Origin of the sequence: Aquitalea aquatica (assembly GCF_013911085.1) — a bacterium.
GTDB classification, from domain to species: domain Bacteria; phylum Pseudomonadota; class Gammaproteobacteria; order Burkholderiales; family Chromobacteriaceae; genus Aquitalea; species Aquitalea aquatica.
In genome coordinates this window covers 230311-287334 of the sequence record NZ_JACERN010000042.1, presented here as the reverse complement: position 1 = coordinate 287334, position 57024 = coordinate 230311, and the positions used below count along the sequence as shown (strand labels likewise).

51 protein-coding genes (2 of these 51 cut by a window edge) are annotated in these 57024 nt (G+C 61.3%); 16 read left to right on the top strand and 35 right to left on the bottom strand.

Going from position 1 to position 57024, the window contains the following annotated elements:
- A protein-coding gene (gene typA / locus H2Z84_RS18965; RefSeq protein ID WP_103523230.1) for a translational GTPase TypA crosses the window boundary here: on the bottom strand, nucleotides 1–1439 show its 5' portion. It extends 376 nt beyond the left edge of the window; 1439 of the gene's 1815 nt are visible here — the first part of the coding sequence; its start codon is at nucleotides 1437–1439; the stop codon falls past the left edge of the window.
- Between the two features lie 151 nt (nucleotides 1440–1590).
- Here typA and H2Z84_RS18960 point away from each other — a divergent pair, with 151 nt between their 5' ends.
- Nucleotides 1591–2475 carry a hypothetical protein gene (locus tag H2Z84_RS18960; protein WP_181837340.1) on the top strand — a complete coding sequence of 295 codons (885 nt, stop codon included), beginning with the start codon at nucleotides 1591–1593 and terminating at the stop codon, nucleotides 2473–2475.
- 158 nt (nucleotides 2476–2633) lie between these two features.
- Here H2Z84_RS18960 and H2Z84_RS18955 read toward each other — a convergent pair whose 3' ends face one another.
- Nucleotides 2634–3623, bottom strand: a complete 990-nt coding sequence (locus H2Z84_RS18955) for an NAD(P)H-quinone oxidoreductase (RefSeq protein ID WP_258869486.1) — start codon at nucleotides 3621–3623, stop codon at nucleotides 2634–2636.
- Between the two features lie 106 nt (nucleotides 3624–3729).
- Between H2Z84_RS18955 and H2Z84_RS18950 the strand changes: the two genes are divergently transcribed.
- Entirely contained in the window at nucleotides 3730–6165 is a 2436-nt protein-coding gene (locus H2Z84_RS18950; RefSeq protein WP_181837339.1) for a heavy metal translocating P-type ATPase, read from the top strand.
- Nucleotides 6165–6362, top strand: coding sequence for a cbb3-type cytochrome oxidase assembly protein CcoS (ccoS, locus tag H2Z84_RS18945; protein WP_181837338.1), 198 nt, complete (start codon nucleotides 6165–6167; stop codon nucleotides 6360–6362). Before H2Z84_RS18950 ends, ccoS begins: the two co-directional genes overlap by 1 nt.
- 53 nt (nucleotides 6363–6415) lie before the next feature.
- On the opposite strand, the gene H2Z84_RS18940 is transcribed toward ccoS, so the two are convergent.
- Nucleotides 6416–7909, bottom strand: coding sequence for a C69 family dipeptidase (locus H2Z84_RS18940; RefSeq protein ID WP_220272909.1), 1494 nt, complete (start codon nucleotides 7907–7909; stop codon nucleotides 6416–6418).
- A gap of 270 nt (nucleotides 7910–8179) precedes the next feature.
- On the opposite strand from H2Z84_RS18940, the gene H2Z84_RS18935 reads away from it, so the two are divergent.
- Together H2Z84_RS18935 and gloA2 are read left to right on the top strand one after the other, a co-directional pair.
- A complete protein-coding gene (locus tag H2Z84_RS18935; RefSeq protein WP_181837337.1) occupies nucleotides 8180–9496 on the top strand; it encodes an MFS transporter in 1317 nt (438 codons plus the stop codon).
- Between the two features lie 272 nt (nucleotides 9497–9768).
- Nucleotides 9769–10179, top strand: a complete 411-nt coding sequence (gloA2, locus tag H2Z84_RS18930) for an SMU1112c/YaeR family gloxylase I-like metalloprotein (protein ID WP_181837336.1) — start codon at nucleotides 9769–9771, stop codon at nucleotides 10177–10179.
- A gap of 94 nt (nucleotides 10180–10273) precedes the next feature.
- Here gloA2 and H2Z84_RS18925 read toward each other — a convergent pair whose 3' ends face one another.
- The 4 genes from H2Z84_RS18925 to H2Z84_RS18910 form a co-directional block, all read right to left on the bottom strand.
- The gene (locus H2Z84_RS18925) at nucleotides 10274–12340 is read right to left on the bottom strand and encodes a putative bifunctional diguanylate cyclase/phosphodiesterase (protein WP_181837335.1); all 2067 of its coding nucleotides are present in this window, start codon (nucleotides 12338–12340) and stop codon (nucleotides 10274–10276) included.
- Between the two features lie 111 nt (nucleotides 12341–12451).
- Nucleotides 12452–14497, bottom strand: coding sequence for a methyl-accepting chemotaxis protein (locus H2Z84_RS18920; protein ID WP_181837334.1), 2046 nt, complete (start codon nucleotides 14495–14497; stop codon nucleotides 12452–12454).
- A gap of 474 nt (nucleotides 14498–14971) precedes the next feature.
- Complete coding sequence (locus tag H2Z84_RS18915) at nucleotides 14972–15907, bottom strand: TauD/TfdA dioxygenase family protein (protein WP_181837333.1); 936 nt, start codon at nucleotides 15905–15907, stop codon at nucleotides 14972–14974.
- Between the two features lie 175 nt (nucleotides 15908–16082).
- Nucleotides 16083–16991: a LysR family transcriptional regulator gene (locus H2Z84_RS18910; protein ID WP_181837332.1), complete on the bottom strand. Its 909-nt coding sequence runs from the start codon at nucleotides 16989–16991 to the stop codon at nucleotides 16083–16085.
- A 90-nt stretch (nucleotides 16992–17081) separates the two neighbouring features.
- Between H2Z84_RS18910 and H2Z84_RS18905 the strand changes: the two genes are divergently transcribed.
- Both H2Z84_RS18905 and H2Z84_RS18900 read left to right on the top strand, forming a co-directional pair.
- Nucleotides 17082–17885, top strand: coding sequence for a substrate-binding domain-containing protein (locus H2Z84_RS18905; RefSeq protein WP_181837331.1), 804 nt, complete (start codon nucleotides 17082–17084; stop codon nucleotides 17883–17885).
- A 2-nt stretch (nucleotides 17886–17887) separates the two neighbouring features.
- Nucleotides 17888–19183 carry an MFS transporter gene (locus H2Z84_RS18900; protein WP_181837330.1) on the top strand — a complete coding sequence of 432 codons (1296 nt, stop codon included), beginning with the start codon at nucleotides 17888–17890 and terminating at the stop codon, nucleotides 19181–19183.
- A 409-nt stretch (nucleotides 19184–19592) separates the two neighbouring features.
- Here H2Z84_RS18900 and H2Z84_RS18895 read toward each other — a convergent pair whose 3' ends face one another.
- From H2Z84_RS18895 to ssuD, 4 genes are all read right to left on the bottom strand, one after another.
- Nucleotides 19593–19778 (bottom strand): hypothetical protein, encoded by a 186-nt coding sequence (locus H2Z84_RS18895; RefSeq protein WP_181837329.1) that lies wholly within the window; start codon nucleotides 19776–19778, stop codon nucleotides 19593–19595.
- Between the two features lie 398 nt (nucleotides 19779–20176).
- Nucleotides 20177–21139: a sulfonate ABC transporter substrate-binding protein gene (locus H2Z84_RS18890; protein WP_181837328.1), complete on the bottom strand. Its 963-nt coding sequence runs from the start codon at nucleotides 21137–21139 to the stop codon at nucleotides 20177–20179.
- A gap of 37 nt (nucleotides 21140–21176) precedes the next feature.
- Nucleotides 21177–22019, bottom strand: coding sequence for an amidohydrolase family protein (locus H2Z84_RS18885; protein ID WP_181837327.1), 843 nt, complete (start codon nucleotides 22017–22019; stop codon nucleotides 21177–21179).
- Nucleotides 22016–23167, bottom strand: a complete 1152-nt coding sequence (gene ssuD, locus H2Z84_RS18880) for an FMNH2-dependent alkanesulfonate monooxygenase (RefSeq protein WP_181837326.1) — start codon at nucleotides 23165–23167, stop codon at nucleotides 22016–22018. The genes H2Z84_RS18885 and ssuD overlap by 4 nt, the downstream gene beginning before the upstream one ends.
- Nucleotides 23168–23387: 220 nt before the next feature.
- Between ssuD and H2Z84_RS18875 the strand changes: the two genes are divergently transcribed.
- From H2Z84_RS18875 to H2Z84_RS18865, 3 genes are all read left to right on the top strand, one after another.
- Complete coding sequence (locus H2Z84_RS18875) at nucleotides 23388–24116, top strand: GntR family transcriptional regulator (protein WP_181837325.1); 729 nt, start codon at nucleotides 23388–23390, stop codon at nucleotides 24114–24116.
- 175 nt (nucleotides 24117–24291) lie between these two features.
- Nucleotides 24292–25548, top strand: a complete 1257-nt coding sequence (locus H2Z84_RS18870; RefSeq protein ID WP_181837324.1) for an SfnB family sulfur acquisition oxidoreductase — start codon at nucleotides 24292–24294, stop codon at nucleotides 25546–25548.
- 58 nt (nucleotides 25549–25606) lie between these two features.
- Nucleotides 25607–26839 carry an acyl-CoA dehydrogenase family protein gene (locus tag H2Z84_RS18865; RefSeq protein WP_181837323.1) on the top strand — a complete coding sequence of 411 codons (1233 nt, stop codon included), beginning with the start codon at nucleotides 25607–25609 and terminating at the stop codon, nucleotides 26837–26839.
- A 113-nt stretch (nucleotides 26840–26952) separates the two neighbouring features.
- Here the strand turns inward: H2Z84_RS18865 and H2Z84_RS18860 are convergent, their stop codons facing one another.
- The 3 genes from H2Z84_RS18860 to H2Z84_RS18850 all read right to left on the bottom strand — a co-directional run bounded on the left by H2Z84_RS18860 (nucleotide 26953) and on the right by H2Z84_RS18850 (nucleotide 30555).
- Entirely contained in the window at nucleotides 26953–28365 is a 1413-nt protein-coding gene (locus tag H2Z84_RS18860) for an LLM class flavin-dependent oxidoreductase (protein ID WP_181837322.1), read from the bottom strand.
- Between the two features lie 319 nt (nucleotides 28366–28684).
- A complete protein-coding gene (gene ribB, locus H2Z84_RS18855) occupies nucleotides 28685–29365 on the bottom strand; it encodes a 3,4-dihydroxy-2-butanone-4-phosphate synthase (RefSeq protein ID WP_181837321.1) in 681 nt (226 codons plus the stop codon).
- Between the two features lie 8 nt (nucleotides 29366–29373).
- Nucleotides 29374–30555: an acyl-CoA dehydrogenase family protein gene (locus tag H2Z84_RS18850; protein WP_181837320.1), complete on the bottom strand. Its 1182-nt coding sequence runs from the start codon at nucleotides 30553–30555 to the stop codon at nucleotides 29374–29376.
- Nucleotides 30556–30970: 415 nt separating this feature from the next.
- Between H2Z84_RS18850 and H2Z84_RS18845 the strand changes: the two genes are divergently transcribed.
- From H2Z84_RS18845 to H2Z84_RS18825, 5 genes are all read left to right on the top strand, one after another.
- Nucleotides 30971–32179: an acyl-CoA dehydrogenase family protein gene (locus tag H2Z84_RS18845; RefSeq protein WP_258869485.1), complete on the top strand. Its 1209-nt coding sequence runs from the start codon at nucleotides 30971–30973 to the stop codon at nucleotides 32177–32179.
- On the top strand, nucleotides 32134–33297 hold the full coding sequence (locus H2Z84_RS18840; RefSeq protein ID WP_309545501.1) for a sigma-54 interaction domain-containing protein: 1164 nt from the start codon (nucleotides 32134–32136) through the stop codon (nucleotides 33295–33297). The genes H2Z84_RS18845 and H2Z84_RS18840 overlap by 46 nt, the downstream gene beginning before the upstream one ends.
- A gap of 300 nt (nucleotides 33298–33597) precedes the next feature.
- On the top strand, nucleotides 33598–34356 hold the full coding sequence (locus H2Z84_RS18835) for an amino acid ABC transporter substrate-binding protein (protein WP_309545500.1): 759 nt from the start codon (nucleotides 33598–33600) through the stop codon (nucleotides 34354–34356).
- Between the two features lie 280 nt (nucleotides 34357–34636).
- Nucleotides 34637–35317, top strand: a complete 681-nt coding sequence (locus tag H2Z84_RS18830) for an amino acid ABC transporter permease (protein WP_103523205.1) — start codon at nucleotides 34637–34639, stop codon at nucleotides 35315–35317.
- Nucleotides 35314–36078 (top strand): amino acid ABC transporter ATP-binding protein, encoded by a 765-nt coding sequence (locus H2Z84_RS18825; RefSeq protein WP_181837318.1) that lies wholly within the window; start codon nucleotides 35314–35316, stop codon nucleotides 36076–36078. The genes H2Z84_RS18830 and H2Z84_RS18825 overlap by 4 nt, the downstream gene beginning before the upstream one ends.
- Before the next feature lie 87 nt (nucleotides 36079–36165).
- On the opposite strand, the gene H2Z84_RS18820 is transcribed toward H2Z84_RS18825, so the two are convergent.
- The 10 genes from H2Z84_RS18820 to msuE form a co-directional block, all read right to left on the bottom strand.
- The gene (locus H2Z84_RS18820; protein WP_181837317.1) at nucleotides 36166–36945 is read right to left on the bottom strand and encodes a MetQ/NlpA family ABC transporter substrate-binding protein; all 780 of its coding nucleotides are present in this window, start codon (nucleotides 36943–36945) and stop codon (nucleotides 36166–36168) included.
- Nucleotides 36942–38003, bottom strand: a complete 1062-nt coding sequence (locus H2Z84_RS18815; protein ID WP_181837316.1) for an isopenicillin N synthase family dioxygenase — start codon at nucleotides 38001–38003, stop codon at nucleotides 36942–36944. The genes H2Z84_RS18820 and H2Z84_RS18815 overlap by 4 nt, the downstream gene beginning before the upstream one ends.
- A 225-nt stretch (nucleotides 38004–38228) precedes the next feature.
- On the bottom strand, nucleotides 38229–38984 hold the full coding sequence (locus tag H2Z84_RS18810) for an ABC transporter ATP-binding protein (protein ID WP_181837315.1): 756 nt from the start codon (nucleotides 38982–38984) through the stop codon (nucleotides 38229–38231).
- An 83-nt stretch (nucleotides 38985–39067) separates the two neighbouring features.
- Complete coding sequence (locus H2Z84_RS18805) at nucleotides 39068–40402, bottom strand: ABC transporter substrate-binding protein (protein ID WP_103523200.1); 1335 nt, start codon at nucleotides 40400–40402, stop codon at nucleotides 39068–39070.
- A 62-nt stretch (nucleotides 40403–40464) separates the two neighbouring features.
- Nucleotides 40465–41532: a branched-chain amino acid ABC transporter permease gene (locus tag H2Z84_RS18800; RefSeq protein ID WP_110313704.1), complete on the bottom strand. Its 1068-nt coding sequence runs from the start codon at nucleotides 41530–41532 to the stop codon at nucleotides 40465–40467.
- 11 nt (nucleotides 41533–41543) lie between these two features.
- Entirely contained in the window at nucleotides 41544–42425 is an 882-nt protein-coding gene (locus H2Z84_RS18795) for a branched-chain amino acid ABC transporter permease (protein WP_181837314.1), read from the bottom strand.
- Between the two features lie 75 nt (nucleotides 42426–42500).
- On the bottom strand, nucleotides 42501–43283 hold the full coding sequence (locus tag H2Z84_RS18790; RefSeq protein WP_181837313.1) for an ABC transporter ATP-binding protein: 783 nt from the start codon (nucleotides 43281–43283) through the stop codon (nucleotides 42501–42503).
- Nucleotides 43284–43305: 22 nt separating this feature from the next.
- Nucleotides 43306–44475, bottom strand: a complete 1170-nt coding sequence (locus H2Z84_RS18785; protein ID WP_181837312.1) for an AMP-binding protein — start codon at nucleotides 44473–44475, stop codon at nucleotides 43306–43308.
- Nucleotides 44476–44489: 14 nt separating this feature from the next.
- The gene (gene sfnG, locus H2Z84_RS18780) at nucleotides 44490–45593 is read right to left on the bottom strand and encodes a dimethylsulfone monooxygenase SfnG (RefSeq protein WP_181837311.1); all 1104 of its coding nucleotides are present in this window, start codon (nucleotides 45591–45593) and stop codon (nucleotides 44490–44492) included.
- 55 nt (nucleotides 45594–45648) lie between these two features.
- Nucleotides 45649–46233, bottom strand: a complete 585-nt coding sequence (gene msuE, locus H2Z84_RS18775) for an FMN reductase (protein WP_181837310.1) — start codon at nucleotides 46231–46233, stop codon at nucleotides 45649–45651.
- 43 nt (nucleotides 46234–46276) lie between these two features.
- Between msuE and H2Z84_RS18770 the strand changes: the two genes are divergently transcribed.
- Nucleotides 46277–46504: a hypothetical protein gene (locus H2Z84_RS18770; RefSeq protein WP_181837309.1), complete on the top strand. Its 228-nt coding sequence runs from the start codon at nucleotides 46277–46279 to the stop codon at nucleotides 46502–46504.
- 61 nt (nucleotides 46505–46565) lie between these two features.
- On the opposite strand, the gene H2Z84_RS18765 is transcribed toward H2Z84_RS18770, so the two are convergent.
- From H2Z84_RS18765 to H2Z84_RS18715, 11 genes are all read right to left on the bottom strand, one after another.
- A complete protein-coding gene (locus H2Z84_RS18765; RefSeq protein WP_181837308.1) occupies nucleotides 46566–47375 on the bottom strand; it encodes a MetQ/NlpA family ABC transporter substrate-binding protein in 810 nt (269 codons plus the stop codon).
- 44 nt (nucleotides 47376–47419) lie between these two features.
- A complete protein-coding gene (locus H2Z84_RS18760; RefSeq protein ID WP_181837307.1) occupies nucleotides 47420–48775 on the bottom strand; it encodes an LLM class flavin-dependent oxidoreductase in 1356 nt (451 codons plus the stop codon).
- A 1-nt stretch (nucleotide 48776) separates the two neighbouring features.
- Nucleotides 48777–49994 carry an SfnB family sulfur acquisition oxidoreductase gene (locus tag H2Z84_RS18755; RefSeq protein WP_220272908.1) on the bottom strand — a complete coding sequence of 406 codons (1218 nt, stop codon included), beginning with the start codon at nucleotides 49992–49994 and terminating at the stop codon, nucleotides 48777–48779.
- Between the two features lie 14 nt (nucleotides 49995–50008).
- Nucleotides 50009–51214: an SfnB family sulfur acquisition oxidoreductase gene (locus H2Z84_RS18750; protein ID WP_181837305.1), complete on the bottom strand. Its 1206-nt coding sequence runs from the start codon at nucleotides 51212–51214 to the stop codon at nucleotides 50009–50011.
- Nucleotides 51215–51227: 13 nt separating this feature from the next.
- Complete coding sequence (locus tag H2Z84_RS18745) at nucleotides 51228–51881, bottom strand: methionine ABC transporter permease (RefSeq protein ID WP_103523191.1); 654 nt, start codon at nucleotides 51879–51881, stop codon at nucleotides 51228–51230.
- The gene (locus H2Z84_RS18740) at nucleotides 51874–52983 is read right to left on the bottom strand and encodes a methionine ABC transporter ATP-binding protein (RefSeq protein WP_181837304.1); all 1110 of its coding nucleotides are present in this window, start codon (nucleotides 52981–52983) and stop codon (nucleotides 51874–51876) included. The genes H2Z84_RS18745 and H2Z84_RS18740 overlap by 8 nt, the downstream gene beginning before the upstream one ends.
- Nucleotides 52984–52993: 10 nt before the next feature.
- On the bottom strand, nucleotides 52994–53806 hold the full coding sequence (locus tag H2Z84_RS18735) for a MetQ/NlpA family ABC transporter substrate-binding protein (protein ID WP_181837303.1): 813 nt from the start codon (nucleotides 53804–53806) through the stop codon (nucleotides 52994–52996).
- Between the two features lie 195 nt (nucleotides 53807–54001).
- Entirely contained in the window at nucleotides 54002–54592 is a 591-nt protein-coding gene (locus H2Z84_RS18730; RefSeq protein WP_181837302.1) for a malonic semialdehyde reductase, read from the bottom strand.
- A gap of 10 nt (nucleotides 54593–54602) precedes the next feature.
- Entirely contained in the window at nucleotides 54603–54821 is a 219-nt protein-coding gene (locus tag H2Z84_RS18725; RefSeq protein WP_103523187.1) for a TOBE domain-containing protein, read from the bottom strand.
- Between the two features lie 222 nt (nucleotides 54822–55043).
- The gene (locus tag H2Z84_RS18720) at nucleotides 55044–55679 is read right to left on the bottom strand and encodes a peroxiredoxin (protein WP_181837301.1); all 636 of its coding nucleotides are present in this window, start codon (nucleotides 55677–55679) and stop codon (nucleotides 55044–55046) included.
- Nucleotides 55680–55965: 286 nt separating this feature from the next.
- Nucleotides 55966–57024, bottom strand: partial view of a TcfC E-set like domain-containing protein gene (locus H2Z84_RS18715; protein WP_181837300.1) — the 3' end only. 1407 nt of this gene lie beyond the right edge of the window; 1059 of the gene's 2466 nt are visible here — the last part of the coding sequence; its start codon lies beyond the right edge, outside the window; it ends in the stop codon at nucleotides 55966–55968.

The window sequence follows — 57024 nt, the reverse complement described above, 5'->3', positions numbered from 1 at the left end:
GGCATGTCCGGCTTGACCGGGCCATAGTCGTCAAATACGTGGCTCATCAGGCCGGTACCGCGAGTCATGGTCATGAAGTCGGACTGGAAGCCGATCAGGCCACGTGCCGGAATATGGTATTCCAGGCGGGTACGACCCAGGCCGTCGGATTCCATATTGGTCAGTTCGCCACGGCGACGGCCGATTTCTTCCATGATACCGCCCTGGTGATCATCTTCCAGGTCGATGGACAGGTTTTCGTACGGCTCGCACTTTTCGCCGTTCACTTCCTTGTACACCACGCGCGGCTTGGCCACAGCCATTTCAAAGCCTTCGCGACGCATGCTTTCCAGCAGGATGGTCAGGTGCAGTTCGCCACGACCGGATACGCGGAACACGTCGGAGTCTTCGGTTTCTTCAACACGCAGCGCAACGTTGGTCAGCAGTTCCTTGGTCAGGCGGTCACGGATCTGACGGCTGGTGACGAACTTGCCTTCGGTACCGGCCAGCGGCGAGGAGTTCACCATGAAGTCCATGGTCAGGGTCGGCTCGTCCACGGCCACCATCGGCAGGCCTACCGGTTGTTCCTTGTCACAGATGGTGACGCCGATACCGATATCGTCCAGACCGGAAATGATGATGATGTCGCCCGCTTCGGCTTCTTCAACCGGAACGCGCTCCAGGCCCTGGTAACCCAGCACCTGGTTGATACGGCCGGAAGCGACTTGCACTTCGTGGTTCATCACGACAACTTGCTGACCCGGCTTGATGCGGCCATTCAGTACACGGCCAACGCCCAGGCGACCGGTGTAGGTGGAATAGTCCAGTGCGGAGATTTGCAGCTGCAGCGGCGCTTCCGGATCGCCCGGCGGGGTCGGAACGTGCTTGAGCACGGTTTCGAACAGCGGACGCATGTTATCGGACTCTTGATCCAGTTCCAGCTTGGCAAAGCCGTTCAGGCCGGAAGCATAGATGATGGGGAAGTCCAGTTGTTCGTCGGTGGCGCCCAGCTTGTCGAACAGGTCGAAAGTTTGGTCTACCACCCAGTCCGGACGTGCGCCCGGACGGTCGACCTTGTTGATCACCACGATCGGACGCAGGCCCAGGGCCAGGGCTTTCTTGGTCACGAAACGGGTTTGCGGCATCGGGCCTTCAACGGCATCCACCAGCAGCAGTACGCCGTCTACCATGCCCAGTACGCGTTCCACTTCGCCGCCGAAGTCGGCGTGTCCCGGAGTGTCCACGATGTTGATGTGCACGCCTTCGTATTCGATGGCGGTGTTCTTGGCCAGAATGGTAATGCCACGCTCTTTTTCAAGATCGTTGCTGTCCATTACGCGTTCATCTACCTGCTGGTTCTCGCGGAAGGTGCCGGACTGGCGCAGCAACTGGTCAACGAGGGTGGTTTTGCCATGGTCCACGTGGGCAATAATGGCAATATTACGAATCTGTCGTGTCATGTTTCGGAATTCGGTCGGTTGAAGCGGAAAAATCGTACGATTCTATCACGTAGCACAGGCTTAACCCAAAGCATTATCGCGACAAGGCATGATGATTTGGTTACACTGCGCGCCATTTCCCCCTGCAAACCCGGATATTGAGGAGTCGACCATGTATGACTGGGACGCCCTGTGGCATGAACATGAAGGCTATCGCACCGGCTTCGATGTGCAGCACAACGACGCCAACCAGCTGGCCGACGAGCTGTCGGCCAAGCTGATGAAACCGGCGCAACACCCCACCGATGTGGCGGTATACGAAACGGCAGACAAATTCATCCTGGCCGGCCACGCCGATGGGCTGCAGCTGCTGGAAGTGTTCAAGCACGGCCTGTTTGACATCACCCTGCGCCTGGTGAGCGAGGACGAAGGCCTGGAACTGACGCTGCCTTATGTGGAAATCCATGTCGACAATCTGGCCACAGAAGAACAGGCCGTGTGGCGTGGTGCCGTTCGCCGCGATGAAGAAGGCCGCATCTGGATAGACAGCCGCACGTTGGATGAGCAGGTGATGCCGGCCATGCCTTTTGACGAACTGTCCTTCACCGACAACGCCCGCTTCCGCGACGCGCTGCACCGGGTATGGGAAGAAGATTTGCCCACGCTGCGCCCGCTGATCGAAGCCTGGTTTGATCACACTTCGCTGACGGGCGAAGCAGAAGCACACCACTATGGCGATGAAAGCCGGGTACAGCAGATCTGCGACCGCTACGCGGAAATCGTCCGCCGCGAGCAGGCTGTATTGTCCCGCCAGTTCTCTGATGCCGAGTTGCAGCTGATTGCCCATGTACTGCAAAACGTGCGTTTTGAAGACGCCGCATCCTGCCGCGGCGTATGGCTGGCGGTGGAAGCCTGCATGATAGACGAGGAGCTGGACCAGCATTTCAAGCTGGATGGCGAGGCACTGCTGGGCAAGATGAAAGCACTGTCCTACGCCCAGGAAGTCGCCCTGATCGAAGCATTGTCGCCCTTGCCAACTGCCAGCACCGCCGAATAGGCCTGCCGGTACAGCCAGGAAGCAAGGCCCGCTCTCGCCAGAGGCGGGCTTTTTTTGCGGGCAAAAAAAGGGGAACGATAGCCGCATCGTCCCCTAATCCCATCCATACCAGTCAGAGGCAGAGCACCTCCCACTCGGTGCAATGTACTGACGCCGGATTACGCAGTGATGACAGGAAAGAAGGTCAAAACGACTTTCCCCAGATTGGCATTGGCCTCCATGTGGGCATGCGCCTCTGCCGCCTGCTGCCAGGGGTAGCTGCTATCCAGCGTCAGTTGCAGCTGTCCGGCCAGCAAGGCTGGCAACACCTCCTGCGCCAGCGCCTGCGCGAGACGGGCCTTGGCCGCCAGCGGCTGCGAGCGCAGGGTGGAACCAATCAGCGACAGCCGCTTGACCAGCAGCAGGCCCAGATTGAGTTCGCTCTTGCTGCCGCCCATCAGGCCGATATTCACCAGCCGGCCATCCTGCTTCAGGCTAGCCATGTTTTCTGCCAGATAAGATGCGCCGACCGGGTCGAGAATCATGTCCACCCCGCCCCACTCCTTGATCGTGGCCGAGAATGCCGGCAGCGCCTTGTAATTGAATACCTGCTCCGCTCCCAGCTGCTGGCAAAAGGCCAGCTTGTCGGCACTGCCGGCACTGGCGAAAGGATGCGCACCCAGCCAGCGCGCCAGCTGGATGGCGGTGGCCCCGACACCGCTGGCGCCGGCATGGATCAGGATATTTTGCCCGGCTTGCAATTGCCCCACCTGCACCAGGTTCAGCCAGGCCGTCATCCATACCTCGGGCAGGCTGGCTGCTTCCGCCCAGGACATGGCATCCGGTTTGGCAATGGCCAGCGCCTCGTCCAGCACGGCATATTCGGCATAGCCGCCACCGGCGATCAGGCCGAATACCGCATCGCCCTCCTGAAAGCGGCTATCCGCATCAGCCTCGATCACCACTCCGGCCACTTCCAGCCCAAGAATGCTGCTGGCGCCGGGCGGCGGCGGATAATGCCCACTGCGCTGCACGATGTCGGCACGATTCACTCCGGCGGCCATCACCTGCACCAGCAGCTGACCGGACTGACGCTGTGGCCTAGCGGTTTCTCCCAGATAAAGCGTGTCAGCACCACCGGGTGCACTTTGTAAAATCGCCTGCATCATCTTGATTTGCCTTTCCTTGCACGGCCTGTTCTTTAGCGAATTTCACCCGTCATGAAACTGAGCCAGATCAAGCAATGCGTCCGAGTATTGTTTACAATGGCGCGCCATGACTGATCACTGCTTCCATTGCGGCCTGCCCGTCCCCGAGACTGTCGATTTTCCGGTGCGATATCGCGAAAAAACCGAAGCCACCTGTTGCGCCGGCTGTCAGGCCGTGGCGCAGACCATTATCGACTCCGGGCTGTCCGACTACTACGCTCACCGCACGCAGGGCGCGCGCCAGGGTGAGGTATTGCCGGCCGATATTTTGCAGCAGATTCAGCTGTACGACTCGGAAGAATTGCAGAAAAGCTTTGTCCATGTCAGCGAGGGCCAAACACGCGAGGCCGCGCTGATGCTGGAAGGCATTACCTGCGCCGCCTGCGTCTGGCTGAACGAGCAGCACATCCGCCAGCTGCCCGGCGTGCTGGCTGTGGACATCAACTATACCAGCCACCGCGCACGGGTTAGCTGGGATAACAGCCGCATCCGGCTGTCGCAGATCCTGCAGGCCATCACGGCCATCGGCTATCGCGCCCATCCTTATGATGCTGAACGGCAAGAGGCACTGGCACAGAAGCAGCGCAAGCAGGCCATCAGCCGGCTATGGGCGGCCGGCCTGTCGATGATGCAGGTAATGATGTACGCCGTGCCGGTGTACCTGGCGCCGGATGGCGACATCGACCCGGACTTCCTGTGGCTGCTGCACTGGGCCAGCCTGATCCTGACCCTGCCGGTGATGCTCTACTCCGCCGTGCCCTTCTATCAGAACACCTGGCGCGACCTGAAGACTGGCCGTGTCGGCATGGATACCCCCGTCACCATCGGCATTTTCACCGCCTTTTTCGCCAGCCTGTGGGCGCTGATCAACAAGATTCCACATGGCGTGTATTTCGACTCGGTATCAATGTTCGTCTTTTTACTGCTGGGCGGGCGCTATCTGGAAAGCATTGCCCGGCGCAAGGCTGGCGAGGCCACCGAGAGCCTGGTACGTCTGATTCCGGCCTTTGCCCACCGCGCCAACGACTGGCCGGCCAGCCGTGATACCGCGGAAACCACGGTAGCCATGCTCAATCCCGGCGATGTGATTCTGGTAAAGCCGGGGGAAACCATTCCCGGCGATGGCCTGGTGCTGGATGGCCATAGTGCCGCCAACGAGTCGCTGATCAGCGGCGAGAGCCGCCCGGTCAGCAAACAGGCCGGTGATGCCGTGGTAGCCGGCAGCGTCAATACCAGCAGCCCGCTGTTTATCCGCATCAGCCAGACTGGCCAGGAAACGCGGCTGGCCGGCATCGTTCGCCTGCTGGACAAGGCGTTGGCCGAAAAGCCGCGATTGGCCGTCGCCGCCGACCGCTTTGCCAGCTGGTTTGTCGCCCTGCTGCTGCTGGCAGCGGCGGCCAGCTATATCGCCTGGCACTTCATCGAACCCGCACGTGCACTGTGGATCATGGTGGCTGTGCTGGTGATTTCCTGCCCCTGCGCGCTGTCGCTGGCCACGCCGGCTGCGCTGACCGCCGCTACCGGCCACCTCGCCGCACTGGGCGTACTGACCACCCGTGGCCACGCTTTGGAAACACTGGCCAAGGTCAGCGATGCCGTCTTCGACAAAACCGGCACCCTGACGCATGGCGACATGCGTCTGCGTGGGCAGCAGGTGCTAGCCGGGCTGGACGATGCCGCCACACTGGCCATCGCTGCCGCGCTGGAGCAGGCATCGGAGCACCCGGTGGCACAGGCGCTGAAACTGGCGGCAGCCGACCTGCCGCTGCCGGCCACCGAGCGGCTGGACAGCACGCCGGGCAAGGGCGTGGAAGGCGTCATCGCCGGCCAGTCCTGGCGGTTGGGTTCGGCAGAGTTCATCAATGAATGGCTGCCCGCACCTGCGCAGTTACCGCAAGACTGGCATGCCGACTGCACCCTGGTGGTGCTGGCCAATCAGCAGGTGGCGCAGGCGGTATTTGCCATTGGCGACACCGTACGCGATGACGCCGCCGCCATGGTGCAGGCCTTGCGCCAGCGTGGCATTGCCATTCACCTGCTCAGTGGCGATGGTGCCAGCGCGGTGCAAAGCCTGGCCGACAGCCTGGGCATCAGCGACTGGCACGCCCGCGCCACTCCGGAAGACAAGCTGGCCTTTGTCGGCCGGTTGCAGCAGGACGGCAAACGGGTGCTGATGGTGGGTGACGGCATCAATGATGCGCCGGTACTGGCCCGCGCCGATGTATCGCTGGCGATGGGCGGTGGCACCGACGTGGCGCGCGCCAGCGGCGACATGGTGCTGATGGGTGACCAGCTGGCGCTGATCCCGGCTGCATTGACGCTGGCCCGCAAGACACTGGGTGTAATCAGGCAAAACCTGTGGTGGGCTGCCGGGTATAATCTGCTGGCGCTGCCCTTGGCAATGACCGGCCACGTCACTCCGTGGCTGGCCAGCCTGGGAATGGCCGCCAGTTCGCTCATCGTGGTGAGCAATGCCCTGCGACTCGTCAAACGGAAATCCTGATGGAAAGTCTTTACCTGCTTATCCCGCTTAGCATCGTGCTGGCTTTTGTCATCGCCGTGGTGTTCTGGTGGGCCACCCGCTCCGGCCAGTTTGACGACATGGAAGGCCCGGCCCACCGCATCCTGATGGATGATGACCGTCCGGCCACACCTAAGGCAGACGCTCCCACCCCACCCGAGGCCGACTCGCGCGGCTAGCACGCCCATGCACGCCAGCCGCACTGCACTGCCCGATTCAATTTGGCACACCCTTACAGCGCCTTGATTTTCTCCAGCTCTGCCGGGCTGTATTTTTTCTCCGTGGATTTGGTGATGTCCGTCAGCAAGGTGGCGTTGAGATCACGCGCCGCTTGTACGCCCCACAGCATCATGCCGTTGCTCCATTGATTGGCAAAAGCCAAAGCAGCATCCGGCGCAGTGGCGTGCAAGCTGCGCAGCATGGCATCCACGGCAGGCTGCTGCGTGGTCAATCGCGCTTCCTGCTTGCCTTGCCAGGTCTTGAGCAAGGGGCCGTATTTGGCTGGCTGGGTCTGCGCCAGAGTGGCATTGGCGCGGAAAGCCCAGTATGCCGATACGGTATCGTAAGTGGCCGACCCCTGGCGTAGCGGCTGCGGCACATCCTTGAGCGCACCTTCATACAAGGGCAGCAGCAGTGCTCCTGCCGGGCTGCCAAATGATTGCCAGGTCAACGCGGCCAGCTCCGCCGGCATGTCCGCCCGCAATTGAATGATGTGCGTTTCGATGGTGCGATCCACACCCATCGGACGGTCGGCATCCTTGACCGTAGCCAGTGCGGTGCCATCAAAACGTGCGCGCAGTACCCGTGCCACATCACTTACCGAAATCGCCTTCTCGGGCTTGATGGCCAGCGGATACTGCTGCTGGCGGATTTTCTGGGTGAGCGCAGGATTGAGCAGATGCTGCCCCAACCATTCGCGATCCACATTATAGCGATCGCCAATCACGCCAAAGGCCTTGGCAAAGTTGAAACGGTGGCGATCCACCTTGTCCAGCAGGCCATGCTTGCTGACGAAGTCAGCCAGGCCAGGACTGGCTATCACATTGGCCGTGTCATCCAGATCGATATCATGCAAGCGCAGGCCATTGGCCACCATGATGTAGCTATCCTGTGGCACGCGATAAGCAAGGTAATGATGGCCAGAGCCGATCTCCATATACCAGGCTTCCTGCAGGTCGGCGATCAGCACACCATTGCCCTCACCCGCACCGTAACGGTCGATATAGCTGGCCAGCAAGCTTACCGCCTCACGCGCAGTGCGCGCCTGTGGTAGCAGCAAGGATGGAATGGCCGCCTCTATCACGCCGCTATCGATCAGCGGATCGGCCTTCTTGGCGCGCTCATTCACTTCGGCGCTATTACTGGCAGATACCGCCACATTATGCTCGTTGACTCCGCGCTCTTCGTACAAGCCATCACCACTTGGCGTGTCACCGTTCCAGTCCATCAGCCCGCTATAGCGCAGCAAGTGCGCCGGAGCCGGTACCTTGAGCCCGTTCTTGAAGCTCAGCACCTCGTCTTTTTCCGCATTGCGTGCGGCGTGCAATACCAGCCGCTTGTTCCAGTTGTTGATGTAATAGTCTTCGTTGCGCGCGATGATGACCGATCCATCGGCCGAGGCTTTGTTGCCCACCAGCAAGGAAGAACAAGCCTGCGCCGCATCGGCAGCAGCCAGCAAGGTGAGTACGGCAAATGAAATGGCAGACAAGCACCTGGTGTGTGACATGATATTTCCCATATACAGTAAATTAGTGACATGAAATGCTATTACTGTGGTTGATTTCATGCACGACTCCACCTGCACGCCAGTTGACTTTCATCAAGAATATTCAAACATGCTAATACGCATCACCATACCGTTCACCGCAAAATTGCTGGCCTGAACAAGCACGAGCAGCGGCAGCAACCGGCAAGCCCAAGAGTGTCACCCAGCAAGGCTGACAGCGGCTTTTGAATACGTTAGCATGCGCTTCTTGCCTTTTTGTGCTGACAAACCGTGAAAACAGACTTCAGTTTTTTTGGCTCCCGCCGCTTTTTGCCCTTGTTCGGCACACAGTTTTTGGGCGCATTCAATGACAACCTGCTGAAAACCGCCATTGTGGTGCTGATCAGCTACCACGGCCTCAGCCTGAATGGCATGTCGCCGGAACTGCTGGTGAATATGGCAGCCGGGGTGTTCATCCTGCCTTTCTTCCTGTTTTCCGCCACCGCCGGCAAGATTTCCGAGCGCTTCGACAAGGCCATCATCGCCCGCTGGATCAAGCTGGCGGAGATCGGCATCATGCTGCTGGCTGGCGCTGGTTTCTTTATGCATAGTGCCGGGCTGCTGATGTCCGCACTGTTCCTGATGGGCTGCCATTCGGCGTTTTTTGGCCCGCTCAAGTATTCGGTGCTGCCACAATACCTGGACGAGCACGAACTGGTGGGCGGCAACGGCATGATCGAGATGGGCACCTTCCTGGCCATCCTGATCGGCCAGATCATCGGCAGCCTGATGACCCAGGGCGGCCCGTGGATCACCGTTAGCCTGCTGCTGGGTACCGCGGTGTGCGGCTGGATGTTCAGCCGACGCATGCCGGCAGCCCCGCCCGGTGCGCCACATCTCAAGCTTTCCTTCAACTTTATCGGCGACTCGGTGCGGCTGGTTGGCGAGGCCTGGCACATCCGTGATGTGCGCAGCGCCATTCTCGGCATTTCATGGTTCTGGCTGATGGGTGCGGTATACACCACCCAGCTGCCTACTTTTACCCGCTTGCACCTGGGGGGTGATGCCGACGTTTACACCGTGATGCTGGCGCTGTTCTCCATCGGTATTGGCCTGGGCTCGGTGATGTGCGCCAAGTTGTCGCATGGGCAGTTGCAGCTGGGGCTGGTATTGCTGGGTAGTGCCGGCATGACACTGTTTGGCGGTGATCTGGCATTGGGAGCCATGTCGCACTACCACGGCACCCTGCTGACACTGCCGGATTTTCTAAGCCAGATCAGTAACTGGCGCCACATGCTGGATGTCGCCATGCTGGGCTTCTTCGGCGGCTTCTTTACCGTGCCGCTTTACACCTGGCTGCAGCTATCCAGCCCGGACAGCTTCCGCTCGCAAGCCATTGCCGCCAACAACATCATCAATGGTTTCTACATGGTGGCTGCTGCACTGGCCAGCGTGCTGGTGCTTAAGCAGTTCGACAATATCTCTTACCTGCTGCTGGGCACCGCCGTGCTGAATATCCTGGCCACCGCCCACCTGCTGCTACAGGCCCCCATCATCTGGCAGCAGCGCAGCCACTGGTTGAAAACCCTGCTGGAAGACCGCCGCTAAGCCATCCGGCACGGCGTAAAAAAAGACCGGCCACCACAATGTGGTGCCGGTCACAAGAGCATTCGGTGGTGTCAAGGCCCGAAACCACCGAAAGCGGGAGGGTCGCCAACAGGCTGTCAGAGTGTGATGGCCTGTTAACGGCAGATGAGGTTCCGAGAACAGAACCAGCGTCTGGGGTGCTGAGTGTCAGTCAGTGGCGCTATTGTGCAAGCCTGGCCATCATGCGTCCAATTGATTGAAATTAGATTTTCAATATAGATTATCTATTAACCATGCCAGACACTCCCCTGCCGCTACGCGGCCTGCACCACGTCGCCCTGATTACCGCCGACTACACCCGTGCGCGCGACTTTTACCACCGTATTCTTGGCCTGCCCATCGTCAGCGAGAGCTGGCGGGCCGAACGCCAGTCGTGGAAGCTGAATCTGCAGTTGCCAGATGGTACGCAGCTAGAACTGTTCAGTTTCCCCGCCCCGCCGCCACGCCCCAGTTGGCCGGAAGCCTGCGGCTTGCGCCATCTGGCCTTGAGTACGGATGATCTGGATGGCGTGCGGTTTACGTTGCTGTCGCAGCAAGTCGCCTGCGAAGAGATACGACTGGACGAGCTGACCGGACAGCGCTTTTTCTTTTGCCAGGACCCGGATCAGCTGCCGATCGAGTTTTACGAAACCACCACGCCGTAGTTTTGGCCGCTGCTGTCTGCTTGTCGTTGCCAAGCAGACAGCGGTACCGAATCAAGACGGGCGCATGGCGCGCGGCAAGCAGGCGCAACACTGCTCAGCTTTGGCCGGGACGAATGAAAGCGAGAAAATCCCGGCATGGCATGGGCCGGGCAAACAGATAGCCCTGGGCGTAGTCGCAGCCGGCAGCCAGTAGCAGCTGACGCTGTGCTGCGGTTTCCACTCCTTCGGCAATTACCTTCATGCCTAGCTTGTGTGCCATGGCGATGACGGCCTCGGTAATGGCGAGGTCGGTATTGTCACTGGCCAGACCAGCGATGAAGCTGCGGTCTATCTTCAGATAGTCGATATTGAATTTTTTCAGATACGACATGGCGGAGTAGCCCGTGCCAAAGTCGTCGATGCTGACCTCTACCCCGGCCTGATGAAAACCCAGCAGGGTATTGACTACCAGCGGCCGCTCATCCAACAGCAGACCTTCGGTGATTTCCACCGCCAGGCAGCCAACTGGCAGCTGCCGTTCGGCTATTTCATGCAGCCAGTGGCGGCAATCGCCACTGATGAACTGGCGCGGTGAGATATTGACGCTAACCTGCCCTTCCGGCCAAGCCGCAATCAGCTCCAGCGTCTGTTGAAATACCAGATTGCCGATATCGCCGATCATGCCGATTTCCTCGGCCACCGTAATGAAATCGCCAGGCAGCAGCATGCCCTGCTCGGGGTGGTGCCAGCGCAGCAGGGCCTCCGCCTTGACGACACGGCCACTGGCCAGCTCGACAATCGGCTGGTAATACGCTTCGAAATGGTTGTCACGCAGGGCCTGGCGCAGGCTATTGCCCACCAGTTGCCGACGTTGTGCTTCTATTTGCAAGGATGGGGTGAAATAGCTGAAGCCATTACGTCCGGCTGCCTTGGCCGCATACATTGCCTGATCGGCAAAGCTGACCAGGGTTTCCAGCTGCGTGCTGTCATCCGGATACAGGGCAATACCGATGCTGGCCGACACATAAACCTGATTGCTGCCCAGCAGGAAAGGCAGGCCCAACAAGCGGATGATTTTACCGGCTACCAGCCCGGCCGCCTGGGCATCGCTAATATCGGGCAGGATGACCACAAACTCATCCCCGCCCTGGCGCGAGACAATATCACTATTGCGCACCACCGCACGGATGCGCTCGGCTGCCTGTTTCAGCAATTGGTCGCCCATCAAGTGGCCAAGCGTGTCGTTGACTTCCTTGAAGCGATCCAGATCGATAAACAGCAAGGCCAGATTGCTGTGTTTGCGCCGCGCCCGCTCCAGCTCTTTGGCCAGGCTATCACGCAGCAACCGCAAATTGGGCAGGCCGGTCAGCGCATCGTAGTTGGCCTCGTGCCAGATGGCCTGCTCCATGCGCTTGCGTTCGCTGATATCCAGCATCAGGCCAACCAGGCCGCCCAGGCTGCCATCGGCCTTGTCAAACGTCGCCTTGTAGAACATCACCTCGTGTCGGCTACCATCGCCATACACCACCTGGGTTTCGTAAACCTGGGTGCCACGGGTATCAAACAGGCTCTGGTCTGCCGCCTGGTAACGGGCCGCCAGATCCGGTGGGGAAATATCGAATACGGTGTAGCCGATCAGCTCGCTGCGCGGCTTGCCCAGGTATTGCTCGAAGGCACTGTTGCAGCCGATATAGCGACCGGTTTCGTCCTTGTAGAACACCGGATTGGGAATGGTGTCGATCAGGCGGGTGATGAATTGCAGCTGGTCCTTGACCGCACGTTCGGCGGCATTGCGTTCGGATACGTCCAGCAGCATGCCGATGATGGCCGGGCGCTCGCCAAAGCGGGTGCTGACCCCGAAAACCTCTACATCCAGCTCGGAACCATCTTGCCGCACACCACGGAATACATAGTGGCTGCTCTGGCTGTCGCCCTTGATGCGACTGTCGATTGCCCGGCGCACCATGGCCTGGTCGCGCGGGGCGGTGAGCTGGCGCGGGCCCATGCCACTGCATAGCTGTTGCTGGCTGTAGCCAAACAGCTCGGCCAGCCTGGCGTTGACGAACACGAAGTGATCGTCCTGAATGACGTACACCCCGATCAGGGCATTGCTGCACAGCCCCAATAGCAAAGGCCCTGCCTCGTGCAGCAGCCCGTCCAACGTGGATGCGGTCTGGTTCATGATGTCGGCTTGCCCCTAGCGCTGGCGGTGCTCGAGCACCGCCCTGTTTTGTTTATAGCGCGCAGAATACCCTAGCCGACAACAATCCGCCCAGCTTACCGACAGGCCGTATCAGAGCTTGAAACGGCTGATGCTGGTGCGCAGCGCCTCTGCCAGCCCCACCAGCGTGGCCGCTGCCTGGGCGGCTGCCCTTGCCTTGCCGTGATTGCCATCAGCTTGCTGGGCGATTTTTTCCACATTGAGCGCGATATCACGGCTGGCCGCATCCTGCTCGCCCAGCGCATCGGAAATGCCGCTGACAGCCTCGCCCACCTGGGCCGCGCCGGCCTGGATATCCTGCAGACTGCTGGCTGCCTGGCTGGCACTACTGACGCCGGCATCCACCTGTTGTGCACCGGCTTCCATATGTTCCACCGCCATACGGGCACCGTCCTGAATCTTGCTCACGGTATCGGTAATCTGCAGTGTGGACTGGGTAGTACGCTCGGCCAGCTTGCGCACCTCATCGGCCACCACGGCAAAGCCGCGACCAGCCTCGCCTGCCCGTGCTGCTTCGATGGCAGCATTCAATGCCAGCAAATTGGTCTGGTCGGCGATATCGCGAATCACGGTCACCACTTCGGCAATGCGCTCGGACAGGCCATCCAGCTGGCGCACGGTGCCGCCCGCCTGTTTCACAGCAGCAGCAATCTGCCCCATGGTGTTGGTGGCCTGGGAAACCACCTGCACGCCGGATTGCGACTGCACGCTAGCATCGGCAGCCATCTGTCGCGCCAGATCAGCATGGCGCGCCACCTGATTGATGCTGCTGCTCATTTCTTCCACGCAGGCGGCCATGGTGCTGGCTGCTGCATTCTGCTCGCCCGAGGCGGTGGAAACATCTTCGGAAATGCTGACCAGCGATCTGGCCTGCACCGACAAGGAGGCCAGGCTGCGCTCGACCTCGCCAATCATCTCACGCAGATGGCTACTCATGGCGTCGGCCGCATGCAGCAATTCGCCCACCTCATCCTGGCTCGACGCCTGAATGCGCACGGTCAGGTCACCGTCGGCCACGCGACGGATGGCAGCCACCGCATGCGCCAGCGGACGGGTCACCCACAGGCGGCTGGTCCAGAAGGTGGCAGCCAGCAGCAGGCCGATCATCACGATGATGCCCACGGCCAGGCGCCAGCGCATGGCCTGCAACTGGGCAGCGAACTCATCCTCATAACTGCTGGCGGCCACAATCCAGCCCCAGCGCTCGAAGGTATCGAACACGGCAATCTTGGGACGCACTGCCTCGTTGCTGTCTGGCTTGGCCCAGTGGTAATGCAACACGCCCTGCTTTTGTTCCAGCATGATGCGGTTGATGGCCAAACCGTCCTTGTCCTTGAAATCCAGCAGATTCTTGCCCTGGGAATGCGGGTGAATCATCATGCGGCCCGGCTCGTTGCGGCTATCAAAAGCATAGATGTAGCCAGATTCGCCAAAGCGCACCGACATGATTTTCTGGCGCAGCGCAGCCAGACTGGCGGTGAATTCCTCACCGACAAACAAGGCAGCCACCACTTGTCCAGCCTCGTTCTGCACCGGCGAGTACAAGGTCATGAAATCGCGACCAAACAGCTGAGCCGGGCCGGTATAAGCATGGCCGGCATTCAGGCTGGCATAGGCAGGCGAGTCGTGGCTCAGCGGGGTGCCAACTGCACGGCTGCCGTCTTCTTTCTTGACCGAGGTGGCAATACGAATCCACTCGCTGCCATCCTTGACAAATACCGTGGCCAGCGAACCGGTGGCGCGGGTGAAGCGATCCACCTCCAGCGCGCTGTTATTGATGACATGCTCGCCAATACGCAGCACTGGCAGGGCTTTGCCGGCGGTATCCATCCGTTCGCCACTCAGCATAGGCTGCCCTGGCAGGTTGGCGCGCAAGGCTGATTCGGCCAGCGCGGCCGAGCGTTCCAGCTGCGCGGCATAGGCATCCATCATGTCGATGACCTGACGGTTGGCCTGGCGCATTTCCTGCTGCTGCTGTTGTTCCATGCGCTGGCTTTGCCAGTGGGTCAGCCAGATGCCGGCTAGTCCGAGTACCACCAGCAACAACAGGGATAACACCAGGTTAAGCTTGGCGGCAATGCTGAGCCTGCTGGTAAAAGCGTTGAATTGATTTGACATGATGATGGCCAGGGTATGTGTGCGTGCCGGAATGCTGGTCCCGCATCACTAGCGGCAACCGTTTAGCACATTGGTCTAATTTTGCCGTGGCATCATAATATGGAAATGATATTTGAATGCAGCCAATTCTTAATAAAATTGATAATTATCAATCGACAATGATTTGCACTTAGCCCATGCGGATGGCCGGAAATTACGGCAAGTGGCAACAAGATTGCCCCTGATTGCAATGACAGTGAGCAATGCTGAAGAAAATGGCGGAAAGAAAGGTTTTTGTTGCGAAGTACGGGGCATCCAGTGGCTGAATGCCCCATGATAGATTGGGTTGATTGCCCCTTGCACGGGCCAGCGTGGGGCAAGGCGAAATGACCAAAAGAAGTGGGAAGGCGGAGTCTACATACCGTAAATGAGTATTCCGCAGGCGTTTTAAGGCGCCCCCATGTCGGCTAAATCCAGCTGCTTAGGGACAGGTTTTTATGCGGCTGACAGCACCTTGCCCGCCGCTTGCGGGCCGTGGTCACGATAGGCCGAAACCCGTTCGCCCCAGCGCTCGAAAGGATAATAATCCCAGATCGCATGATGCTGGGTGGCCCAGTTATCCCACAGCAACAGGGTATCCGGCTGCCAGTGAATGCGGGCCTGGAAGGACTGGTGTTTTTCGATGTGACGGAACAGCAGCTGCAACAAGGCGCGGCTTTCCGCCCGGCTCAGCTGCACGATGTGCGAGGTGAAGGCTTCGTTGACAAACAGGAACTTGCGACCGCTGACCGGATGACGGGCCACCACCGGATGTTCGCTGGCATTGAATACCTCACCGGGCTTGGGCTCGGCACCATAGCCATTGCTCCACCCTTCCTTGCCGTCGTGGACGGCAGTCAGCCCTTCCAGCAACTGTTTCAGCGGATCGGACAAGGATTCGTAGGCCAGATACAGGTTGGCAAATGCCGTATCTCCGCCGCCCACTTCCGGCAGCCGGGTCACTCGCAGCAACGAGGCCCAGATCGGGTGCGGATCGCAAGACACATCGTTATGCCAGGCATCGCCAGCGGTATAGCGGGTGCTGCGTCCGGTTTTCCAGCCCAGGATTTCCGGATCATCACTGCGCGCGGTCAACTGGGTGCTGTCGCCCAATACGTGGCGGTGCAGGCTGCCAAAATGCCGGGCAAATGCCTTGTGTTCTGTGGCACCGATGGCCTGCCCGGGGAAGGTCAGTACCAGGAAATCTGTGAGCGCCTGGCGGATTTCCTCCAGCTGTGCCGGTGGCAGGGGCTGACCCAGGTCCACGCCGCGGATTTCCGCGCCCAGCGCCGGTGACAGGCGACGCAAGTCCAGATGTTGGTACTGATGCACTGTCCGGGTATTCCAGCCTTCGATGGCCAGCTTGTCGTTGTAATCCTGATAAAAACTCATCTCGCAGCCTCGGGTGCCTATGGGAAAAATGGTGGCCTTGCCCTGCGGCAAAACCACTTGTCAGACATGGATATTAAGAAATCCACCCGGCATTCCCAAGCAAGAAATTGCGGATAGCTTATTCAGAAAATCGCAGTAAATTCCCAACGTAAACCAGCGATCTGCCAGCCGCGTCTTATGGCTGCCCTTGCGAAAATGCCAGCTTCAGTTGGTCGATCAGTTGCTGCAGCAAAGGTGAGTTCTGGCTGCCCTTGCGCTGAATCAGCCCCAGGGTGCGCGACAAGGCCGGCTCGCTGATTTCAATGCCCACCAGCATGTGTTTTTGCGCCTGAGTCAGGCTCAGCTCGGGCACGATCACCGGGCCCATGCCGGCCAGCACCATGCCATAGGCACCGGACAGGTGATTGGCCTCGTAGTAGACCTGCGGCCGCTCGGCCAGCGCGGCCAGTTGATGATCGATCAGCAGGCGGTTGCTGCTATGCGGCGAAACTGAAACCAGCTTTTCGCCCGCCAGCTCCTGCCAGCGGACACTGCTACGGGATGCCAGGCGGTGATCGCGGCGGACCACCAGCAGATAACGCTCGGTCAGCAAGGGCAGGAAATCGATGCCCGGATCTTCGCCGCCAATAAAATTAATACCGAGATCAGCCCGGCCATCCAGCACGCTGGCCAGTACCTCTTGCGCATTTTCATCAATGACCCGCAAGCGGTGTTGCGGATGCTCACGGGCAAATACCGCCAGCACCTCTGGCAGTAATTGCTGGGCTACCGATGGAATGCTGGCGATGGTCAGCATGCCGCAGCGCAACTGCTGGCGCTGGCCCATGCCGTGCATGGCGGCCTCCAGCTCCTCCACCACGGCCTGTGCGTGCTGCAGGAAATGCTCCCCCTCACCAGTCAGCCGTACGCTGCGCGTGGTGCGCTCCAGCAGCCGCACCTGCAAGGCCTGCTCCAGCTTGTCGATGCGCCGGCTTAAGGCCGGCTGGGACAGATACAGCGTCTCGGCGGCGGCCTTGAAGCTGGACTTTTCCGCCACCGCAATAAAGGCCTGCAGCTCATTGAGCTCGAAATTGATGCGCGCCATTTATTAATCCATGAATTAATTGCAATTAACTATTTAATGCGTCACATGCATTATTCGTCAAACGCTAAAACACAACAACAGGAGAGACGAATGCATGCACCCACCTTGGGCTGGTGCCGTTGTGCCATCAGCCTGCTACTGTTTGGCAGCCTCTGCGGCACGGCGGTGGCAGATGAACTGCGCGTAGTCAGTTCCGGCGGTTTTGCCGCCGCGCTGAAAACACTGGCCCCGCGCTTCGAACAGCAAACCGGCCACCATCTGTTGCTGGACTGGGGCCCCTCCATGGGCGACACCGCGCAGGCCATTCCCCAGCGCCTGGCCCGTGGCGAGCCGGTCGATGTGGTGGTGATGGTGGGCAACGCGCTGAAGAAACTGCTAGCCAGCGGCCAACTGGCAGCGGACAGCACCACCCTGCTGGCCAGCTCGCGCATTGCGCTGGCAGTCAAGGCCGGTAGCCCGCATCCCGATATCAGCAGCCTGCCGGCACTGCGGCAAACCCTGCTCGACAGCAAGTCGCTGGCTTACTCCGACAGCGCCAGCGGGGTATTCCTGTCGACCGTGCTGTTCGAGCGTCTGGGTGTGGCCGAAGCAATCAAGACGCGCAGCCGCATGATTCCTGCCGAACCGGTGGGCATGGTGGTGGCGCGGGGCGAGGCCCAGCTGGGCTTTCAGCAACTGAGCGAGCTGATCCCGGTACATGGCATTGATATTGTCGGCTTGCTGCCCGAACAGGCGCAGCTGGTCACCGACTACTCTGCCGCTGCGGTACAAAACAGCCGCCACGCCAGCCTGGCCCGCCAGTTCATCCGCTTTCTGGCATCGCCACAGGCGGCCGAAAGCATCCGCCAGACCGGGCTGAGCCCGACTGCCACCACCGCACAACAAGGAGGCTGATCATGCAGCACACCCGCCAACAATCCAGCCTGTCCATGGTGCTGCGCGTCACCAGCGGCAACTTTCTGGAAATGTTCGATTTCTTTCTCTATGGCTTTTACGCCAGCTATATCGCCAAAACCTTTTTCCCGGCAGGCAATCTGTATGCCTCGCTGATTCTGGCATTTGCCACCTTTGGCGCGGGCTTTCTGGCCCGCCCGGTTGGCGCCATCATCCTCGGCAGCTATATCGACCGCATTGGCCGGCGCAAGGGTCTGATCCTGACGCTGTCCATCATGGCCTGCGGCACGGCGCTAATCGCCTTTGTCCCCGGCTATGCCACCATCGGCCTGCTGGCCCCGGTACTGGTGCTGATCGGCCGCTTGCTGCAGGGTTTTTCCGCTGGTGTGGAGCTGGGCGGCGTATCGGTTTATCTAGCTGAAATGGCCACGCCGGGGCGCAAGGGCTTTTTTGTCAGCTGGCAATCGGCCAGCCAGCAAGTTGCCATCATGTTTGCTGCCGTGCTGGGCTATGGCTTGCACAAGCTGCTGCCGGCTCAGCAAATCGACCAGTGGGGATGGCGCATTCCGTTTTTCATCGGCTGCCTGATCATTCCCTTTCTGTTCATGATTCGCCGCTCCCTACAGGAGACCGATGCCTTCCTGGCGCACAAGCAGCACCCCAGCTTTGCCCAGATATTGCGCTCGATTGCCGACAACTGGCGGCTGATTGCAGCCGGCATGCTGCTGGTGGTGATGACCACGGTGTCTTTCTATCTGATTACCGTGTACACCCCTACTTTTGGCAAAAGCGTGCTGAAGCTGAGTGAAAACGAAAGCCTGCTGGTGACCTTCTTTGTCGGGCTGTCCAATTTCATCTGGCTGCCCATCATGGCTAGCCTGTCCGACCGCATCGGCCGCTGGCCGCTGATGCTGGGCTTCAGCGCACTGACCATACTCAGCGCCTACCCTGCCCTGAGCTGGCTGGTGGCCAGCCCCAGTTTCGCCCGCATGCTGAGCGTGGAGCTGTGGTTGTCCTTCCTGTATGCCAGCTATAACGGTGCCACGGTGGTGGCCCTCACCGAAATCATGCCGGCGCATGTCCGTACCGTTGGCTTTTCGCTGGCCTACAGCCTGGCCACTGCGATTTTTGGCGGCTTCACGCCACTGGTCAGCACGGCATTGATCGATGCCAGTGGCGACAAGGCGGCCCCGGCCTACTGGATGATGCTGGCCGCGGCCTGCGGCCTACTGGCCACCCTGGCGCTGTACCGGCAGGACATGCGCAACTTCTTGCGCAACCGGGCTCAGACCGCCTGACGCTTTACCCTCCGTTTGCGATGCCACCCAGTTCTGGCAATGCACCAGCCTCCATCAAGGAGGCTGTTTTTTTGTCAGCTGCCGAACCGCCGTCAGCAAACAGTTGGCGGGCACTCTGCTAGCGTGACAAGTCGTGGCTATCCGTTTGCGTGGTGCCCGGCAGCGGTCGGGATAAGGCAGTGAACTGGCCGGTCGGCAGCAAGGACAAGGAAAATAAGCGTACTGAAGTCAGTGGGCCGGGTTCAACGCGCACGCCGGCTAGTACCGGCTTGGCTATCAGCACAAGACCGAATAAGTGGCAGGGCGATGTGGCTTGGGTGGCAGCCATGTAGCATGGCCGCGATGGGGAGTGGCTTGGCAAGATGAGCCTGCCGGGAGGTCGGCCGGCAAGCACTGCGATCAAACTGGCTTAGAAATCATCCAGTGTGCAGGGTTGAGTCTCTTCTTCGATATCTTTCAACAACAATATCTTGATGGGTATGACCATTTCCCTGATGTCCTGCTTGGCACGGAAAGTATCCGCCTCCAACTGGCACAGTACCAATTGAAATGCCAGCTCCAGCATGGCCTCGATATTGGGGATTTTGGCGTCCAACTATTTTTCCTGCTCGGTATGCAACTATTTGATTTTTACTGCAGCGATCGATGTGGTGACACAGATCGCTGTACACCTCAGCAGTATCATGCCATTTGGGTGTTTTCGTCCATAAAATAACGAATATCTCAGCGATAAATAAGGAAAAATTAGCTGCATCGACGAGAAAAATGCCAGATATATAGCACTATCTATTAGCAATGCTTTTAGCATTTTTTACATGCCGCCGGTACCGGCACAGTACAACCCTGCAGGACGACAAAAAGCCGGCATTGCACGTACAATGCCGGCCAGCCTCAAACCACCAAAGCCCAGCTCAGGCGGCATTCCCGGCAGCGAGCAAACACTGCGCTGGCGACTCGCCTGTTCCCGGGGATAATCTATTCAGGTGGTCGCGCTTATTTGCCATCCCACACGATGTCCTTCACCACCAGCGGCTTGGGAATCAGCTTCAGCTTGAAGAAGGTATCGGCAATGCGCTGCTGCTCGGCCACCACCTTGCCGTCCAGCAGCTTGACGCCATAGCCGGAGCGCTTGGCCGCCACCTGCACAATGTCCTTGTCCAGGCCAATCTGCCCGGACAGCTCGGCTGAGACTTCCGGAATATGGCTCTTGCCCCAGGCATCCAGCCGTTGCAGCTCTTCCAGCACCACCTTGATCACCCTGGGATTGCTGGCCACATAAGGCTTGCGTGCCAGATAAAACTGGGTGTTGTTGACGATGCCCTTGCCGTCCGCCAGCTGGCGGGCATTCAGTTGCTTCTCGGCCGCAGCCAGGAAGGGATCCCAGATCACCCAGGCATCCACACTGCCCTGTTGGAAAGCGGCGCGGCCATCGGCCGGATTGAGGAAGACCGGGGTGATGTCTTCATATTTCAGCCCGGCCTTCTCCAGTGCACGCACCAGCAGATAGTGCACATTGGAGCCCTTGTTCAGCGCCACGCGCTTGCCTTTGAGGTCTTTTACACTGCGGATGGGCGAATCCTTGCCCACCACAATGGCCTCGCCTTCCGGTGCGGCCGGTTCATTGGCCAGGTACAGCAGGTCAGCACCGGCGGCCTGGGCAAAGATGGGTGGCGTTTCACCGGTAGTGCCCAGGTCCACGCTGCCCACGTTCAGCGCTTCCAAGAGTTGCGGGCCGCCGGGGAATTCCGCCCATTTCACCTTGACGCCCAGCGGGGCCAGTCGTTTTTCCAGCGTGCCCTGTGCCTTGAGCAGCACCAGCGTGCCGTATTTCTGATAACCGATATTCAGCGTGTCGCTACCTGCCGCCAGCGCGCTGGCCGACAACGCAGACAGTGCGAAGCCGGCAGCGGCCAGCAGGCCCAATACGCGACGACGGGTGGGGTTGAAGTGTTGCATCACGATTCCTTGTTGTTTGCAGTATGAATTTATGGTTTTACAGGCCGAACAGGCGGGCGGCGTTGCCGTACAACACCTTGTCCAGCACATGGGGCCGCAGGCCCAGGCCGTGCAGATCGTCTATCGACTGGCCTATCGGCCGGAAGGGATAGGACGAACCGAACAGCAGCTGGTCAGCCATGAAGCCGTTGGCCGCCTCGATATACAGCTGGCTGCCGGGCAAAAACTGATACATGTCCGGTACCACCAGCACGTTTTCGTGACGGAAGGCAATGCCGACAATCTCCGCCACCCGCGGCCAGTAGCCGTGGTAGCAAACAATCGGCAAGTGCGGAAAATCGGCCGCTACCCGCGCCACCCCGGCCGGGTCGTTAAAGTGCGGGTCCGGCGTGGTGGGGCCCGACATCAAAAACACCGGCACGCCCAGCGCGGCGCAGGCCTCATAAACGGGGTAGTACACCGCATCGTCCGGCTGGCGCGCCGGCACGCCAAAGCCCGGTTCGATATCAATACCGGCCAGGCCCAGTTGCTGGATGGCGCGTTCCACCTCGGCCACTGCCGCCTGTTCGCCCTGCAAGGCCGGGTCCACCCCGGCAATGCCCAGCAGGCGCTCATGGCCATGAACGATGTGATGGATAGTGTCGTTGGGCAGGTGCTGGCCCGGCGTATGCCGCCCCACCACCACTGCGTGACTGAGGCCGGCGTTTTCCACTTCATCCAGAAAACCCTGCTGGGTGAGCGAGGAGACAAAGTGCTGGTCGTCACGCGAACCCACGCGGCGGTTGAGCCAGCGCGCGGCTTCGTAAGCCTGCGTGCCGGGCGAGGCGCCGAAGAAATCGTGCAGGAAGGCCGGCCTGCAGCGCATATCGATTACCTTCATGCGGCCTCCGTTTCGGCCACGGTTTTCTGCACCACGGTGCTGGCATCAAACGGGCCGCCGGTCTGCACGCGGTCGTCGCCATACACCCAGCGCTTGCCCGGCAACAGCGGAAACACCAGTTCGGCAAAGCGGTAGGCTTCTTCCAGATGCGGGTAGCCGGACAGGACAAAGCTGTCCACGCCCAGGTCGGCATATTCTTTCAGCCGCGCAGCCACGGTTTGCGCATCGCCTACCAGCGCAGTACCGGCACCGCCACGCACCAGGCCGACCCCGGCCCACAGATTGGGGCTGACTTCCAGCTGGTCGCGCCGGCCACCGTGCAGCGCGGCCATGCGGCGCTGGCCTTCGGAATCCATCGCAGCAAAACGCTGCTGCACCTTGGCAATCACCTCGTCATCCAGATGGCTGATCAGCGCATTGGCGGCCGCCCAGGCTTGCTCGGTGGTTTCGCGCACAATCACATGCAGGCGCACGCCAAAGCGCACGGTGCGGCCCAGCTTGGCGGCGCGGGCGCGTACATCGGCAATCTTCTCGGCCACGGCGGCCGGGGGCTCACCCCAGGTGAGGTAGGCTTCCACATGCTCGGCCGCCAGGTCGTGCGCGGCATTGGACGAGCCGCCAAAGTACAGCGGTGGCGCCGGTTTCTGTACTGGCTCAAAGAAGTTCTGCGCATTTTCCACCGTGTGGTATTTACCGGCGTAGCTGACGGTTTCCCCGGCCAGCAGGCGTTTCCAGATATGCAGGAACTCGCTGGCTTCCTCATAGCGCTGGTCGTGATCGAGGAAAATGCCATCGGCAGCCAGTTCGGCCGAATCGCCTCCGGCCACCACATTCAGCAGCAGGCGGCCATTGCTGGCCTGGTCCAGCGTGGCGGCCATGCGCGCAGCGGCGGTGGGCTTGGTCAGCGCGGTGCGCAGCGCCACCAGCAACTTCAGGCGGCTGGTCACCGGCACCAGGCTGGAGGCGGTCACCCACGGATCCAGGCAGCCGCTGCCAGTGGGAATGAGGATGCCGTCATAACCCAGATTGTCCGCCGCTACGGCAATCTGCCGCAGGTATTCGTTGCTGACGGCGCGGCCGGAGCCGGACTGCCCCAGATAACGGGTATCGCCGGAGGTCGGCAGAAACCAGAAGATGTCGAGACTCATGCTGCTTCCTTTGCTGGCAGATTGCATGACACCGCAGCGCGCCGGTCTGGCCGCTGTGGCATGAAGGTGATGGGCCGATTCTAGTCAGCGCCCTGCCCGTCACGAACCAAGGAAAACAGCAAAGCAAATCAATTTAAGTCATAACCTGTCATGACAAGTTGCCAGGGTTTACGGCATATACTCGCTGCAGTTCATTACTGCATCTGCCCTACTACTACTCATGCCCACCCTGAACGCCCCCCAGGCGCTGCATGCCCGCATCCGCGAAAGCCTGCGCAGCCAGATTCTCAGCGGCCATTACGGCCAGCACGACAAACTGCCATCGGAAAAGCAGCTGATGGAAAGCTTTGGCGTCAGCCGCATCACCGTACGCCATGCCCTGGGCGCACTGGAACAGGAAGGCATGGTGTTCCGCATTGCCGGCAAAGGCTGCTATGTAGCCAAGAGCAAACCGGCGCAGACCCTTACCCGGCTGCAAGGCTTTGCCGAGGCCATGCACAGCCAGGGCTACGCCGCCTGCAACCGGGTACTGAGCCTGCAAACCCTGCCCGCCAGCGAAACCGTGGCGCTGGCATTTGGCGTGGCCGTGGGCACGCCCATGGTGGAGCTGCGCCGCCTGCGCTATCTGGACAATCTGCCGGTGTCGCTGGACATCAGTTACTTCACCCAGGAACTGGGGCTACGGCTGGCGCGTGAAGACCTGGCCAGCCGCGACGTGTTTCATATTCTGGAAAACGACTACGGCCTGCCGCTGGGCCATGCCGACCTCAGCATAGAAGCCACGCTGGCCAGCGCAGAAGAGGCGCAACTGCTGGACGTGGCACCCGCTGCCCCGCTGCTGGCCTTGCAACGCATGACCCGTGGTGCCGATGGCGCCGGGCTGGAGCTGGACTTCATCCGTTACCGTGCCGACCGCTTTCGCTACCAGCTGCGGGTGGAGCGCAATTAAGCCCGCGTCCTGCGCAACAGCCCCCCTGCTGCGCAGGCAGCAGCCAGCCAGCACCGTTGTGCTGATTTACAGCAAAAAGCCGCATTTTTCGAGGTAAAACCAGGCATTTTCGCAGGCACGCTTATTGCCATTCTTGTGGCGTCCCCGGATATCCGGACTTACACAAGGAAATGCGATGACGACCTCCCTGAGCGACCAAGCTGCCGTTCGTGTCAACTCTCCCGAGCCTTTCGCCGCCCGCCCGCGCCCGACCACTCCGGCGCACATCATCCGCGACGATGCCGAAGCCATCGCCGTGGCGCGTCAGCTGGCCATCCGTTTTGCCCACGATGCCGCCCTGCGCGACCGCGAGGGCCTGCTGCCGCTGGCCGAAGTGGATGCCTACTCGCAAAGCGGGCTGTGGGGCATCAACGCGCCCAAGGCCTATGGCGGCGCAGGCGTGTCCTACGCCACGCTGGCCGAGGTGATCAAGATCATCGCCGAAGCCGACTCCAGCATCGCCCAGATCACCCAGAACCATCTGGCCATCAACCTGCATATCGCGCTGGATGGCAGCGAGGCGCAAAAGCAGGAACTGTTCGGCCTGGTGCTGCAGGGCTACCGCTTTGGCAATGCCTTCTCCGAACTCAATAGCAAGACCGTGGCCGCGTTTGAAACCCGCTATGCCCTCGACGGTGATACCGCCGTGGTGAATGGCGAGAAGTTCTACACCACCGGCGCGCTGCTGGCGCACATCGTGCCCATCGTGGCGGTGGGTGAGGACGGCCTGGGCGCGCTGGTATTTACCGACCGCGACACGCCGGGGCTGAGCGTGATCAACAACTGGTCCAGCTTTGGCCAGCGCACCACTGCCTCCGGCGGCGTGAAGATTGAACAGGTACGTGTACCGGCCAGCCGCGTGCTGCCGATTGCCGCCTTCGACACCCCCACCGTGGCTGGACCGGTATCACAGATCATCCAGGCGGCGATTGACGGCGGCATTGCCCGCGCCGCACTGGCCGACACCATCGAGTTCATCCGCTCACAAAGCCGCCCCTGGCTGGACAGCGGCAAGGACAAGGCCGCCGACGACCCGTTTACCGTTTCCGCCATCGGCCTGCTGGAAATCCGCCTGCATGCTGCCGAAGCCCTGCTGGAAAAGGCCGGCCGCCTGATCGACGCCGCGCTGGCCCAGCCGGATGACAGCAGCGTGGCACTGGCCACCGTTGCCACTGCCGAAGCCAAGGTGCTGACCACCGAAATTGCCATCGAGGCCAGCAACAAGCTGTTTGAACTGACCGGCACCCGCGCCACCCTGATTGCCCACAACCTGGACCGCCACTGGCGCAATGCCCGCGTGCACACCCTGCACGACCCGGTGCGCTGGAAATACTTCCACATCGGCAACTACTACCTGAACCACATTGCGCCGCCGCGCCACCCGTGGAACTAAACCCTCACCGGCAGTGCAGCACTGCCGGGTTTGCCATCACGCCAAACAGGAAACAACCATGAGCCAACACACCCTGCCGGACGACCTGTCCACCGGCACCGACTACGAAACCCTGGCCCAGCGCTTTCGCCCCATTTTTGCCGAAATCGCCCAGACCGCCCTGCAACGCGAACGCGAGCGCACGCTGCCCTACGAGCCGATCAACTGGCTGAAACAGGCCGGGTTTGGCGCGGTACGCGTGCCCAAGCAATATGGCGGGGCCGGTGCCTCGCTGCCGCAGCTGTTCCAGCTGCTGGTGGAACTGGCAACCGCCGACTCCAACCTGCCGCAAGCGCTGCGTGGCCATTTTGCTTTTGTCGAAGACCGCCTGAATGCCCCGGCAAGCCCGGAACGCGCAGTCTGGTTCCAGCGCTTTGTTGCCGGTGAAATTGTCGGCAATGCCTGGACCGAAATCGGCGAAGTCGCCGTGGGCGAGGTCATTACCCGTGTCAGCCGCCAGGGCGACAAACTGCTGCTCAATGGCCGCAAGTTCTACAGCACCGGCAGCATTTTTGCCGACTGGATCGACGTCTACGCCCAGGTGGATGGCAGCAATCAGGACGTGATTGCCGCCATCCGCACCAGCGACCCCGGCGTCACGCAAAGCGACGACTGGGACGGCTTTGGCCAGCGCACCACCGGCAGCGGCAGCACCGTGTTTGAAAACGTGACGGTGGAACCGGAAAACCTGATCGACTTTGCCAGCCGCTTCAAATACCAGACCGCCTTCTACCAGCTGGTATTGCTGGCGGTGCTGGCCGGTATCGGCAAGGCGGTGGAACGCGATGTGGCGCAGCAAGTGCGCGATAGAAAGCGCGTGTTCAGCACCGGCAATGCCAGTAGCGTGAGCCAGGATGCGCAGATCCAGCAGGTGGTGGGTGAAATCTCCGCGCTGGCCTATGCTGCCGAAGCCACCGCCATTCGCGCTGCCCACCCGGCCCAGCGCGCTTACGAAGCCCGCTTTGGCAATGACGCCGCGCGCGAACGCCGAGCTAATATCGACGCCGAGCTGGAATCGGGCAAGGCGCAGATCGCGGTATCCGAACTGGTATTGCGTGCCGCCACCCAGCTATTCAATGCCCTGGGTGCATCGTCGGCCCGCGCCGAACTGCTGCTGGACCGCCACTGGCGCAATGCCCGCACCGTGGCATCGCACAATCCACTGATCTACAAGGCGCGCATTGCCGGTGACTGGGCCATCAACGGCACCGAGCCGCCCTATGTCTGGCAGATTGGCCGCGGTAAGGGCTGACTGGTTTCACGAAGCGGAAAATGACAAGGCCCGCGCTTGCGGGCCTTTTGTATGGATGCCCTGCATAGAAAACCGCGCCATGAGGCGCGGTGTTGACTAGCGGGGTCCGGAGTTCAAGCCGGTTGCACATCAGCCGCCGCAGCCTGCGCGTGCTTTTGTTTCCAGGCTTCGATGTCGCGGTATTGCGCGGCCGGGTGGTTGGCTGGCAATAGCGGGCCGGCGCCAAACAGCTTTTCGCGCAGCGTACCGGGGCGGTATTCGGTCTGGTACACGCCTCGGCGCTGCAATTCCGGCACCAGGTATTCCACCACGTCTTCGAAGGTTTCATGCGCGACGGCATAGGCCAGATTGAAACCGTCGGTATCGGTGGCTTTCACCCAGTCTTGCAGGATGTCGGCCACGGTGGCGGCCGAGCCGACAAACACCGGCCCCAGCCCGCCAATGCCGCCAAAGCGCGCCAGCTCGTCGATGGTCCAGGCCTTGCTGCCATTGGACAGATGCTCGACAGCGGAAATGATGGCGTTGGTGTCCACGTGGCGTACCAGCTCGGTAGGCGCGTACTGGCCAAAGTCGATGCCGGTCCAGCCGGACATGAATACCAGTGAGCCATCGTAGGAGGCGTAGCGCTGGTATTCGGCAAACTTGGCCTGGGCTTTGGCGTCGGTTTCGTCCACGATCACCGTCACCAGATTGAATATCTTGATCTGTTGCGGGTCACGCCCGGCGGCAGCAGCCTGGCTGCGTACGTCGTCCACATAGCGGCGCAGAATATCCTTGGTGGGCGCGGCCACGAACACGCACTCGGCATGCTGGGCGGCAAATGCCTTGCCTCTGCCCGATGCGCCGGCCTGAAACAGCACCGGCGTGCGCTGCGGCGAAGGTTCGCTCAGGTGATAACCCGGCACCTCGAAGTATTTCCCCTTGTGGCCGATTTCATGCACTTTTTCCGGGTGGGCGAAAATGCCGCGCTCGCGGTCGCGCACCACCGCGCCATCTTCCCAGCTGCCTTCCAGCAGCTTGTAGATCACCTCGATATATTCATCTGCCACATCGTAGCGGTTGTCATGGCGGCGCAAGCCACCTTCGCTGATGTTTTTCGCACCGCTCTCCAGGTAGGAAGTGACGATATTCCAGCCCACCCGTCCCTTGCTGTGGTGGTCCAGCGTACTCAGGCGGCGGGCAAAGGGATATGGGTGCTCGAACGATGTCGAGGCGGTAATGCCAATGCCCAGATGCTTGGTGGCCAGGGCAATCGGCGCGGCCAGTTGCAGCGGGTCATTGACCGGCAGTTGGGCGCCTTCGCGAATGGCATGGTGATTGCTGCCCTGATACACGTCGTAGTAGCCGATCACGTCGGCAATGAACACGGCATCGAACAGGCCGCGTTCCAGAATGCGCCCCAGGTCGGTCCAGTATTCCAGGTCCTTGTATTGCCAGGAGCGGTCGCGCGGATGGGTCCACAAGCCGGGCGACTGGTGCGCCACGCAGTTCATTTCAAAGGCATTGAAGCGGATGGTCTTGCTCATTGCAGTTCCTGTCAGGGTGGAATGAATACTCCCCGGTCACTGCAATATCCATACCCGGCGTCGCACTTGCAAACCAGCAATCCTGCTAAACAATCCCGTATTTAGAAAATCTGCATATCCATTACTTTTCAATGTGATAAACAACTTTCTTCATGTAACTTGCAGCATTTTCTTCAGAACACTTCTTAAGCAGAACTAGCACACGCCGGGCACGCTGCTGCCAGCACAACACCCCCGCAGCAGCCCTGCTTGACCGGCAGCAAGCAAAACACCCGCCGTAGCGGGTGTGACAAGGCAAGGCGATACCAGCAGAACCAACTCAGGCTGGCACGCCCACCGGAGTAGCAACTTCCAGCCCCGCCATTTCGGTTCGTTCCCGATAGGTAATCAGCTCGGCAATGGTGATGATGGGCAGGCCATGCTGACGGGCAAAGTTCAGCAATTCAGGGCGGCGCGCCATGCTGCCATCGTCATTGACGATTTCACACAGCACCCCGGCCGGGGCCAGCCCCGCCAGGCGCGACAGATCCAGTGCCGCCTCGGTATGCCCCGGACGCGCCAGCACCCCGCCCGGCGCATAGCGCAAGGGGAAAATATGCCCCGGCCGGGCAAAGTCGCTGGCCGGAATGCGGCTATCCGCCAGCGCCCGCAGTGTGGCGGCGCGGTCGGCTGCACTGATGCCGGTACTGGTGCCGTGCAGGTAATCCACGGTCACGGTGAAGGCAGTGCGTTGCGATTCATTATTGCTGCTCACCATCAGCGGCAGTTGCAGCTGGTCCAGCCGCTCGCCAGTCAGCGCCACGCACACCACGCCACTGCTGTAGCGCACCAGAAAGGCCATCTGCGCGGCGGTGATTTTCTCGGCGGCAATGATCAGGTCGCCTTCGTTTTCGCGGTCGGTATCATCCACCACCACGGCAAAACCACCGGCGGCAATGGCGGCAATGGCTTGTTCCACACTGTCAAAATCGTCTTCAACTGCTGGCAGGTTCTGGGTCATCTTGAGTCTCAGGAATAAAACGAGGGGGTCGGGTACTGGCCATTCAGTGCCCAGTCACCCAGCTCTTGCAGCTTGTAGTCCAGCGGGTCGTGCAGGCTGTGCACGCGCAAATTGCGCCAGAAACGGTCCAGCCGCAGCGCGGCGCTGGTGGCGCGCGCGCCGGTTACGTCAAAAATGCGGCTGGTCAGGTCCAGCCCGCTGCGGCTGGCATGCACCTTGGCGGCGGCAATCTGCAAGGCCAGCTGGCCACGGCCGGCTTCATCCAGCGCATCGCCTTGCTGCCATGCTGCATCCAGCTGCTGGCCTGCGTGGTCGGCCAGCAAACGTGCACCTTCCAGTGCGGCCTGGAATTCGCCGTAATGCAGCAGGGTGTAAGGGTCCTTGTTGGCCGTAGTCGCCAGCGAGGCCGGCCACAGCCGGCGTTGCTCCAGCGTGTAACGGCGGGCTTCGGCCAGCGCACCTTCGGCAATGCCCAGGTAGATATTGGTGAGGATCAGCTGGGCAAGCAGCGGGCGCAGGCAGGCGCGTGGCGTGGACAACGGGCCGGGCTGCAGCAGCAACTCATCCGGCGCTACCCGTACCTGTTCGAAGCGGGCGGAGCCGCTATCGGTCTGGCGCTGGCCGATATTGTCCCAGTCCTGGCGAATGTGCACACCGTCGCGCTTGGTGGGGATGACGGCAATCAGCAAACCGCCCTCGCCGGCGCGCAAGGCCGAGGCCAGCAGCATGTCCGAGTCGGTAGCGCCGGAGCAGAAACTCTTGTCACCATGAAAGCGGTAAGCATCGCCATCCGGCGTGGCCAGCGTGCGGGTATCCAGCGGATTGAGCGCATTCCCCCAGAACCAGCGTTCACGCACGGTTTGCTCGAACCAGGGCTGCCATTGGTCGGGCTGGCCAAACAACTGGGCAGTGGCCAGCAGCAAATGCTGGAAGGCAAAGACATGGGCCACCGAGCTATCCACCCGTGCCAGTTCGCGCACGATCTGCAAGGTAGTGCTCCAGCTTTCGCCCAGGCCACCGAATTCGCGCGGAATGATCAGGCCAAGCAGGCCGCTGTCACGCAGCGCATCACGCTCGGCCTTGGGCGTGCCACCAGCCTGATCACGCGCCACGGCCGTGCGGGCAAAACGGCCGGCCAGTTCGCGGGCAATGGCCAGCGGGCTGTCAGGACTGATCGACTGGGTGCTCATGCGCCCTCCTTTGCCTGGCGAAGCAGACTGTGCGGTGTGGCGAATAAAACATATTCGGTAGTGAATGAATGGCTGTGCATGTGATTACCTGAGGCTGAAATAAAACCTTTAGCGGTTTTTCCCGCTATTCAATAGCACGTTGCATGCCAGCTGAATCAATCCACAAAAATATCATTTCAGCTATTAATTGCTGCTCAAGCAGCAGATAAGGCATGCCGCACTGCTGCCTATGCAGCAGTCAATAAACACCGTGCTGTCCATGCAGCAGCATTCAGCCATTCCCGATAAGAGCCTGCTGCAGGCTAATTCAAATTACAGATATATTCCTGACAAATCCTTGGTTTACATCGCGCCAATAACATCGCCAAATCTGTGCTGTTTGATAGGAAATCGCCGATTGATAAAGGATGTGCTCTTGAATTTCCCCCACCACCTGCTGGCAGCACCGCAAACCGCCAGCACTCCCGCCTCGGCCCTGCTGCTGGCGCAGCAACTGGCCAGTCAGTTTGCGGCTACCGCAGCAGAACGCGACCACGCCGGCGGCACGCCCAAGGCAGAACGCGATGCCATCCGTGCCAGCGGCCTGCTCGGCCTGTCCATTGCCCGTGAGCTTGGCGGCATGGGTGCCAACTGGCAGGAGACGCTGCTGGTGGTACGCGAATTTGCCAAGGCCGACAGTTCGGTGGCCCATGTGTTTGCCTTTCACCACCTGATGCTGGCCACGGTGGAGCTGTTTGGCCGGCCGGAGCAGTGGCAGCCCTGGCATGAAATCACCACCCGGCAACACTGGTTCTGGGGCAATGCGCTTAATCCGCTGGACGAGCGCACCATCAGCAAGCGCTTGGCCGGCTGGCACGAATTTTCCGGGCAGAAAAGCTTTTGCTCCGGCGCGCTGGATTCGCAAATGCTGGTGGTCTCCGCCCGCAGCCAGCCGGGCGGGCAATTGGTGGTGGCCGCCATCCCCACCGGGCGCAGCGGTATCAGCGTGCAGCAGGACTGGAACAATATCGGCCAGCGCCAGACGGATAGCGGCAGCGTGCACTTTGAAAAGGTACGTATCGAAAACAATGAAATTCTCGATACGCCCGGCCCGCTCACCACGCCGCGCTCCTGCCTGCGGCCACTGCTGGCGCAGCTGATCCTCACCAATATCTATCTGGGCATTGCCGAAGGCGCTTTTGAAGAAGCCCGGCACTACACCCTGCACGAGGCGCGCCCCTGGCAGGCTGCGCAGGTAGACCACACCCACGAAGACCCCTACATCCTGGGGCATTACGGCGAATTCTGGGTGGGCCTGGAAAGCGTGCGCGCCCTCACCGACCGGGCTGGCGCCCGGCTGGTGGAGGCACTGGCCCGTGGCGAGGCGCTGAGCGAAAGCGAACGCGGCGAAGTGGCGATGAATATTGCGGCGGCCAAGGTGGCCGCCACCCGGATGGGGCTGAACCTGGCCTGTCAGATGTTCGAGGTCACCGGCGCGCGCGCCACCCATGCCGGACTGCGTCTGGACCGGCACTGGCGCAATCTGCGCACCCACACCTTGCACGATCCGGTTGATTACAAATTAAAGGAGTTAGGGGAATGGGCTTTGATTCGCAGCTATCCGACACCGACGTTTTATTCCTGAAACCCGCATCGGCCCGGCGGGCCGAGCCAGCACAAGGCCCGGCCATGCCCCTGATCACCCTGCCGAACCGGCAAAGCCTCACCACCTCCATCCGCGCCACGGCACAGGTGTTTGAAGACCCGCAATCCACCGCCCTGCTGGCGCGGATACAGCTGATTGCCCCCAGCGACGCCAATGTGCTGATCATCGGCGAAACCGGCACCGGCAAGGAGCTGATCGCCCGTCATGTGCATGCGCTGAGCCAGCGGGCAGATCAGCCCTTTGTCGCGGTCAATTGCGGCGCGTTTTCCGAATCGCTGGTGGAAAGCGAGCTGTTTGGCCATGAAAAAGGCGCATTTACCGGCGCCTTTGCCGCCAAACCCGGCTGGTTTGAGGCCGCTAATGGCGGCACGGTGTTTCTGGATGAAATCGGCGACTTGCCGCTGAACATCCAGGTGAAATTGCTGCGCATCCTGCAGGAGCGCGAGGTGGTGCGCCTGGGCTCGCGCAAGCCCATTCCCATCAATGTGCGGGTGATTGCCGCCACCAATGTGCGGCTGGAAGAAGCCGTCGCCGCCGGCCATTTCCGCGAGGACCTGTTCTACCGGCTGCGGGTGGCTCACCTGGCCTTGCCGGCGCTGCGCGACCGCCCCGGCGACATCCTGCCGCTGGCCCACCACTTTGTCGACGAATACCGCCAGCGCCTGGGTTATGGCGATATCACCCTGCATGCCGAAGCCGAACGCAAGCTGCTACAGCACCCATGGCCGGGCAATATCCGCGAGCTGGAAAACGTCATCCATCATGCCTTGCTGATCTGCAAGCACCATGTAGTGCGCAGCGAAGACCTGCAGCTGTCCTCACTACAGCTGAACCGCCGCAATGAACGCAGCAGCCAGCCACCGCTGGCTGGCGCTAGCGGCACTGACGATGCTCACCAGCAATTGCAGCAGGCACTGCAAGCGCTGTTCGAGGCCAATGGCAGCAATCTGTATGAAGACATCGAAAACAGCATCATTCGCGCCGCCTATAACTACTGCCACCGCAACCAGGTGCAGGCAGCCCGCCTGCTGGGCATCAGCCGCAACATCATCCGTGCCCGGCTGATCCGCCTGGGTGAAATCAGTGCCCTGCGCTAGGGCGCAGCTGGCTTACGCAACACTGCTGGGTGCAGCGCCGCAGCGTATTCGCATTCCGGCCAGGGCCGCCATGCCTGCTTGCCGTACTGCTTGCACTGTTGCGTCGGCGCGCCATTGTCAGTGGCGCGCAGCCCGATCGCGCCGCCGCTGATCATCACCACCAGGCAGCCCTGCTTATTCGTTTTAATGATTAGTAATGTGATTTTTCTTGTTTATTGAGAATAAGGCCTGCTTGATATAGTCGCCGCAGGCCGCCGGATGGCGGCAATACATCACGACAAAAACAGCCAGGAGTACATTGTGAAACGATTTGCCATTGCCGCCCTGCTCGCCACCGTCCTGCCCGGCCTTGCCGCTGCTGAAGACCTTGCCAAGATCAAATCCGCCGGCGTGATTCGCGTGGGCACCGAAGGCACTTACGCCCCGTTTACCTATCACGATGCCAGCGGCAAGCTGGTGGGTTTTGATGTAGAGATTGCCCAGGCCGTAGCCGCCAAGCTGGGTGTGAAAGCCGAATTCATCGAAGGCAAATGGGACGGCCTGATTGCCGGCCTGGATGCCAACCGTTACGACGCGGTGGCCAACGAGGTGTCGATCACCGATGCGCGCAAGGCCAAGTACGACTTCTCCAGCGCCTACATCGCCTCCAAGGCCGCGCTGATCGTGAATGGCAACAGCCCGATCAAGAGCTTTGCCGACCTCAAAGGCAGAAAGTCCGCCAACACCCTGACCAGCAACTTCGGCAAGCTGGCGCAATCCTTCGGCGCGGAAGTCGTCCCGGTACAAGGCTTTAACGATTCGCTGGAGCTGCTGGCCTCCGGCCGGGTAGATGCCACCATCAACGACAGCCTGTCCTTCCTGGATTACAAGAAGCACCAGCCCAACTCCAAGCTGCGCATTGCCGCCACCGAAAAGGACGCCGACTTCTCCGGCATCATTTTCCGCAAGGGCAATCCGCAGCTGCAGGCCGCCATCAACAAGGCACTGGCTGACATCAAGGCTGATGGCAGCTATCAGAAGATTTCCTTCAAGTACTTTGGCGAAGACGTGTCGCACTAAGCGCACCCCGCCCCGGACTTGCCAGCTTGCCCCGTCCTACGGGGCAGCAGGCTGCGGACAAAGTGATTGGGTACGGTTTCACTGGCCCCGGCAAAGCCGGGCCTCTCGACCAAGTCATGACTTCCGCAGCCTTCCTGTCTATTCCCTATCCCCCCGCCCTTTCCCTGAAAGGGAGCCTCGCTTTCCTTTCGGAAAACGAGAGGGTTTTGTCAAAATCTGCCGCCCCGTTCTACGGGGCAAGTTTTTTTGCACCGCACAATAACAATCATGGAGTCGGCACATGCCTGAATGGTTGAAACTGATGGTGGAGTCCCTGCCGCCGCTGCTGTATGCAGGGCTGGTGTTCACCGTACCGCTTACCCTGCTGTCCTTTGCCTGTGGCCTGTCGCTGGGCTTTGTCACCGCACTGGTGCGGCTGTATGGCCCCAAGCCGCTGGCGGACGGCTTCCGCTTTTATGTGTGGCTGATTCGCGGCACGCCCTTGCTGGTGCAGCTGTTCCTGATTTTTTACGGCCTGCCCAAGGCCGGCATCGTGTTCGACCCCTTGCCCGCCGCCGTCATCGGCTTTTCCCTGAATGTGGGTGCCTACACCTCGGAAGTCATCCGCGCCGCCCTGCTGGCGGTACCGCGCGGCCAGTGGGAAGCCGCCTACTCCATCGGCCTGACCTGGGCCCAGGCCATGCGCCGCACCATCCTGCCGCAGGCCAGCCGCGTGGCCGTGCCGCCCTTGGCCAATACCTTCATCTCGCTGATCAAGGACACCTCGCTGGCCGCAGTACTGACCGTGCCGGAAATCTTCCAGGCCGCGCAGCGCATTGCCTCGGTCACCTATGAACCGCTGATCCTGTATACCGAAACCGCACTGATCTACCTTGCGTTCAGCTCCGTGCTGTCCGCCGGTCAGCAAAAGCTGGAAGCCCGTTTTGGCCAGCACCTGCACCAGGCCCAGGAGACGAAATGATTCAACTGCATAATATCGACAAGCATTTTGGCAGCCAGCACGTGCTCAAGGACGTGTCGCTGCAGGTGGCCCCTGGCCAGGTGACGGCGCTGATCGGCCCGTCCGGCAGCGGCAAGAGCACCCTGCTGCGCTGCATCAACCTGCTGGAAACCCCCAGCGCCGGGCAGATTACCCTGGGCGATGCCAGCCTGCAGTTTGGCCATGACCATGCCCAGCCGGGACGTCAGGACATTCATCGCCTGCGCCTGCAAACCGGCATGGTGTTCCAGAACTTCCAGCTGTTTCCGCACCGCACCGCGCTGGAAAACGTGATGGAAGGCCTGCTGGTGGTGAAGAAATGGCCACGCGCCCAGGCCGAGGCCCGCGCCCGTGAGCTGCTGCAACAAGTAGGCATGGCGCACAAGGCGGATGCCTGGCCCGGCACCCTGTCCGGTGGCCAGCAGCAACGGGTGGCCATTGCCCGCGCCCTGGCCCAGTCCCCCGGCCTGCTGCTGTGTGATGAACCCACCTCGGCGCTGGACCCGGAGCTGGCCAGCGAAGTGGTGGCCGTACTGCGTGACCTTGCTGCCAACAAGATGACCATGCTGATTGCCACCCACGACCTGCGACTGGCCGCCACGCTGGCCGACACCGTGGTGTTTCTGGAAGATGGCCGCATCGTGGAGCAAGGCAGCAGCCGCCAGTTATTCCTGCAGCCACAAAACCCGCGCACCGCCAGCTATGTGTCCACGCTGAAGGAAGGCCTGCCGGAAGACTGGTAAAACCTAGAACCGCAGGTAAACAAGACAAAGGCGTCCACCGTGAGGGGACGCCTTTGTTGCATCTGCCGGTATCTCAGAAGCACCGTGTCAGAACACCGGCACCACCGCACCCTGATAACGCTGGTCGATGAACTGGCGCACATCGTCGGTGGACAGCGCCGCCACCAGCTTTTTCAGCGCCGGACTGCTGCGGTTGTCCTCGCGTGACACGATGATATTGGCGTAAGGCGACTGGCTGCCTTCGCTGAACAGCGCATCACGCTTGGGTTTCAGCCCGCCTTGCAGCGCGTAGTTGGTATTGATCAGCGCAATGTCTACCTGGTCCAGCACCCGTGGCAGGGTGGCGGCTTCCAGTTCCTTGATCTTGAAATGGTGCGGATTGCTGCTGATGTCACGCACACCGGACAGGATGTTGGTCGGGTCCTTCAGGCTGATCAGGCCCTGCTTGTGCAGCAGCAACAGAGCGCGGCCGGTATTGGACGGGTCGTTGGGGATGGCGATGGTGGCGCCATCCGGCAGTTCGCTGGCCTTGTGGACCTTGTGCGAGTACGCGCCGAACGGCTCCACATGAATGGCCGCCACGCTCACCAGCCGGGTGCCCTTGGACTTGTTGAAGCTATCCAGAAAGGGCTGGTGCTGGAAGTAGTTGGCATCGATTTCCTTGCCGGCCACCGCCAGGTTTTCCTGCAAGCCATTGCTGAACACTTTCACTTTCAACTCAATGCCTTGTTTGGCCAGCACTGGCTTCACGTGCTCCAGAATCTCGGCATGCGGGACCGCTTCAGCACCGATGGTCAGTACTTCGGCGTGGGCGGTGAGGCTGGTGGCCAGGCCAAACAATGCCAGCCAGAGGCTTGCGCGTTTCATGCATATTCTCCTGCGGAGGTGGGAAGGGAAGCGGCCTGCAATGCTTGCGGGGAAAGCAGGTCGGCATGGTGTCGGACGGCCACCTTGGGATGGGAGCGCAGCCGCCCTTTGAGATAGTTGTCACCAATGCGGTAAAACAGCGGGTTATCCGGGTCGGCCTCCGGGCCACGTGCTTCGGCGGCCAGATAATCTGGCAATTGCAGCAGCGGAATGGTGGCATCCAGCCGCGGGCCGAGGAAAAAGGCTACGGACAAGCGGTCCCTGCCCTCCGGCGGGCTCAGCACGCGATGCACATTGGCCCGCAGATAGCCGTCGGATGCCATTTCCAGCGATTCACCGATATTGACGATGAAGCTGCCCGGCAGTGACGGCGCATCAATCCAGCCCTGTTCGGTTTCCACTTGCAGGCCGTCCTGGCTATCGTCTTGCAGCAACAGGGTGAGGAAGCCGCCGTCCTTGTGCGGCCCCACGCCCTGCCCGGCCGCACCTTGCGCGCTACCCGGATAGCGGATGATTTTCAGATGCTGCACCGGAGCCAGGGCAAAGGCATCGTCAAAAATGTCGACCGGCTGCTGCAGGGCTTCGGCAAAGGCACGCAGCAAGCGGATGGAAAGCCGGGTGGTTTCCTGCTGCCAGTCCTGCAGCACCGGCTTGAGCTGCGGCAAGGCCATCGGCCATTGATTGGGGCCTTGCAGACGCCACCACGGCCCCTGCGCTGCCAGGACTGGTCGCGCCGGGCGTTCGGCACCGATATCCAGTTGTTCGCGCCAGTCGGCAGCACCACGGGTGCGTTCTTCTCCGGCACGGGTATAGCCACGAAAATGCGGCGAGTTTTCCATGTCGATGGCCAGCTTGTCGGCCTCTGGCAAGGCAAAAAATGCGCGTGCGGCCTGACGCAGTGCCGTCACCTTGTCAGCGGCAATACCATGGCCGACCAGATAAAAGAAACCGTGATCGCGTGCTGCGCCGCGCAGTTGTTGCAGCAGTTGCTGGCGTTGTTCCGGGCTGCCATTCAGCAGGCTGAAATCGATGACAGGCAAGGTAAGAGGGCTTGGCATGACAACTCCGTAAAGCAGCACCACCGGGGTGCCGGGAAGCTCCACGATATGCCATGCCAATGGCAATGCGAACCAAGAAAAACTGATTTGAATATCAAGCCAATAACGTGGCTGAGCAGGGTGTCGCGCCGCTGAAGAACGGCGCGCTGGTGCCGCCTGTACCAGCAGGATGAATGATAGCGAGCGCTGTTGTCTGCGCCGGAATGTGACAGTGACAGCCTGGCCTCAGGCTGCCTCGACACTGCCGCCCAGATAGAACTGATGCACATCTTCACGCGCCGCCAGCTCGGCCGAACTGCCCGACAGTGCCACATGGCCGTTTTCCAGCAGATAAGCCTGATGGCTGTAGTGCAAGGCCAGGTTGGCGTTCTGCTCGGCCAGCAGAAAGCTCACCCCTTCCTGCCGGTTCAGCGCCTGCAGGATCTCGAAAATTTCCTCGACGATTTTCGGTGCCAGGCCCATGGAAGGCTCATCCAGCAACACCAGCCGTGGGGCGGCCATCAATGCGCGGCCAATGGCCACCATCTGCTGCTCGCCACCCGAGGTATAGCCCGCCTGCGAGCGGCGGCGTTCTTTCAGACGCGGGAAATACTGGTAGATGCGGTCCAGATCCTGCTGCAAGGCCGCACGGCTGGGCTTGCGCGCAAAAGCACCGGTCAGCAGGTTTTCTTCCACGCTCAGGTGGGCAAAGCAATGCCGCCCTTCCAGCACCTGCACCAGCCCGCGCTGCACCAGCTCATGCGGCGCGGTGTGGCTGACATCCTGCCCGGCATAGACAATGCGCCCTTGCTGCAGGCAGCCGCGCTCGGCTGCCACCAGGCCGGCAATGGCCTTGAGGGTGCTGCTCTTGCCTGCCCCATTGGCACCCAGCAAGGCCACGACCTGCCCCTCGTCCACCTGCAAGGAAACACTGGCCACGGCCAGAATGGCCTGGTTGTACACCACCTGAATGCCTTCCACCTGTAGTAAGGGCTGGCTCATGATTCAACTCCGCAATCCGTCAAAAACCGGGTGACAAAAACCCGGCGCAGCAAGCCGCGCCGGGCGTGGACGGGCTCAGGCCATCACGATTCCTTGCTGCAATCGCGCGGGGTGATGCCCTTTTCCTTGGCGTACTTGTGCGAGGAGTCCTCGATGATGGGGCGCAGCAGCTTGCGGTCGGCCTGTACCCACGGCGAAATCACTTTCCACTGCTGGCCGTCCCACTGCTGGAAGCGCACCGCGCCGCCGCCTTCGTGGTCAGCGCAGCTCAGTTGCAGCGGTTGCAACAGGCCCAGCGCGCCCACTTCCTTCAGCCGCTTGTCGTCAAAGTGCAGGTGCTCGAAGCCCCAGCGCACTTGTTCGCCGGTCAGCGGTTTCTTGCCGAACTTGGCCTGTGCCAGACGCACGGCTTCCACGTTCAGGATGCCGTTGACCACGCCCAGGTTGTAATACACCGTGCCAAAGCGCTTGGGGTCGGCCAGATTGCCCTTGCCCGCATCCAGCACAGTTTTCTTGATGCCTTGCAGCACCGGGAACTGGCTGCCGGATGGATGGGTGGTAATCGAGATGAAGCCCTTGGCGGCAGCACCGGCCGGGGCGGCGTCTTCTTCCGAGTTGCTCCAGATATTGCCGATGATGTGGTCAGCCGGATAACCGGTTTTCTGGGCGGTTTTCAGTGCCACCGGGTTCATCACGCCCCAGCCGCGCAGGATCACCCAGTCCGGCTTTTGCTGGCGGATGGTCAGCCATTGCGATTGCTGCTCGTTACCCGGATGCGGCACCTCCAGCGACACCAGCTGGAAGCCGTACTTCTTCGACAGCAGCTCCAGGATGGGGTTGGTTTCCTTGCCATAAGGCGAGCCGTGGTAGAGCACGGCAATCTTCTTGCCCTTCAGCTTGGCCAGGCCGCCGGACTTCTGGCCGATGTAGTTGATGATGGCCGACACCTCGGAGTACGGGTTCAGCTGCAGCGGGAAGACATAAGGAAACACGCTGCCGTCGGTGGAGTCGGTACGGCCGTGGTTGATGGTAATCAGCGGCAGCTTGTCGGCGGTGGAGCGCTCCAGCGTGGCATAGGCAATGCCCACCGACAGCGGGTTGGTGGCAGCAGCCGGTGCGCCGTTCAGGCCCTTTTTCAGCCGCTCGTAGCACTCCACCCCTTTTTCCACCACGTATTCGGTTTCGCACTCGCTCCAGGTCAGCTTGACGCCGTTGACGCCGCCTTCCTTGATATTCACGTACTGCAGGTAATCGATAAAGCCGCCGAAAAAGCCGGTGCCGCCAGCCGCATACGGCCCCACGCGGTAGCTTTGCAGCGGGAAATACTGCTCGCCGCCCGCCTGTGCCGTGGCCGATGCTGCCGCCAGGCCCAATGCCAGTACGACCGCCCCTTTCAGTGTGTGCAGATGATTTTTCATTATGGGTAAACTCCCTGGTTCAATAGACGAAACTGCTAACGGAAACAACAAGACAAAAACGCTCAGAAACGCAGTGGCCACAGCCGGGCACGCGCGCGCCAGCCTTGCCACAGCCGTGCCAGACCGTCCGGCTCCTTGATCAGGAACAGGATGATCAGCACGCCGAAGATGATTTTTTGCAGGTTCTCCAGCTGCCCGGCGGGTAATACCCCGCTGAGCAAGCTGCCGGACAGGATGGACAGCACGATGGGCAGCAGCACGATGAAGGCCGCGCCAAGGAAATTACCCAGAATGCTGCCCATGCCGCCCAGGATGATGATGAACAGCACCTGGAAGGAGCGGCTAAGATCAAAGCCATGCGGCTCCACCGTGCCCAGATAGGTAAATGCCCACAGCGAACCGGCCACCCCCAGGATGAAAGAGCTGATGGCAAAGGCCAGCAGTTTGGTGCGCAGGATGGGAATGCCGATCACCGCTGCGGCGGTATCCATATCACGCACTGCCATCCAGTTGCGCCCCAGGCTGCTGCGTACCAGATTGGCCGCCAGCACAAACAAGGGCAGCACCACGCTGAGGGTGAGCAGGTAACGCCCGGCCGGGCTGCCAAAATCGTGACCGGCCACCAGCAGCGGTGGTGCGGTGATGACGCCAGATTCATTACCGTTGGAGAACCAGGCAAACTTGGTGAGCAGCCATTCGACAAAAAACTGTGCCGCCAGCGTGGACACCAGCAGATAAAAGCCCTTGATGCGCAGGCTGGGCAGGCCGAACACCACCCCCACTGCCGCTGCCACCACGCCACCGGCAACAAAACTGAGCAAGAGCGGCAGGCCCGGCAGCAGGAATTGCAGCTTGTAGCTGGCAAACGCCCCCACCGCCATGAAAGCGGCCGAACCCAGCGACAGCTGACCGGCATAGCCGGTGAGCAGGTTCAGCCCCAGCCCGGCCAGTGACAACACCAGGAAGGGAATCAGAATGGCGCTGAACCAGTAGTCGTTACCGATAAAGGGCAGCAAGCCGAAGGCCAGTGCCAGCAAGGCCCACAGCGCGGCACGCTGCTGCCACAGCCGCAATGCGCGGCCATCCTGCCGGTAGCGGGTGCTGAACTGCCCGGATTCCTGATAAAACATGCGTATTCTCCTTACACCCGTTCAATGGCGCGTTCGCCAAACAAGCCTGCCGGACGCAGCAGCAGGAATAGCAGCGCCAGCACATAGGGAAACCAGTTTTCAATACCGCCGCTGAGCAGCGGCCCCAGATACACTTCCGCCAGTTTTTCGCTAGCCCCTACAATCAGGCCGCCGACAATGGCACCGCCTATCGAGGTGAAGCCGCCGATAATCAATACCGGCAAGGCCTTGAGCACGATCAGCGACAGGGAAAACTGCACGCCCAGCCGCGCGCCCCACAACAGCCCGGCCACCAGCCCCACCAACCCGGCCACCGCCCATACCAGCACCCACATGCGTTGCAGGCGGATGCCCACTGCCAGCGCGGCCAGCTGGTCGTCCGCCACCGCGCGCAGCGACAGACCGATGCGGGTCTTGTTGAACAGCAAGGACAGCAGCAGCACCAACAGCCCGGCACTGCCAGCGGCAAACAGGTCAAAGCGCGACAGCATCAGCCCGCCCAGCTCCAGCGGCGTGTCCTCGATGCCCAGGTCCAGCCCGTGCACCTGTGCGCCCCACAGCGCCTGGGCCACGCCTTCCACCACATAGCTCAGGCCCAGTGTGGCCATGAACAGGGTGATGGGCGGGCGGTTCACCAGATGGCGCAGCACCAGTCGCTCCAGCAACAGCGCCAGCAGCAGCATGGACAACAGGCTCAGTACAAAGGCCAACCAAAACGGCAGGCCACGCTCCAGCAGGCTGACAAAGGTGAGCGCGGCAAACAGCACCATCGAGCCCTGGGCAAAATTGAACACCCCGCTGGCCTTGTAGATCAGCACGAAGCCGATGGCCACCAGCGAGTACATCACCCCGGCCAGCAAGCCGCCGAGCAGTACTTCCATGAAAAACGACATCAGACAGCCCCCTTACAGGTCCCCGCCCTGCGCGGGAATACCGGCGGGAACAAGGTGTATACGGATAAACAGGTTTCAGTGGCGCTGCTGGCCCAGATAAGCGGCAATCACCTCAGGCAATGCGCGCACGGCTTCGGGCTCGCCATCGCCGATCTTGCGGCCGTAGTCCAGCACTACCACGTGGTCGGACAGCTCCATCACCACGCCGATGTCGTGCTCGATCAGCACGATGGTGGTGCCGAACACCTGGTTGACCTCGCGGATGAACTGGCTCATCTCGCGCTTTTCTTCGCGGTTCATCCCGGCCATCGGCTCATCCAACAACAGCAAGCGTGGCCGGGCTGCCAATGCCCGCCCCAGCTCTACCCGCTTTTGCAGGCCATAGGGCAGCTGGCCCACCGGGGTATGGCGCCAGGCTTGCAGGCGCAAGAAGGCAATCACCTCCTCGGCTACCGCGCGCTGGGCTTCTTCATCGGCCACCGCACGGCCCAGCCGGAAAGCCTGCTCCAGCCAGCTGCTGCGGCTGGCCAGGTTGCGCCCGGTGAGAATGTTGTCCAGCACGCTCATACCCTTGAACAGCGCAATGTTCTGGAAGGTGCGGGCAATGCCTGCCACCGCCGCTTCGTGCGGCTGCATGGCGCGGCGGGAGCGGCCGGCAAAGCGGATTTCCCCTTGCTGTGGCTGGTACACCCCGTTGATGACATTGAGCAAGGAGCTTTTGCCCGCGCCATTGGGGCCGATCAGCGCGCAGATTTCCCCTTCGGCCACGTCAAAGCCGATGTCGGTCACCGCCTTGACGCCCTTGAAGCTCAGGGAGATGTGCGCCAGGCTCAGCAAGGGCGCTACGGTTTCGGACATAGTGTTGTTTCCATTTCTTGATTCAGGCTTGCAGCGGTGGCGCTCCGGTTTGCAGCCATTGCGGCGCACTGCCTTCGGCTTGCAGCGGGCGTTGCTGCCATTCGGCGTTATCCGGCCAGTTGCGTACTTCCACGCCCAGCACGGCAAAAAAGTGACGGGTGTTTTCCGCCAGCGGCGCACCCAATAGCAGCGGGACACGCGTGCGGCTGAAACCCAGCACATCGCGCAGCGGGCGAATCACGCTGTAATACCCGGCCCAGCGCCAGAAGCGCCCGGCATCCGGTTGCAGCACGCGGTCCACCAGTGCACGTTGCCAGCTGCCGGTGGGCGGCAGGCGGCTGCGTGCCAGTTGCTCCAGCCGGCTATAGGTTTCCCGCGTACCGGCCACCAGGGTGGGACCCAGTTCGCGGCGGTCGTTGTCGCGGGTGGCCAGGTTCTCCGGAAAATTCAGCCGGAAACCGGCTTGCAGCCACGGCGCCAGCAGGTAGCGCACTTGGGCGGAGCTGGCAAAGGCACGCGAGGCCAGTGCGTCTTCATTGGCAGTCAGGCCCTCGGCCTGTAACAGCTGGCTGCCGGCCTGCAGCAAATGGCCATGCTGCAAGGCCTGCTGTTGCAGCTCGCCCCGGCCATCCACCCGCCAGAAGCGGAAGGCCACCGCGCTGTTACTGGCCAGCAACGCAGGCGCAGGCAAGGCCGCGCCTGCTTGCTGCAACTGGGCGACCGCCAGCCAGCCCGGGCCTACTCGCTGCTGCAAGCCACGCCCTTCGGCGTAAAGCAATAGCGTGGGGCGGGGCAAATCACGCGGCAGGCTGTGCAGGGCCTCGGCATCCTCCACCAGCAGCCAGCGCGGCTGTAAGTGCTGCAAAATGGCCTGCAAGTCGCGCGCCGGCTGTTGCGGGTCCAGCGCTACCGCCTCCCCGCCCAGCCACTGCGCCGCCAGGCTAAGCAGCAGCACTTCGGGACGCGGGTGACTGAGCAACACCAGGCTGTGCCCGGCCGCAAAGCCTTGCGCAGCCAGCCCGGCGGCCAGTGCGGCCACTTGCTGCTGTAGCTCGGCCCAGCGCCATTGCTGCCAGATACCCAGCCGCTTGTGGCGCAAGGCAATGGCCTGCGGCTGTTGCTGGGCCTGCCATGCCAGCCAATGCGGCAGGCTGGCGCTGGCTGGCTGCGGTGCTTCCTGATGTCGCTTCATCACCCTTGCTCCTGTCAGGCGGCTACGGCTTCATGCGCTTTGGCACGCGCTTCCAGCTCACGCACCAGCGGCAATACTTTTTCACCGAAGTAAGCCACTTCTTCCTGGAAGTGCAGGAAGCCGCCCAGCACCAGGTCCACCCCCACCGCCTTCAGGGCGACGATGCGCTCGGCAATTTGCTGCGGGGTGCCGATCAGATTGGTCTTGAAGCCGTCGTTGTACTGCACCAGGTCTTCGAAGGTGGACTTGGCCCAGTTGCCCTCGCCTTCCGGGCTGGCCTGACCGGCCTGCTTCACCGCATCGCCAAAGGCATTGACCGCTTCCGGATCGGCCTTGTCGAGAATCTCGGCCAGCACGGCGCGGGCTTCTTCTTCGGTATCGCGGGCAATGATGAAGGCGTTGACGCCAATCTTGACCTGATGGCCGTTGACTGCTGCCTTGGCGCGGATGTCGTCCACTTGGGCCTTGATGCCCTCTACCGTATTGCCGTTGGTGAAGTACCAGTCGGACACACGCGAAGCCATGTCACGCGCTGCACGCGAGCTGCCACCCTGGAAGATTTCCGGGTGCGGCTGTTGCAGCGGTTTCGGCTTCAGGGTGTAGTCGCTGAAGCGGTAGAAGTCGCCCTTGAAGCTGAAGTTGTCCTGGGTCCAGATGCCCTTGAGCACGCGGATGAATTCTTCCGAACGGCGATAGCGTTCGTCATGCTCCAGCCACGGTTCGCCAATGGCGGTGAATTCGCCCTGGAACCAGCCGGAAACGATATTGACGGCGACGCGGCCACCGGTGAGGTGGTCGATGGTGGCAATCTGCTTGGCCAGCACCGCCGGGGTCCACGGGCCGGGCAGAATGGCGGCAATTACCCGCAGTTTTTCAGTGGCGGCCAGCAGCGCATGGCTGAAGGAAACCGACTCGTGCTGGTATTCCGCGCCATAACCGGCGGTAAAGCGGATTTGCGACAGCGCGTATTCAAAACCAGCCTTCTCGGCGATTTGCGCCAGTTTGCGGTTGTAGTCGATATCCCAGCTGGTGCGCTGTTCGATCTTGCTGACCACCAGACCACCGCTGACATTGGGTACCCAGTAGGCAAACTTGATGGCGTTTTGTGCTTGGCTCATGTGATTTCTCCGCGAGTTAAAGTAGGCAATTCAAAGTGGGCAAAACGGGCTTGATTCAAACAGGGGCAGCGACAGCACCATCTGTGCTGGCAATCAACGGCTGGCGATGGCTGATCAGCGGCAAGGCACGCTCCACCGCCAGACGGATGCGGGCCTGCAAGGCGCTGTCGCTGACCTGGTAGTCAGTAAAGTCACTCTCAGCGGCATAAATACCCAGTGGCAGGGTTTGCGCCTGGAAGAAGCTGAACAAGGGGCGCAGCTGATGTTCGATCACCAGCGCATGGCGCTCGCTGCCACCGGTGGCGGCCAGCAGCACCGGCAGGTCGAACAGGGCTTCGTGATGCACGAAATCAAAGAAATGCTTGAACAGGCCGGTGTAGCTGGCGCGGTAAACCGGGCTGGCGACAATCAGCAAATCAGCCTGTTCCACCGCCTGAATGGCTTCGCGCACGGTTTCCGGCAAGTCGGCCGGGCGGGTAACAGCACCGTAGTGCGGGGCCAGCTCGCCCAGTTCGATCACGCGGGCGTGCAGCGGCAGGTGGCCGGACAGTTCCGCCAGTACGGCTTGTACCAGCGCCAGGGTGCGCGAGGGGCGCTGCAGGCTGCCGGAAACGGCAACGATATTGAAGGTGTGGCTCATGACTGCTCCATCATCAGGGTCTGCCTAATGATTAGCAGTAAGCGTGCCAGCTTTTATTTCCTTAATTATCAGAATCTTGCATGATTTTTTGCCCGTGCAGCCGCTGCTGCTGCCGCACCACCCTGCTGGCCGGCTGCTGCTTGTGCAGCACTGCAGCAATACGGGAAATCAAAGCAGCAAATCCGATATCGCCGCAGGCCACCACAAAAGACAACAGGCACTCCCCCAAGGGGAGTGCCTGTCGGATACATCGTCATTGCAGCGGCTTTAACGCGCTTGGGGTCGGCGCGGCCTGCTTGTCATGGCCGCTACCCTAGCGAAGCCACGGCTGTTCATTTAAGCCAGGCCAGGCTGTAGAGCTTGTCGTTATTGGCGTAGGACTTGCGAATCTGCGCCTTTACTGCCGGAGAGTTCTGGTAGATCTGCACGAACTTCAACAGGCGCGGGTCACGGGCATTGTCATCGCGCGCGACAAAACGCAGTGCGTATTGCTCGTCGTCCTTGCCGGAGAAGATCAGCGCGCTGCCGGGGTCGAAGGCATGGGCCGCCACGATGAAGTGCGGATACCCCTGGGCCAGGTCGACATCATTTACCACCCGCACCAGCTGTGGCCCTTCCACCTCGACAAACTCCAGCTTGCGCGGATTGCTGGCGATGTCGGCCAGCTTGCCGCGGGCACCCACCCCGTCGCGCAGCTTGATCAGGCCGGCTTTTTGCAGCAACAGCAAGCCACGGCCCTGATTGATCGGGTCGCTGGCAATCGCTACCTTTGCACCGGTTTTCAAGTCCCCAAACTGTTTGATACGGCTGGAATACAGGCCGATATTGGCCAGGATGCCCACTCCTACCGGACGGAAGTGAAAGCCCTGGGTCTTGATGACATTGTCGAGAAAGGCCTGATGCTGGAAGTAATTGGCGTCCAGGTCTTTGCTGGCCAGCGCCACATTGGGCGTGGTCCAGTCGGAAAACTCCACCACGTCCACCTCCAGTCCCTGCTTTTTCGCCTCCTGCGCGGCCACCTGTACCGAGTCGGCATAGGCACCGGGCGTGACGCCTATTTTCAATGCAGCCGCCAGCGCGCCTTGTGCCAGCAGCAGGCCGAGCAAAGCCAGTGCGCCCAGTTTTTTCTTGTGATGCTTCATGGTTTTCCCTTGAGTATGTGATGTTGTTTTGATTTCCTGTCGCCTCAGCGTGGCCGGTAGCCCGCCGCCGTATGGCGCGCCGGCAGGCGGTCGCCCTCGGCAAACAGCTTGTGGCGCAGGCTGCCTTCGGCGTATGCCGTCTTGTAACTGCCGCGGTTTTGCAGCTCCGGAATCACCAGGTCGATAAAGTCTTCGTAGCTTTCCGGGGTCACGGTGCGCGACAGGTTGAAACCATCCACGCCCACCTCGTTGACCCAGCTTTCCAGCTCGTCCGCCACGCTGGCGGCATCGCCCACCAGCGTCGGGTAGCGGCTGCCCAGCCGGAAGCGTTCCAGCAACTTGCGCCGGGTCAGCTGGTTGGCGGCGGCGGTTTTGGCTGCGGACTGGATGGCATTGCTGCCACCGTATTCAATCGGGTCGTCCAGACCGTAACGGCTGAAGTCCACCCCGATGCTGCTGGCAAAATGGGCGAGGCCCGCTTCCGGGCTGGCGTACTGCCAGTAGTCGTCAAACTTTTCCTGCGCCTCGGCCTGGGTCTGGCCTACCACGGCGGCGATGCCGATGAAGATTTTCACATCCTCGGCACGGCGACCGGCGGCCACCGCCTGTCGGCGGATGTCCTGCACCAGCTGGCGGGTCTTGTCCTTGTCCTGCGCGGCAATGAAGATGCCTTCGGCGTGCCGGGCGGCAAACTGCTGGCCACGGTCCGAACTGCCGGCCTGGAACAGCACCGGGGTGCGCTGGCGCGAAGGCTCGCTCAGGTGGTAGCCATCCAGCTGGTAGAACGGCCCCTGGTGATTGATGCGATGAATGCGGCTGGCATCGGCAAACACCCGCGCCGCCTTGTCGCGCCGCACCGCCTCGTCTTCCCAGCTGCCTTCCCACAGCTTGTACAGCAGCTCCAGATAATCATCGGCGCGGTCGTAGCGCTGGTCGTGTTCGTCCTGGGTGAGCAGGCCCATGGCGCGCGCCCCGCTGTCCAGATAACCGGTGACGATATTCCAGCCCGCGCGGCCACCGGTGAGGTGATCGAGCGTGGACATGCGGCGGGCAAACAGATAAGGCGGCTCGTAGCTGAGATTGGCGGTGACGCCAAAGCCCAGATGTTGTGTCACCGCCGCCATGGCCGGCACCAGCAATAGCGGGTCGTTGACCGGCAGCTGGATGGCTTCGCGCGCGGTCAGGTCTATCGACTGCTGGTACACATCGTAGACACCGATGATGTCGGCGATGAACAGGCCGTCGAACAGGCCGCGCTCCAGTGTTCTGGCCAGCTCGGTCCAGTAGCCCAGTGTGTTGTAGTCCACCGAGTTGTCACGCGGATGGGTCCACAGGCCGTGGTTGATGTGGCCGACGCAATTCATGTTGAAGGCATTGAGCAGAATCTGTTTTTTGCTCATGTCACAAAGCTCCGTGGCGCGGCGGCAAGACATCATTCAGTACATAGTTGCCGACGGCGAAAAACTTCCAGCGCACCGGATCATGCAGAGTATGTACGCGGGCATTGCGCCAGTAGCGGTCCAGGTTGCGGTCTCCCAGTGTGGCGCTGGTGCCGGACAGTTCGAATAGCTGATTGCCGGCCAGCAGCGCCACTTCGGTGGTCAGCACCTTGGCTTCGGCCACGGCCACCGAGGCCTCGGCCACGCTGCGTGCGTCCGGAAAAGCCTGTTGCTGCAGTGCGTCCAGTACGCGGCCAGCCCGGTGCAGCAAGGCATCCGCCGCACGCAGGCGTACTTGCACATTGCCCACCCGCTCCAGCAGCAAGGGGTCACGGCTGGCCTTGTCCACGCCGGCATCTATCCATGGCCGCGCATGTTCACGCACATAGTGCAGGGTTTCCTGATAGGCCCCGCGTGCCTGGCCACTGTCGATGGCGCAGTGCAGCAGCTGGGCAAAGGGGCCAATGGAGGTGGGGCGGTCAAACGAGGCCTTGAACGGCACGATCCACTCCGGCTCCACCCATACCTGCTTGAAGCTGACCGAGCCGCTGCCGGTGACGCGCTGGCCGAAGCCATCCCAGTCATCGGTAATTTCCACGCCATCACTGTGGCGTGGGATAAAGGCCAGATAGCTGTCCTGGTTGTCGTCCACCACCAGCGTGGGAATCCACTGCGCATACAGCGCACCGGTGCAATAGAACTTCTGCCCGCTGACGCGATAGCCCTTGCCCTCCGGCGTAAGCCGGGTGCGGCGCTGGTAATCCTTGTGGCCGATTTCGGCCAGTGCATTGCCAAAGCGCACACCATCCAGCGCCAGGCCGTAGAAAAAGCGCTTCTGGGCTTCGCTGCCGCCCACGCGCAGCACTTCCAGCGCGTAGTAGTGGTTTTGCGGAATCTGCGCCAGCGAGCCATCCGCCGCGCTGATGGTGGCAATCACCTCGGCCAGCGTGACATGGGACACGCCGGCACCGCCGAACTCGCGCGGCACGGTAATGCCCCACAGCCCGCTCTGGCTGAAGCTTTCCAGCTCTGCCCACGGCAGGATGCGTTCGCGATCGCGCCGCGCTGCATCGGGGGCGAAATCAGCAGCCAGGCGCTGCGCCAGCTGCAAGGCTTCCTCATCACTGGCAATGCGATGGGCTGATCGTTGGCTGATATCCAAAACGGCCGGTGCGCTCATGAATGGTTCTCCTTTCAATTCCATTGATGGCGCGCGGGGAAGGCGCCGTTAAGGTGGTACTGGCCGATGGCGTGGTATTTCCAGCGCACCGGATCGTGCAGGGTGTGCACCCGGGCATTGCGCCAGTGGCGATCCAGCTGGTGGCGCGCACGGGTGGCGGACGAACCGGCCAGCTCGAACAGCTTTTCGCTGGCTTGCAGGGCGATTTCGGTGCTCAGCACCTTGGCCTCGGCCACGGCAATGGATGCCTCGGCGCTGCTGGCATCGCTGATGTCACCGGCCAGCAGGCGGTCCAGCGTGCGCGCGGCATTGTCCAGCACCTCCTGCGCAGCATGCAGATCGATCTGCAGCCGGCCGATGGCATGGATGACAAAGGGGTCGTCACTGGCACGCGCCACGCCGGAATCCAGCCAGGGCCGGGCATGTTCGCGCACGAAGAGGATGGCATCGCGCAGGGCGGCCTCGGCAATGCCGGCATCAATCGAAGCCTGGATCAGCTGGGAAACCGGCCCGGTGAGGTTTGGCCGGTCGGCCAGCTGCCATACCGGCAAGAGATGCGCTTCGTCCACCAGCACCTGCTCGAAACGCACCGAGCCGCTGGCCGTGGTGCGCTGGCCAAACGACGACCAGTCATCGATGACTTCCACCCCCGGCGCATGGCGCGGCACCAGCACCTGCACCGTCAGCCCGGACTCATCCTTGGCCCGGGTGGGAATCCAGTCGGCAAACAGGGCGCCGGTAGAGTAAAAACGCTGGCCGCTCAGCCGCAGCCCGTCCGCGCCGCGCTGCAGCCGGGTGCTCAGTTGCAGCATGGACTGCTGACCCTTTTCCGGCCCGGCATTGCCCAGCCGCCGGCCGGACAACACCTCGCTATAGATGAAGCGCAGCTGCGCCGGCGTGGCCAGCAGGCGGAACACCTCCAGCACGGCAAAGTGGTTTTGCGGAATCTGCCCCAGCGAGGGGTCGGCCGCGCACAAAATGCGGAACACCTGCGACAACGTCAGCAGGCTGACGCCAGCTCCGCCATATGCCTTGGGCACGGTGATGCCGCCCAGGCCGCTGGCCGAATACTGTGCCAGCTCGGCCCAGGGCAGACGCCGTTCGCGGTCACGCAGCCCGGCCTCCTGGGCAAACTTTGCCGCCAGCCGGCGGGCTACTTCCAGCGCCTCGGCATCACTGCGGATCAACGCCGCTTCCTGGAACAATGCTTGATGACTCATGACAACTCCTGTTTCATTGACGATGGTTCAGCCGGCGCGCCAGGGCGTCGCCCACGGTCTGCACCACGCTGACCAGCACGATCAGGCCAAGCAGTACCGACACCATCACCTGAGTGTCGAAACGCTGATAACCATAACGAATGGCCACATCCCCCAGCCCGCCTGCCCCCACGGCACCGGCCATGGCCGAGGAGCCGATCATCGCCACCAGGGTGATGGTGAGGCCGGACACGATGCCGGGCAGCGCCTCCGGCAGCAGCACTTGCCACAGCACGTCGCGGCGGCGGCCGCCCATGGCCTGCACCGCTTCGATCAGGCCACGGTCCACCTCGCGCAGGCTGACTTCAGCGATGCGGGCAAAAAACGGAATCCCCGCCACCGACAAGGGCACGGCCGCCGCCCACACGCCGATGGTGGTACCCACCACCAGCCGGGTGAACGGCAGCAAGACCACCAGCAAAATGATGAAAGGCACCGAGCGGAATACATTGACCACGCTGCCCACCCCGCGGTTGAGCCAGGGCCGGGCATACAGGTCGCCCGGGCCGGTGGTGACCAGCAGCAAGGCCAGCGCCAGCCCGAACAAGGCCGATACCAGCGCCGACACACTGACCATCTGCAGGGTTTGCCAGGTGGCTGTCAGATACAAATCAACAAAATCAGGCATGGTCCAGATACCCCAGGATGCGAATATTGCCGACCGGCACGGCCAGCTGACGGGCCAGATCGCCCAGACGATTGCGTGACTGCGGTGCGCAAGCCAGCACCAGCCGCCCCTGCGCCCGGCCCTGAATGCGCTCCACCCCGCCATGCAGCAGGCGGGTGGCCGGCCCCAGCGCGGCCACCAGCGGGCCCAGCGCCGGGTCTTGCCCGCTGACCCCGTCCAGCCGCACATCCAGTAGCAGTTCGGACTGGGCCGTCGCCGGCTCGCTGGCAATACGGCCCTGCACGTCGGGCGGCAACTCGTGCACCAGCGATGCCAGCAAGGCGCGGGTGGCGTCGGCCTGCGGTGCACCAAACACCTGCCACACCGGCCCCAGCTCCACCACCCGCCCCGCTTCCAGTACGGCCACGCGGTCGCAGATTTCGCGGATCACCGCCATTTCATGGGTAATCAGCACCACGGTGACATTCAGCTGACGGTTGATGTCGCGCAGCAGCGCCAGAATCGACTGCGTGGTTTCCGGGTCCAGTGACGAGGTGGCCTCGTCACACAGCAAGATGTCCGGCCGGTGTGCCAGCGCCCGGGCAATGCCCACCCGCTGCTTCTGCCCGCCGGACAGCCGTGCCGGGTAGACATCGCGCTTGCCCTCCAGTCCGACCAGGCGCAGCAGCTCGTCGACACGCTGCTCGATCTCCACGGTAGCCACCCCGGCTATCTTCAAGGGCAGGCCGATGTTCTGCGCCACCGTACGCGAGGACAGCAGGTTGAAATGCTGGAAAATCATGCCGATGCCACGGCGCGCCTGCGCCAGTTGCGCCTCGTTAAGCCCGGACAGGTCACGTCCACCCACCAGCACACGCCCGCTACTGGGCTGTTCCAGCCGGTTGATGATGCGCAGCAGGGTTGATTTGCCGGCACCGCTGCGGCCGATGATGCCGAATATTTCGCCGCGCTGGATGCCGAACTCCACCTCCTGCAAGGCCTGTACGCTGCGCCCGCCGGCCTGGAACTGCCGGCTCAGCTGCTGGAATTCCACCAGCACTTCGGCCTCCCTGGGCGCAGCGGCCGGCGGTGCGCTCAGCAAGATATCTGCCCGTGCATTCATGTCCTGCTCCTTACAGCCAGGCCGGGGCGTACAGCTTGCCGAACACCTTGTCCAGCGAAGCGCGCACCTGCTTCGAGTGTTGATAGATGGCAATGAAGCGGCGGATTTGCGGGTTGTTCACGTCCTGTTTGCGTACTACCCACTGCAGGGCGTAGATCCTGTTTTCCAGGCCATCGAACAGCAGCGCATTGTCCGGGTTGTCACCAGCCAGCTTGAGAAAGGACGGGTAGCCCTGCGCCAGATCCACATCATCCAGCGAGCGCGCCAGTTGCGAGGCTTCCAGCTGTACGATTTGCAGCTTGCGCGGATTGGCCACGATGTCCTGGATGGTGGCCTTGTAACCCAGTCCCGGCTTGAGCCGGATCAGCCCGGCCTTTTCCAGCAGCAGCAAACCACGGCCACCATTCACCGGGTCCCCGGCAATCGCCACCTTGGCACCCTGCGGTATCTGGGCAAAGGATTGCCATTTGTGCGAGTACAGTCCGATTTTCATGATGGTGCCGGGGGCAATCGGCACAAAATCGTAGCCACCCTGCTTCTTGGCATTTTCCAGAAAGGGAATGTGCTGGAAGTAATTGACATCGATATCGCCATTGGCCAGCGCGGCATTCGGGGTATTCCAGTCGGAAAACTCCACCAGCTCCACATTCAGCCCCTGGGCCTTGGCTTCCTTCACTGCAATTTGCAGCGACTCGATTTGCGGGGTGGACGACACGCCCACCTTGATGCCGTTGGCCCCGGCCACGGCCAGCGAACTGACAGCCAGCAGCAGTGTGGCCAGCACACTGCCCCAGCGTGAAGATTTGATTGTTGATGGCTGCATTGCAGACTCCCGGATGGTGGCTGCCACTAGTGGGTGGGCAGCTCTTGCAGCCCACAGACTAACCATCTTGCATGCATCAACAAACCAATAAAATCGCCGTTTTATATCTTAAATTCAGATAAATACCGGCAAATGACGACAAAAACCGCCCATGCATACACAGGGGCGGTTTCTTGTTTCAGATGACAGCTCCGGTCAGACGATGGCAGCTGCCTGCTCAAAGTCCAGCCGTGGGCCGCGTGGTGGCTGGCCGTCGCGCACGCCATAGCCCAGGTTCACCAGCAACAGGCTGCGCCACTGCCCGTCCGGGAAGAAGGCCGCATCCACCGCTGCCGCATCAAAGCCGGCCATCGGTCCGGCATCCAGGCCCAGCGCCCTTGCCGCCAGGATCAGATAGCCCGCCTGCAGGCTGGCATTGGTGCGGGCATGTGGCTCGATCAGTTGCGGCAGGCCATCATAAAAACCCTTGGCGTCGTATGCCGGATACTGCTCGGGCAGATGCTGATGAAAGGCAGGATCCCAGGCCAGCACCACGGTGAGCGGTGCGGCGGCGGTCTTGTCGCGATTGCCGGACGACAGCGTGGGCAGCAGCTTTTGGCGTGCCTCGGCACTGTGAATGAACAGATAACGGCCCGGCTGGCCATTAAAGGCGGTAGGCCCCCATTTCAGCAGCGCGTACAGCTGGCGGATGGTGTCCTCGGTTACCGGACGCGCCTGAAAATGATGGGTGGACCGTGCCTGGACAAACAACTGGTCCAGGGCTTGCGCTGACAGTGGCGAGCTCATGCCTGCCTCCTCAGGCCAGCGTGGCAATCGACACTTCGGTCGACTTGACGAAGGCCACCACCGGCGAGCCGACTTTCAGTTGCAGCTCGCGCACCGAACGGGTGGTAATCACCGAGGTAACAATGCCGGAGGCGGTTTCGACATCGACTTCCGACAGTACCGGCCCTTCCAGGATTTCCTTGATAACGCCTTTGAACTGGTTACGTACATTGATCGACTGAATGCTCATGGGATGGTCTTTCTCGTGGGTTTGGCCGCTGCGGCTGATGCAAACCACGGTAACAGAGCTTTTTTATATCGATAAGTAAGAAAAAATGCGCTGTTTAGCAGAAATTTCGCTAACAACATCAGTGCCGCGCAGGCAAAAAAAATGCCGGATCGCAAGATCCGGCTGAAGAAGAGACATGCAAGAAGGAGAAACAGAGACAACTCAGAACAACAACAAATTCGATCAGGCAGGCTGGGGCGTCAGTCGCAGATAAGGTCTGACTGCGCGATAGCCCTGGGGGAATTTCTGGCGGATCAGCGCCTCATCCTGCAGCGAGGGCACAATCACCACTTCCTGCCCCTTCTCCCAGTTGGCAGGTGTGGCAACGCTGTGCTTGTCGGTCAGCTGCAGCGAATCGATCACCCGCAGGATCTCGCGGAAGTTACGGCCGGTGCTGGCCGGATAGGTGATGATCAGCCGCACCTTGTGTGACGGATCGATAATGAACAGCGAGCGCACGGTATGGGTGCTGCTGGCATTGGGATGAATCAGGTCGTAAGCCTCGGACACCTTGCGGTCAGCGTCGGCAATGATGGGGAAATCCACCACGGCCTGCTGGGTGTCGTTGATATCGGCAATCCAGCCGTGGTGTGCCTCGAGCGGATCGACCGACAAGGCCAGCACCTTGACATTGCGCAGGCTGAATTCCTGCTTCAGCTTGGCCGTTGCCCCCAGCTCGGTAGTGCACACCGGGGTGTAGTCGGCCGGATGGGAAAACAGCACAGCCCAGCTGTCACCCTTCCAGGCATGGAAGTTCAGCTCACCCGCCGTGGATTGCTGACTGAAGTCGGGTGCGATATCGCCAAGTCGCAGTGTCATATGGCTTCCTGTTCGGTGTGATTGCGGCATGGGCTTGGTGCCGCTAACAAAAACCCTGTGGCGGCGTTGCGCCTCCTTGCCGTACGCAGTGTACTGTCTGCGTCGGCGTGCCTTGCCCCAGGGGCGCTACGCTATTTTGTTCGCCGCTCTTACTGTAATCGGCCGGCTTTGCCAGTGGAAACAAGGAAAACTGCGTTACTTATTCAGCAAACCGGGGATGGCATGCGCTGTCGCGCAAGCCTGTCGTGCTTGGCCTGGCCGGGACGCTGCCAGCCAGGGCCTTGTCTTATAACAACGTGCCGGAGCGGCCGGCGGTATCTGCCGTGTGCTGAGCCAGCAAGGACTCACAGCGAATATCACCGACAAACTGCACATCCTGCGTTTGGGCTGGTGGCTTGGCCGCCAGCTTGAACAGGCATTGGCGTTGGCCATTCAGCTTGATTTCCAGTTCAGGCTGGCTGGCACTGACATCTACAGTAAAGAAACCATCGCTGTCGCTGATGGTGCGGCCCGCATGATTGATGACAGCTGCACCGGCCAGCGGACGGCCCTCGGCATTCTGCAAACGCCCAGCCAGGGTGACGATCTTGCGCACATTCACCACCACATAATCCACGCCGCCCTTGTTGAGGTGATAGCGTGCCTGGGCTGGATTGATGCTGGCGGCGGTAGCATCGCGCTCGGCGAAATAGAAGCTGAACTTGCCTGGGCGATAGGGTGAGGCCGGCAGCAGATTGCGCCCGCTGTGCAGGATATAGTGTCCGCCGCCGCTGTCTTCAGCATGCAGGGTCAGTTCAGGGATATCCGATGCCACATCAACGATTATCGCCGTGTCGACTGCGCTGGACACCCCATCTGCCGACAGCACGACCGCCTGGCCATTCAAGGCCAGCGTGCTTTCCAGGTTAACGCCGCCGCTGAAATGGCCACCTTGCGCGGCGCGTGCCAGATAGGCATCGCCCTGTGCCAGATCATGCCGCCATTGCATATCGCCGCTGACCCCCAGCCCGTAACGATCGGCACTCAGCCCTATCCCATACTGCTGCAGCCAGGATTCATCCTGCCGCTGTCGCAGGGTAAGGCCGGCATATTGCTCACGACTGCCGCCGCCATTGCGGCTGCCCAGCGTGGCACTGACACTGCGGCCATCACGGGCAAAGTCCAGATTCATCGACAGTTCGACCCCGCGATTGCGCTGCCCGCGCAAACTGCCATAAGGGCGATCAAATACCGATAGCCTGAACGCCAGGTCACTCCCCCATAACTTCTGACTGCGGCTCAAACCCAGATCCAGCCCCACCCCCTGGTCGCTGCCATGACTGAGCCGGGTGGACAAGCTGTCGCC

What these genes read in the sequence shown, in the direction of transcription:
- H2Z84_RS18720 (WP_181837301.1), bottom strand. Translation starts at nt 55,679, where the DNA reads ATGACACTGCGACTTGGCGATATCGCACCCGACTTCAGTCAGCAATCC.
- H2Z84_RS18850 (WP_181837320.1), bottom strand. Translation starts at nt 30,555, where the DNA reads ATGAGCACCCAGTCGATCAGTCCTGACAGCCCGCTGGCCATTGCCCGC.
- msuE (WP_181837310.1), bottom strand. Translation starts at nt 46,233, where the DNA reads ATGAGCCACACCTTCAATATCGTTGCCGTTTCCGGCAGCCTGCAGCGC.
- H2Z84_RS18785 (WP_181837312.1), bottom strand. Translation starts at nt 44,475, where the DNA reads ATGAAGCGACATCAGGAAGCACCGCAGCCAGCCAGCGCCAGCCTGCCG.
- ssuD (WP_181837326.1), bottom strand. Translation starts at nt 23,167, where the DNA reads ATGAGTCTCGACATCTTCTGGTTTCTGCCGACCTCCGGCGATACCCGT.
- H2Z84_RS18740 (WP_181837304.1), bottom strand. Translation starts at nt 52,983, where the DNA reads ATGAATGCACGGGCAGATATCTTGCTGAGCGCACCGCCGGCCGCTGCG.
- gloA2 (WP_181837336.1), top strand. Translation starts at nt 9,769, where the DNA reads ATGCCAGACACTCCCCTGCCGCTACGCGGCCTGCACCACGTCGCCCTG.
- H2Z84_RS18955 (WP_258869486.1), bottom strand. Translation starts at nt 3,623, where the DNA reads ATGATGCAGGCGATTTTACAAAGTGCACCCGGTGGTGCTGACACGCTT.
- H2Z84_RS18840 (WP_309545501.1), top strand. Translation starts at nt 32,134, where the DNA reads ATGGGCTTTGATTCGCAGCTATCCGACACCGACGTTTTATTCCTGAAA.
- H2Z84_RS18915 (WP_181837333.1), bottom strand. Translation starts at nt 15,907, where the DNA reads ATGAGTTTTTATCAGGATTACAACGACAAGCTGGCCATCGAAGGCTGG.
- H2Z84_RS18825 (WP_181837318.1), top strand. Translation starts at nt 35,314, where the DNA reads ATGATTCAACTGCATAATATCGACAAGCATTTTGGCAGCCAGCACGTG.
- H2Z84_RS18745 (WP_103523191.1), bottom strand. Translation starts at nt 51,881, where the DNA reads ATGCCTGATTTTGTTGATTTGTATCTGACAGCCACCTGGCAAACCCTG.
- H2Z84_RS18950 (WP_181837339.1), top strand. Translation starts at nt 3,730, where the DNA reads ATGACTGATCACTGCTTCCATTGCGGCCTGCCCGTCCCCGAGACTGTC.
- H2Z84_RS18940 (WP_220272909.1), bottom strand. Translation starts at nt 7,909, where the DNA reads ATGTCACACACCAGGTGCTTGTCTGCCATTTCATTTGCCGTACTCACC.
- H2Z84_RS18860 (WP_181837322.1), bottom strand. Translation starts at nt 28,365, where the DNA reads ATGAGCAAGACCATCCGCTTCAATGCCTTTGAAATGAACTGCGTGGCG.
- H2Z84_RS18795 (WP_181837314.1), bottom strand. Translation starts at nt 42,425, where the DNA reads ATGTCGTTTTTCATGGAAGTACTGCTCGGCGGCTTGCTGGCCGGGGTG.
- H2Z84_RS18925 (WP_181837335.1), bottom strand. Translation starts at nt 12,340, where the DNA reads ATGAACCAGACCGCATCCACGTTGGACGGGCTGCTGCACGAGGCAGGG.
- H2Z84_RS18730 (WP_181837302.1), bottom strand. Translation starts at nt 54,592, where the DNA reads ATGAGCTCGCCACTGTCAGCGCAAGCCCTGGACCAGTTGTTTGTCCAG.
- H2Z84_RS18890 (WP_181837328.1), bottom strand. Translation starts at nt 21,139, where the DNA reads ATGCAACACTTCAACCCCACCCGTCGTCGCGTATTGGGCCTGCTGGCC.
- sfnG (WP_181837311.1), bottom strand. Translation starts at nt 45,593, where the DNA reads ATGAGCCAAGCACAAAACGCCATCAAGTTTGCCTACTGGGTACCCAAT.
- H2Z84_RS18865 (WP_181837323.1), top strand. Translation starts at nt 25,607, where the DNA reads ATGAGCCAACACACCCTGCCGGACGACCTGTCCACCGGCACCGACTAC.
- H2Z84_RS18735 (WP_181837303.1), bottom strand. Translation starts at nt 53,806, where the DNA reads ATGCAGCCATCAACAATCAAATCTTCACGCTGGGGCAGTGTGCTGGCC.
- H2Z84_RS18725 (WP_103523187.1), bottom strand. Translation starts at nt 54,821, where the DNA reads ATGAGCATTCAGTCGATCAATGTACGTAACCAGTTCAAAGGCGTTATC.
- H2Z84_RS18870 (WP_181837324.1), top strand. Translation starts at nt 24,292, where the DNA reads ATGACGACCTCCCTGAGCGACCAAGCTGCCGTTCGTGTCAACTCTCCC.
- H2Z84_RS18805 (WP_103523200.1), bottom strand. Translation starts at nt 40,402, where the DNA reads ATGAAAAATCATCTGCACACACTGAAAGGGGCGGTCGTACTGGCATTG.
- H2Z84_RS18820 (WP_181837317.1), bottom strand. Translation starts at nt 36,945, where the DNA reads ATGAAACGCGCAAGCCTCTGGCTGGCATTGTTTGGCCTGGCCACCAGC.
- H2Z84_RS18750 (WP_181837305.1), bottom strand. Translation starts at nt 51,214, where the DNA reads ATGAGTCATCAAGCATTGTTCCAGGAAGCGGCGTTGATCCGCAGTGAT.
- H2Z84_RS18755 (WP_220272908.1), bottom strand. Translation starts at nt 49,994, where the DNA reads ATGAGCGCACCGGCCGTTTTGGATATCAGCCAACGATCAGCCCATCGC.
- H2Z84_RS18910 (WP_181837332.1), bottom strand. Translation starts at nt 16,991, where the DNA reads ATGGCGCGCATCAATTTCGAGCTCAATGAGCTGCAGGCCTTTATTGCG.
- H2Z84_RS18790 (WP_181837313.1), bottom strand. Translation starts at nt 43,283, where the DNA reads ATGTCCGAAACCGTAGCGCCCTTGCTGAGCCTGGCGCACATCTCCCTG.
- H2Z84_RS18765 (WP_181837308.1), bottom strand. Translation starts at nt 47,375, where the DNA reads ATGAAGCATCACAAGAAAAAACTGGGCGCACTGGCTTTGCTCGGCCTG.
- H2Z84_RS18815 (WP_181837316.1), bottom strand. Translation starts at nt 38,003, where the DNA reads ATGCCAAGCCCTCTTACCTTGCCTGTCATCGATTTCAGCCTGCTGAAT.
- H2Z84_RS18900 (WP_181837330.1), top strand. Translation starts at nt 17,888, where the DNA reads ATGCAGCACACCCGCCAACAATCCAGCCTGTCCATGGTGCTGCGCGTC.
- H2Z84_RS18760 (WP_181837307.1), bottom strand. Translation starts at nt 48,775, where the DNA reads ATGAGCAAAAAACAGATTCTGCTCAATGCCTTCAACATGAATTGCGTC.
- H2Z84_RS18920 (WP_181837334.1), bottom strand. Translation starts at nt 14,497, where the DNA reads ATGTCAAATCAATTCAACGCTTTTACCAGCAGGCTCAGCATTGCCGCC.
- H2Z84_RS18830 (WP_103523205.1), top strand. Translation starts at nt 34,637, where the DNA reads ATGCCTGAATGGTTGAAACTGATGGTGGAGTCCCTGCCGCCGCTGCTG.
- ccoS (WP_181837338.1), top strand. Translation starts at nt 6,165, where the DNA reads ATGGAAAGTCTTTACCTGCTTATCCCGCTTAGCATCGTGCTGGCTTTT.
- H2Z84_RS18885 (WP_181837327.1), bottom strand. Translation starts at nt 22,019, where the DNA reads ATGAAGGTAATCGATATGCGCTGCAGGCCGGCCTTCCTGCACGATTTC.
- H2Z84_RS18875 (WP_181837325.1), top strand. Translation starts at nt 23,388, where the DNA reads ATGCCCACCCTGAACGCCCCCCAGGCGCTGCATGCCCGCATCCGCGAA.
- H2Z84_RS18905 (WP_181837331.1), top strand. Translation starts at nt 17,082, where the DNA reads ATGCATGCACCCACCTTGGGCTGGTGCCGTTGTGCCATCAGCCTGCTA.
- H2Z84_RS18960 (WP_181837340.1), top strand. Translation starts at nt 1,591, where the DNA reads ATGTATGACTGGGACGCCCTGTGGCATGAACATGAAGGCTATCGCACC.
- H2Z84_RS18810 (WP_181837315.1), bottom strand. Translation starts at nt 38,984, where the DNA reads ATGAGCCAGCCCTTACTACAGGTGGAAGGCATTCAGGTGGTGTACAAC.
- ribB (WP_181837321.1), bottom strand. Translation starts at nt 29,365, where the DNA reads ATGACCCAGAACCTGCCAGCAGTTGAAGACGATTTTGACAGTGTGGAA.
- H2Z84_RS18800 (WP_110313704.1), bottom strand. Translation starts at nt 41,532, where the DNA reads ATGTTTTATCAGGAATCCGGGCAGTTCAGCACCCGCTACCGGCAGGAT.